Source organism: Streptomyces sennicomposti (assembly GCF_019890635.1).
Taxonomy (GTDB): Bacteria; Actinomycetota; Actinomycetes; order Streptomycetales; family Streptomycetaceae; genus Streptomyces; species Streptomyces sennicomposti.
Map to the genome: position 1 here is coordinate 55,680 of NZ_JAIOAB010000012.1, position 56,868 is coordinate 112,547.

The following is a 56,868-nucleotide window of genomic DNA, read 5'->3' on the forward strand; positions in this document are numbered from 1 at the left end:
CAACAAGACGGTGGACGTCCCGCTCACCGTCTCCCTGAACGAGGTCCAGGCGCCCGCGAGCGCCCATCAGACCGCGCTGAGCGCGCGGTTGGACGGCGTCGACGGCGGAAAGCCGTTCAGCGTGCTGCGCGCGGACGTGGCGAAGACCGACGCGACGGTCACGGACGAGAAGGCGGAGGGGGCCGTCGACCTCGCCCGCGCCCGCCTCCACGTGCCCGGCCTCCCGCTGCTGTCCCTCATCGAGGTCGACCAGGTCACGGCGAAGGCCACCTGCGCGACCGGGCATGCGCCGGCGGCCACGAGTGACGTCCTGGGCGCCGTGACCGTGCTCGGCCGGAAGGTTACGCTGACGGCGGGCGGCACGACCGAGGTCAAGGCCCCGGGGGTGGGCGAGGTCCGCCTGGACCTCTCCCGCCGTACGACGACCTCGCGTACGGCGGCGGCCACCGCGCTCGAACTGAAGGTGTCCGTCAACCCGTTGAAGCTGAACGTGGCCGACGTCGAGGGCACGGTGACCCTCGCCAAGGCGACCTGCGAGACACCGGCGGGGGCCGCGGAGGAGCCCGCCCCGGCGGCCGCCTCGACCCCGCCGCCGGCGACGCCCGCCGCGGACGTGAAGCCGCAGGGCGCCCCCGCGGGGAGCGACCTCGCGGAGACGGGCGGCAGCTCGCTGACGCCGTATCTCGCGGGAGGCTCGGTGGTGCTGCTGGCCGCGGGCGGAGGAGCGGTGGCGCTGACGCGCCGTCGGCGGGGGTGAGGCGGGGGCGCCCGGGTTTTTCTTTTCCCACCCACCCACCCGACTCGCTGGCGATGGCGCTGCGCGCCGGCTGTGGGGGGTGGAGTCCTGGGGTGTTTCGTGGGGTGAGGGGGGTGTCCTGGTGCCCGTCCTGGGGGCTTCGCCCCGGACAAGCTTTTCCCGTCCGTCCGTTTGCCCGACTCGGTGAGAACGGCGCTGTGCGCCGGCCGGGGGCGGAGCGTCCGGGTGTCTTGTCCGGTGAGGCACGCTGAAGGCGTTGCTCAGGGGCACCGGCCCCCGGACCCCGCCCGGCCTCTGCCACCCGCCCGCCCGACTCGGTGGCGAGAAAAGGGGTGCCCTTCCCGGCATGGGAGCGCGAGCTCGGGCGCAGGAGAGGGCGAGTCCGCACTGTGGAGAGGCGGAGTCTCCGCCGGGGCGCCGGAGGGGAAGCCTCGGCGGAGCCTGTCCCCGGGGAGGCACCCGGCGCTGTTCGGGGGTGCAGGGGGCGGAGCCCCCGCCGGGGGTCGGGGCGGAGCCCCGGAGGGCTTCTTTTCACTCACCGAGTCGGGTGGGCGGGTGGGAAAGGCTTGTCAGGGGGTCGGGGCGGAGCCCGGGGGGGGCGTGTTCGGTGGTTCTGCTGGACAAGGTGCCCCTGGGCTCCGCCCCCTCAGCCGGCGCGCAGCGCCATCCCTGCCGAGTCGGGTGGGTGGGCGGGCGGAGAAGGGGTGAGCGAAGGGGCCGCCCCTACTCCGTACCCGAGGACAGTGCACCGTCCAGCGCCGTGAGGAACCCCCGTACCGTCCCCTCGTCCCGCACCGCGAGCCGTAGCCAGTTCTCGTCCAGGCCCGGGAACGTGTCCCCGCGCCGCACCGCGTACCCCAGCTCGCGCAGCCGGCGCCGTACCCCGGCCGCGCCGGGCACCCGCACCAGCACGAACGGCCCCTCGGCCGGCTCCACCACCCGCACCCCGCGTGCGGCGAACGAGGCGAGGCCCGCCACCAGACGGGCCCGGTCCGCCGCGATACGCCGCGCCGCCCGCTCCGCCTCCGCCAGCGCCGCGGGCTCCACACACGCCTCGGCCGCCGCCAGCGCCGGCGTGGACACCGGCCACAACGGCTGCGCCCGCTCCAGCTCGGCGACGACCTCCGGCGCGGCGAGCACGTAGCCGATCCGCAGCCCCGCCAGCCCCCAGGTCTTGGTGAGGCTGCGCAGCACCACCAGCCCGGGCACGTCGGTCCGTCCCGCCAGCGCCTCCCGCTCGCCGGGCACCGCGTCCATGAACGCCTCGTCCACCACCAGCGTCCGCCCCGGCCGGGCCAGCCGGGCGACGGTGTCGGCGGGGTGCAGCACGGAGGTCGGGTTGGTCGGGTTGCCGACCACCACGAGGTCCGCGTCCTCGGGGACGGCCGCCGGATCGAGCCGGAAGCCGTCCGCCGCCCGCAGCAGCACCCGGTCCACGGTGTGCCCGGCGTCCCGCAGCGCGGCCTCCGGCTCGGTGAACTGCGGATGCACGACGACCGGACGCCGTACCTTCAGCGCCCGCGCCAGCAGCACGAACGCCTCCGCCGCCCCCGCCGTCAGCAGCACCCGCCCGGCCGGCAGCCCGTGCCGTGCGGCCACCGCCGCCCGGGCCGCCCGCCCGTCCGGGTAGGCGGCCAGACCGGTGAGTGAGCCGGCGATCCGCTCCCGCAGCCACGCCGGCGGGGTGTGCGCGCGGACGTTCACGGCGAGATCGGTCAACTCCGCGCCGTCGTCCCGTACTTCCGCGTCGCCGTGGTGCCGCAGGTCGTGCCCGCCGGGCGCGCCGCCGCCGTCTCGCGCTGCCGCGTCCCCGTGGCGCGGGGCGGCCTCGCCGCGCGCCGTCCCGTGCTCAGTGCGCATGCGAGTGGCTGTGGCCGCCGTGGTGGTGTCCGTGGTGGTGGCCGTCGTCGTCCGGGTGGAAGTGCGGCTGCTGCGGCAGCCCCACCTTGTCCTCGAAGCCGGGCAGCGCGATCCGGTACACGCACGAGTCGCAGTTCATCCGCAGATCGCCCTCGACCGCCTCCTGGTACCGCTCCATCACCAGGTCCAGCAGCTCCGGCTCCGGACCGATCACGTCCGCCGAGCGCACCTCGGCCTCGGGGTGCGCGGCGGCCCAGTCCGCCGTCTGCCGCCGTACCCGGTCGGGCAGGATGCCGGTGAACAGGAAGTACGGCAGGACCACGATCCGCCGCGCCCCGAGCCGCGCGCACCGGTCCAGCCCGCCGGGCACGTCCGGCGCGGCCAGCGACACGAACGCCGTCTCCACGCCCGCGTAGCCGCGCCCCTCCCACAGCAGCCGCGCCGCCTTGAACACCTCGGCGTTGGCGTCCGGGTCGGTCGAGCCGCGCCCGACCAGCAGCACGGTCACCTCCGAGCGGTCCCCGCCCGTGCCCTCCAACGCCTCGTCGAGCCGCCGTTCCAGCACCCGCAGCAGCGCCGGGTGCGGGCCGAGCGGACGGCCGTAGGTGTACGAGATCCCCGGGTGCCGTTCCTTCTCGCGGGCGAGCGCCGCCGGGATGTCGCCCTTGGCGTGCCCGGCGGACACCAGCATCAGCGGCACGGCGGCGAACCGGCGCACCCCGCGCTCCACCAGTTCGGCGACGGCGTCGCCGAGCGGCGGCGGGGACAGTTCGATGAAGCCGCCCGCGACGGGCAGTTCGGGGCGGCGTTCGCCCAGCTCCCGGACGAAGTCGCGGAACGCCTCGGCTCCGGCGTCGTCCCGGGTGCCATGGCCGGCGATGAGCAGGGCGGGCGGCGTCGGGGTGGTCACAGGGTCTCCTCGGGCGAAGGGTGCGGATCGGTCTGCGGGAAGGGGGAGTCGGGGGCGGTCACCGGGCGTCCTGGCGTGCGCCGCCGTCCTGCCAGCGGTAGCCGCGCGGGGTGACCATGCGGCCCGCGATCTCGCGGGTGGCGGTGTTGCCGACCGTGACGACGGTCATCATGTCGACCGTCGCCGGGTCCAGCTTCGCCAGCGTGGTCAGCCGGGCGGACTCGTCGGGCCGTGAGGCGTTGCGCACGACGCCGACCGGCGTCGTCGGCTTCCGGTGCCCGGCGAGGATCTCCAGCGCCTTGGGCAGCTGCCAGTGGCGGCCGCGCGAGCGCGGGTTGTAGAAGGTGACGACGAGATCTGACTCGGCCGCCGCCCGCACCCGCCGCTCGATGACCTCCCACGGCGTGTGCAGGTCGGACAGGCTGATCGACACATGGTCGTGGCCGAGCGGCGCGCCGAGGACCGCCCCGGCCGCGAGGGCCGCCGTCACCCCCGGCACGCCGACCACGTCGATGTCGTCGGACGCCTCGGCGAGCGCGGGGGAGGCCATGGCGTACACCCCGGCGTCGCCGCTGCCGATCAGCGCCACCGCGTGGCCCTTGCGCGCCTCGGCCACCGCCGTGCGGGCCCGCTCCTCCTCGGCGCCGAGCCCGGACTCCAGCACCCGGGTGCCCGGCCGCAGCAGGTCGCGGATCTGGTCGACGTACTGGTCGAGGCCCACCAGGACGGCGGCGCGCCGCAGTTCGGCCGTCGCGCGCGGGGTCAGCAGGTCGCGCGCGCCGGGTCCGAGCCCGACCACGGCGAGCCGGCCGCGTACGGGCCGCCGTACGACCGCGCAGGTGGCCATCGCGGGCCGCCCGTCCGCCCGCCGCGACTTCCGCTTGGGCACGAGGAGTTCACCGCCGCAGGCGAGCGCGGCGGCCTCCGCGACGGACGGCGTGCCGACGGCGGCGAGCGGCGCGCCGGACGGGTTGGGCACCGCCACCGCCGCCAGCTCCTCGGCGGAGTACGTCACCAGGGGCACGCCCAGCCGCCCGGCCGCCCCGACGATGCCCGGCTCTTCGGACTTGGCGGCCACGGTGGCCAGTTCGGCGACCGAGCGCGCCGACAGCCCGGCCTCGCGCAGCGCCCCCTCGACCAGCTCCAGCACCTCGTCCACCGGCGCGCCCCGGGAGGCGCCCACGCCGACGACGAGGGACGGCGGACGCAACAGCACCTCACCGTCGGCCGGTTGTGCGGCGCGGTCGGTGACCCGGACGACGTACGCCCCCCGGTCGGCGACCGGCAGCGCGGGCAGCGGCCACGACACCTCGGCGTCCAGGCGTACCGGCTCGCCGTCCAGCAACGCCCGCGACACCGCGGCCACATCGCCCTCCACGGGCAGGCCGAGCGTGTCGAGACCGGCCACGCCCACGGAGTCCGTCGCCGTCGTCACCACCGGCTCGGCGCCCAGCAACCCGCCGACCTCGACGGCCAGTTCGTTGGCGCCGCCGCCGTGCCCGCCGACCAGCGACACCGCGAACCGGCCGCCCTCGTCCACGCACACCACGCCCGGGTCGGCGCTCTTGCCGCCCAGCAGCGGCGCGATCAGCCGCACCACCGCACCCGTCGCGAGGAAACACACCAACTGCCCGCACTCGGCGAACGCGGCCCGTACGGCGTCGCCGACGGGCCCGTCGTACACCCGCGTACGGTCCGGCCACGCGGCCGCCAGCCGGTCCCGCGCAGCCGCGCCCGCCGCGGTGGCGGAGATGAGGCCGATCACTGAGCAACTCCTTCTGTGCGGCCGGTCACTGAGCAACTCCTTCTGTGCACGCCGTGGCAGGCGCGGCCCCCTCGGGCCGCGTCCCCCACAGCAGGAAAACGGGATTGGTCGCCGCCAGCCGGGTCACGTCCCCCGGCAGCGGCGCGAGCCGGGAGGACTGCAGCAGCACCCCGTCGCAGTCCAGCCCGGCGGCGGTCAGCGCCCGGCGCGCGTCCGGCACCCGGTCCAGGGCGGCCAGCGCGACGACGACGGTCCGCCGGGCCCGCCGCGCGCACGCCTTGACGATCGCGGGCAGCTCGCGCCCGCCGCCGCCCACGAACACCGCGTCCGGATCGTCGGCCAGCCCCGCCAGCGCCCCGGGCGCCGCGCCGTGCACCACGGTCACGTCCACGCCGTGCGCGACGGCGTTGGCGCGGACCCGCCCGGCCCCGTCGGCCGTCTTCTCGACCGCGACCACGGCCGCGCCGAGCCGCGCGCACTCCACGGCCACCGACCCGGAGCCCGCGCCCACGTCCCACACCAGGTCGCCCAGGCGCGGCCCGAGCCGGGCCAGGGCCAGCGCCCGCACCTCGAACTTGGTGATCATCGAGTCGCGGTGCGCGAACGCGTCCTCGGCCGGTGCCCAGCCCGCGGGGGCGTCTGCCGCGCCGGCCACCGTGCGCACCACGCCCAGCGCCCGCGCCCGGTCCAGACACAGCACCACGCTCACCGCCGGGCCCCAGTCGCGGGCGGCGGCCTCGACGGGCGTGACCGTCTCCACGCGCTCGCGGCCGGGCTCGCCGAGCGCGGACGCCACGACCAGGACCCGGTCGCCCGACGTGCGGGCGAGCGCGGCCCCCAGCTCGGCGGGGCCCGCGCCCGGCCCGGTCAGCACGGCGGTCTTGGGCCGGGCCCGGCACACGTTGACGGCGGTGCGCAGATCCCGGCCGTGCGCGCTCACCACCACCGCGTCGTCCCAGGGCAGCCCGATCCGCGCGAAGGCCGCCGCCACCGAGGAGACGCCCGGCCGCACGTCCAGCAGGTCCGGCCCGAACCGCTCGGCCAGCGCCCGCACGATCCCGAAGAACCCGGGATCGCCGGAGGCCAGCACCACCACCCGCCGCTCCTCGCCGACGTACGCGGCGATGACGTCCAGGGCGGGCGCCAGCGGCCCCAGCACCACCCGTTCGGCGGTGCCGGGCAGCCGTACGGCGTCCAGATGCCGCCGCCCGCCCACCACCAGCTCCGCCCCGGCGAGCAGGCTCTCGTCCGGCGGCGCGCCCGTGCCCGTGCCGACGACCGTGATCATGTGCTCGCACCCCGCGCGCGCAGCGCCTTGCGGGCCTCCGGGTCGGCCTTGCGGTACCCGTGGAAGTGACCCGGGTGGTACAGGTGCGAACGGGTGCCGTGCGCGCCGAGCGCCGGGCCGACCAGGAAGAGCGTGTGCTTCCAGAGCTTGTGCTCCTTGACCGTCTCCTCCAGCGTCCCGATCGTGCACCGCACGACCAGCTCCTCCGGCCAGGTCGCCTGGTACGCCACGACGACCGGCGTGGACGTCGGATAGCCGCCCTCCAGCAGCTCCCGCACCAGCTGCCCGCTGCGGGCCGCCGACAGGAACACCGCCATGGTGGTGCCGTGCCGGGCGAACTCGCGGACCTCCTCGCCGGGCGGCATCGGCGTCTTGCCGCCGCCCAGCCGGGTCAGCACCACCGACTGCGCCACCTCGGGAATGGTCAGCTCGCGCCGGGCGAGCGCGGCGACCGCGGAGAACGACGAGACGCCGGGGACGACCTCCGTCTCGATGCCGAGCGCGTCGCACCGGTCCAGCTGCTCCTGCGTACCGCCCCACAGCGCCGGGTCGCCGGAGTGGATCCGGGCCACCTTCAGGCCTTCGGCGCGGGCCCGCTCGTACACGGCGACGACGTCCTCCAGGGACATGGTCGCCGAGTCCAGGATCTCCGCGTCCTCGCGCGCGTGTTCGAGGACCTCGGCCTGGACCAGGCTGGCCGCCCAGATCACGACGTCGGCCTCGGCGATCGCGCGGGCGGCGCGGAACGTCAGCAGGTCGGCGGCGCCGGGACCGGCGCCGACGAAGGTCACCTTGCCGGGGGTGGCAGCGGCCATGGGGTCAGGTCCTTCCGTACGGAATGTCATGGTGTGCGGGGGTCGGCGAATGGCCGGATGTGCGCGAACGGGGGTTGATCGGATAGCAAGGGCACATGGCGGTCTTCGTCGCGCTCGGCGCGTTCCTGATGACGCTGGCCGGCGGCTGGACGGCACAGCGGGTGACCGATCGTCGCCACCTGGTCCTCGGACTGGCCGGCGGCCTGATGCTGGGCGTGGTCGGCCTGGACCTGCTGCCCGAGGCGCTGCACGCCGCGGGCCGCGAGGTGTTCGGCGTACCGGCCGCCCTGCTGCTGTTCGTGGCCGGTTTCCTCCTGGCCCACCTGGTGGAACGGCTGCTCGCCGCCCGCCAGGCCGCGCACGGCGGCGCCGAGAACCACAACCACCGCGCGCCCGAGGTGGGCCTCACCGCGGCGGCGGCCATGGTCGGTCACAGCGCCATGGACGGCGTGGCGATCGGCGCGGCCTTCCAGGTGGGCGGCGGCATGGGCGCGGCGGTCGCGCTCGCCGTGATCGCCCACGACTTCGCCGACGGCTTCAACACCTTCACCCTCACCCGCCTGTACGGCAACGCGCGCCGCAAGGCCGTCGCGATGCTCGTCGCCGACGCCCTGGCCCCGCTCGTGGGCGCGGCCTCGACCGCCTTCATCAGCATCCCGGAGTGGTTCCTCGGCGGCTATCTCGGCCTCTTCGGCGGCGTACTGCTCTACCTCGCCGCCGCCGAGATCCTCCCCGAGGCCCACCACGAACACCCGGCCCGCTCCACCCTGCTGTGCACGGTCGCCGGGGTGGCGTTCATATGGCTGGTGGTGGGCCTGGCGGCGTGAGGCGGGGCGGTGGTGGTCGGTGCGGCCGGGTGACGTGGGGCGGTGGTGGTGGTCGGTCGCGCCGTCTGGCACGGACCGGCGGCCACCCCGGCCGTCTGGCACGGACCGGCGGCCACCGGCCGGGTGGTCCGGGGCATGCCGGTGGCGGCCGTCCTGGCTGCCCGACGCGTTCGGATGGCGACCTGCCTGGTCGCCCGACGCGTTCGGATGGCGACCGGCCCGGCCGCCCGACGCGTTCCGGCGGCGGTCGGGCGCGTGGCCCGGCCGAGGGCGGGCACCGCTCACAGCTTGCCGCCCCGTCCGCCGGTGCGCCGGGCCGGCGCGATGAGCGTGGAGAGGTACGGCAGGGGAGCGCCGTCCAGCTCGCCGGCCGGCCGGATTGACTCCTCCGGCAGCCCGAGGGCCGAACCCCACACCGCGTCCTCGATCCGCCCGCTATCCCGCAGGGCCTCGGCGACCTCCCGCGCCTGCCGCCCGAACTTGTACGCGACGACCGTGCCCGGCCCGTTCAGCGCGTCCTTGAGCACGGCGGCGCCCGCCGTCACCGGCACCAGCGTCAGCGGCTCGGTCCCCTCGGTGAGCACCGCTCCCGAGCGCGCCGCCAGATCCTGCATGGCGGTGATGCCGGGCACGGTCTCCACCGCGACCCCGGGCACCAGCTCGGCGACGGTCTGCGCGAGATACGTGAACGTCGAATACACGTTCGGGTCACCGATGGTGGCGAACGCCACCGACCCGTGCGCCCGCAGCAGCGCGGCGACCCGTTCCCCGGCCGCGTCCCAGGCCGCCTCGCGACGCGCCCGGTCACTGCGCTCGTTCAGCGCGAACACCACCCGGACGACCTTCTCCGCGGCCACGTAGTGCAGCACGGTCGCCTCCGCGCGCCCGCGCTCCCCGGTGTCCATCACGGGCACCACCACGACCTCGGCCGCGCGCAGCGCGTTCACGCCCTTCACGGTCACCAGCTCCGGATCGCCGGGACCGACCCCTACTCCGACCAGCCTGCTGCTCATGACGTCCGGCACCTCTCGACGAACCGACGGGCGACACCGGGCGCGCCGGCCCAGTGCGTGTGGAGATAACTGGCGTGCACATTGCGCTGCACGAAGCCTTCGACCCGCCGCTCGGGCGCGTGCAGCCCCCAGGCGGGCGCCGCGGCCCCCGACCCCGCGCCGGGCTCGACGACGGTCCGGTGGAACTCGTGGCCGCGCATCCGCCGGCCGGCCGCGGCGAGCACGCTGTCGCCGACGGCCACGGCCTCCCGGTACCCGAGGGTGAGCCGCCCGGTCATCCGCGCGGAGGCGTCCAGCACCCCGCACATCGGCCGACCGTCCAGCTCCCGGCACAGGTACAGCAGCCCCGCGCACTCGGCCGCGACGGGCGCCCCGCTCAGGGCGAGCCCGGCGACGGCCTCGCGCAGCGCCTCGTTGGCGGACAGCTCGGCGGCGTACACCTCCGGGAACCCGCCCCCGACGACCAGCCCCCGCGTCCCCTCGGGCAGTGCCTCGTCCCGCAACGGATCGAACACCACGACCTCGGCCCCGGCCGCGGTGAGCAACTCGGCGTGCTCGGCATAGGAAAAGGTGAAGGCGGCGCCACCGGCAACGGCAACGGTGACTTTGGAACTCCGGCCGGTTTCCTCCAGCCCGTCCGGCGTTTGAGGACGAGGCCGTTCAGGCCGATTCGGGGGTCCGGGGGCGGAGCCCCCGGGGTTGGGAACGGGAAGGGGCGGCGGGGGCGAGAACCCTCCGGCGTCCCGAGCCGCACCTTCACCGGCCTCCCCAGCCGTAACCGCCGCAACGGCCTCCCAAGCCGCACACGACAACACCCCCGCACCCCGCGCCAGCGCGACCAACGCCTCCAGATCGCACCCCGCGGCCACCTGCGCCCCCATCGCCGCCACCGCCTCCACCGCGGCCGACCGACGCTCGGCGACCGGCACCAGCCCCAGATGCCGAGCCGGAGTGTCCACCTGCGGCGCCCGCCGCAACACCCCCAGCACCGGCACCCCCACGGCCTCCAGCGCCTCCCGCAACAACGCCTCGTGCCGGTCCGAGGCGACCTTGTTGAGGATCACGCCCCCGACCCGCACCTCCGGGTCCCACGTCACGAACCCGTGCACCAACGCCGCCACCGACCGCGACTGCGAAGAGGCGTCCACCACCAGCACCACCGGCGCCCGCAGCAGCTTCGCCACCTGCGCCGTGGACGCCAGCTCCCCCTGCCCGGCGGCCCCGTCGTACAGCCCCATCACACCCTCGACCACCGCGATGTCGCACCCGCGCGCCCCGTGCAGGAACAGCGGCCCGATCAGCTCGGGTCCGCACAGGTACGCGTCCAGGTTGCGCCCCACCCGCCCGGTGGCGAGCGCGTGGTAGCCGGGGTCGATGTAGTCCGGCCCCACCTTGTGCGGGGACACGGCGAACCCGCGCCCGGCGAGCGCGGCCATCAGCCCCGTCGCGACGGTGGTCTTGCCGCTGCCGGAGGACGGCGCGGCGATCACCAGCCGCGGCACGGACGCGACGCCGGCCCCGGACGGCACGGCGGCCGAACCGGACGACGCGACGGAGGCCGAACCGGACGGCACGGCAGCGGTCGAACCGGACGGCACAGCGGAGGCCGAACCGGACGACGCGACGGCGGCCGAGGAACCGGCGGCAGCGGGAGAGTTCAGCACGACGTCACCACTCGATGCCCCGCTGGCCCTTCTGCCCCACGTCCATGGGGTGCTTCACCTTGGACATGTCGGTGACGAGATCGGCGAACTCCACCAGCTGTTCCGGCGCGTTGCGCCCGGTGATGACGACGTGCTGGGTCCCGGGCCGCGCCCGCAGCACCTCGACCACCTCGTCGGTGTCCACCCACCCCCAGTGCATCGGGTACGCGAACTCGTCCAGCACGTACAGCCGGTACGTCTCGGCGGCCAGATCCCGCTTGACCTGCTCCCAGCCCTCGCGGGCCTTGGCCTCGTTGTCCATCTGGGCGTCCCGCTGCACCCACGACCAGCCCTCGCCCATCTTGTGCCAGTCCACCAAGCCGCCCTGCCCGGACGCCCCCAGCACCCTGAGCGCGTTCTCCTCGCCGACCTTCCACTTCGCCGACTTGACGAACTGGAACACCCCGATCGGCCAGCCCTGGTTCCAGGCGCGCAGCGCCAGCCCGAAGGCGGCGGTGGACTTGCCCTTGCCGATCCCGGTGTGCACGACCACGAGCGGCCGGTTGCGCCGCTGACGCGTCGTCAGCCCGTCCTCCGGTACGACGCTCGGCTGCCCCTGCGGCATTACGCGGCCCTCCTCGAAGTCCCCTGCACATCCCTGACCAGACCGGCGATCGAGTCGGCCCGCAGCTCGTCCAACGTCACCGCCGTACCGCCCAGTTCACCGGCGAGCTGCCCGGCGAGCCCGAGCCGCACCGGCCCCGACTCGCAGTCCACGACCACCGACGCGACCCCCTCGGCCGCGAACAGCCGCGCCGCCCGCCCCGCGAGCGCCACCGGCTCGGGGCCGCCTGTCGCCCGCCCGTCGGTCACCACGACCACCAGCGCCCGCCGCGCGGGGTCCCGCAGCCGCTCCACCCGCAGCACCTCGTGCGCCCGCAGCAGCCCGGCCGCCAGCGGCGTACGGCCGCCCGTCGGCAGCGACTCAAGGCGGACCGCCGCCGCGTCCACGGACGAGGTCGGCGGCAGCGCGACCTGCGCGTCCCGGCCGCGGAACGTCACCAGCCCCACCTTGTCCCGCCGCTGGTAGGCGTCCAGCAGCAGCGACAGCACGGCGCCCTTCACGGCGCTCATCCGCTGCCGCGCCGCCATCGAACCGGAGGCGTCCACCACGAACAGCACGAGGTTGCCCTCGCGCCCCTCCCGCGTCGCCTGCCGCAGATCGTCCCGGCGCACGACCAGCCCCGGACCGCTGCGCCCCCGCGCCCGCTGGTGCGGGGCGGCGGCCTGCACGGTCGCCGCCAGGTGCAGCTTGGTCAGCGCGCCGCGCGGACGCCGCGCGCCGGTCGTCCGGCCGTGCTCGGTCCGCGCCCGCGAACGCCGCCCGGCGGCCCCTTCGCCGATGCCCGGAACGCTGAGCACCTTGGTGCGGAACGGCTCCGCCGCCCGCGCCGGCGCCTGCTCGCCGCCGCCCGCCCCGGACGGCCGCTGCTCCCCGTCCTCACCGGCCTCCGGCCGCGCCGCGGCGTCATCGCCCCGCGGACCGCCGTCGTCCGGCTCGGGCCGCCCGCCGCCACCGCCGGGCCCGTCCGGACCGGGGTCGGGCTCGTCGTCCCCGTCCCCGCCGTCCCCGTCGTCCCCGGCGAACTGCTCCAGCGTCTCGTCGAGCTTGTCCTCGTCCAGACCGGGCGCGTCGAAGGGGTTGCGCCGCCGCCGGTGCGGGAGCGCCAGCAGCGCGGCCTGCCGCACGTCCTCGGCGAGCACGTCGGTCCGCCCGGCCCACGCGGCCAGCGCCGTCGCCGTACGCGCCATCACGATGTCGGCGCGCATGCCGTCCACCTCGAAGGCCGCGCACGTCGCCGCGATCTGCCGCAGCGCCCCGTCACCGAGCCGCACCTGCGGCAGCAACTCCCGTGCGGCGACGATGCGTTGCCGCACCGCGGCCTCCTCGTCGGCCCAGCGCGCGGCGAACCCGGCCGGATCGTCGTCGTAGGCGAGCCGCCGGCGCACGACCTCCACCCGCTGGTCGGGCTCGCGCGAGGCGGCGACCTCGACGGTCAGCCCGAAGCGGTCCAGCAACTGCGGCCGCAGCTCGCCCTCTTCGGGGTTCATGGTCCCGACGAGCAGGAACCGCGCGGCATGCCGCACGGACACGCCCTCGCGCTCGACGTACGAGGCGCCCATGGCCGCCGCGTCGAGCAGCAGGTCGACCAAGTGGTCGTGCAGGAGGTTGACTTCGTCGACGTAGAGGATGCCCCGGTGGGCGTCGGCGAGCAGGCCGGGCTCGAACGCCTTGACGCCCTCGGCGAGCGCCCGCTCGATGTCGAGCGCGCCGACCAGCCGGTCCTCGGAGGCGCCGACCGGCAGCTCGACCATCCGCGCCGGCCGCGACTCGAACGCCCCCGGCTCGTGCGGCCCGTCCGGGCACGCGGGGTCGGGCGCGTCCGGGTCGCAGGAGAAACGGCACCCGGAGACGACGTCCACCGCCGGCAGCAGCGCCGAGAGCGCCCGCACGGCCGTGGACTTCGCGGTGCCCTTCTCGCCGCGCACCAGCACACCGCCGACCGCCGGGGAGACGGCGTTCAGCAGCAGCGCCAGCCGCAGATCGTCCTGACCGACGACGGCCGTGAACGGAAACGGGGTACTCACTTCTGGTCGTCCTCCAAGTCGCCCTCGAGCTCCAGATAGGTGGCGCGCAGCCGCTCCAGCGTGTCCGCGTCCGGCTCCGCCCACAGCCCCCGGTCCGCCGCCTCCAGGAGCCGTTCCGTGATGCCGCGCAGCGCCCACGGGTTGGACTTCTTCATGAAGTCCCGGTTCTCCGCGTCGAAGACGTACTCGGCGCTGAGCTTCTCGTACATCCAGTCGTCCACCACGCCCGCCGTGGCGTCGTAGCCGAAGAGGTAGTCGACCGTGGCCGCCATCTCGAAGGCGCCCTTGTAGCCGTGCCGGCGCATGGCCGCCATCCAGCGCGGGTTGACCACGCGGGCGCGGAACACCCGGTGCGTCTCCTCGCCCAGCGTGCGGGTCTTGACCTGGTCGGGTGTCGCCGAGTCGCCGACGTACGCCTCCGGGGACTCCCCGGTGAGGTGTCGGACCATCGCCACCATGCCGCCGTGGTACTGGAAGTAGTCGTCGGCATCAGCGATGTCATGTTCTCTCGTGTCGACGTTCTTCGCCGCCACCGCGATCCGCCGGAACGCCGTCTCCATGTCGCCGCGCGCCGCCCGCCCGTCGAGCCCGCGCCCGTAGGCGTAACCGCCCCACACCGCGTACACCTCGGCGAGGTCCGCGTCCGAGCGCCAGTTGCGGGCGTCGATCAGCGGCAGCAGGCCCGCGCCGTACGCGCCCGGCTTGGAGCCGAAGATCCGGGCCGTGGCACGCCGCCGGTCGCCGTGCTCGGCGGTGTCCTCGTCGGCGTGCGCGCGTACGTAGTTGGACTCGGCGGGCTCCTCCAGCTCGGCCACCGCCCGCACCGCGTCGTCGATCAGCCCGACGACGTGCGGGAACGCGTCCCGGAAGAAGCCGGAGATGCGGACCGTGACGTCGATGCGCGGCCGGCCCAGCTCCTCCAGCGGCACCACCTCGAACCCGGTCACCCGGCGCGAGGCGTCGTCCCACACCGGGCGGCACCCCAGCAGCGCGAGGATCTCGGCGATGTCGTCGCCCTGGGTGCGCATCGCGGAGGTGCCCCACACGGTGAGGCCGACGGACTTCGGGTACGCGCCGGTGTCGGTCAGGTACCGCTGCACCAGCGAGTCCGCCAGCGACTGGCCGACCTCCCAACTCAGCCTGGACGGAATCGCCTTGGGGTCGACGGAGTAGAAGTTGCGGCCGGTCGGCAGGACGTTGACCAGGCCGCGGGTCGGCGAGCCGGACGGACCGGCCGGGACGTAACCGCCGTCCAGCGCCCGCAGGATGTGCCCGATCTCGTCCGTGGTGCGGGCGAGCCGCGGTACGACCTCGGTGCAGGCGAACTCCAGCACCGCGACCGCCTCGGGCAGTTCGGCGCCCAGCACCTCCCGCACCAGGGCGGCGCCGTCGGCCGCCGCCCAGCCGCGCTCCTCCATGCCCTCCGCGATCCGCCGGCACAGCTGCTCCAGCAGGTCGATCGCGTCGGCGGCCGACCGCGCCGGCCCCTCCACCAGGTCCGTCAGCTCCACCGGGACCTTCACCGGGGCGCCCGGCTCGGCCAGCAACTCCTTCTCCACCAGCCCGAAATGGGCGGCGAGCGAGGCCCGCAGACCGGGCAGCGCGTTGGCCTGGCCGCCCCACACCTGGGAGGCGCGCAGCACCGCGAGAACCAGGTTCACCCGGGGCTCGCCGACCGGCCCGCCGCCGAGGATGTGCAGGCCGTCGCGGATCTGCACGTCCTTGATCTCGCACAGATAGCCGTCGATGTGCATGACGAACTCGTCGAACGCCTCGTCGTCCGGCTGCTCGTTCACGTGCAGGTCGTGATGCAGCTCGGCGGCCTTGACCAGCGTCCAGATCTGGGCGCGGACGGCCGGGGCCTTGGCCGGGTCCAGGTCGGAGACGAGGGCGTACTCGTCCAGGAGCTGTTCCAGCTTGGCCAGGTCGCCGTAGGTGTCGGCGCGGGCCATCGGCGGGACGAGGTGGTCGACCACGGTGGCGTGGCCGCGCCGCTTGGCCTGGGTGCCCTCGCCCGGGTCGTTGACGATGAACGGGTAGATCAGCGGGAGTTCGCCGAGGACCGCGTCCGGGGCGCACCCCGCGCTCAGACCGAGGCCCTTGCCCGGCAGCCACTCCATCGTGCCGTGCTTGCCCATGTGCACGATCGCGTCCGCGCCGAAACTGTTGTCCAGCCAGCGGTAGGCCGCCAAGTAGTGGTGGGAGGGCGGCATGTCGGGGTCGTGGTAGATCGCGATGGGGTTCTCGCCGAAGCCGCGCGGCGGCTGGATCATCACGACGACGTTCCCGAACCGCAGGGAGGCGAGCACGATGTCCTCGCCGTCGACGTACAGGGAGCCCGGCGGCTCGCCCCACGCCTCGGTCATCGCCTCGCGCAGCTCCGGGTCGAGCCGCGCGAACCACGCCTGATAGTCGGCGAGGGGCACGCGCGCGGGCGCGGCGGCGAGCTGCTCCTCGGTCAGCCACTCCACGTCGTGGCCGCCGGCCTCGATCAGCCGGTGGATCAACTCGTCGCCGTGGTCCGGGTATTCGGTCAGCGCGTACCCGGCGTCGCGCAACGCGTCCAGGACGCGTACCGCGGAGGCGGGGGTGTCGAGGCCGACCGCGTTGCCGACGCGGGAGTGCTTGGTCGGGTAGGCGGTGAAGACGAGGGCGACCTTCTTCTCGGCGTTCGGCTTGTGCCCGAGGCGGGCGTGCCGTACGGCGATCCCGGCGACGCGGGCGGCCCGCTCGGGGTCGGCGACGTACACCGGCACGTCGTCCGGGCCCTGTTCCTTGAAGGAGAACGGGACGGTGATCAGCCGCCCGTCGAACTCGGGGATCGCGACCTGCATCGCCGCGTCCATCGGCGACAGGGCGGCGTCCGACCCGTCCCAGGCGGCCCGCGAGGACGTGAGGCAAAGCCCTTGCAGAACGGGGATGTTCAGGTCGGCGAGCGCGCCGATGTCCCAGGCCTCCTCGTCGCCGCCGGCCGACGCCTGCGAGGCGTGCGTGCCGCCGGCCGCGAGCACGGTGGCGACGAGTGCGTCCGTCCCGGCCAGCAGCTCGTACAGGGCCGGGTCGGCGCCGCGCAGCGAACCGCAGTACACCGGCAGGGCGTTGGCGCCGTGCGTCTCGATCGCCTCGCACAGGGTGTCCACGAAGGCGGTGTTGCCGCTGAGTTCGTGGGCGCGGTAGAAGAGCACGCCGACGGTGGGCCGGCCCGGCGTGAGGGCGCGGTCGCCGTGGACGCCGAACTCCGGCATCTTCCGGGGCTCCTCGAAGCCCTCGCCGGTCAGCAGCACCGTGTCGGACAGGAACCGGGCCAGCTCGGTGAGGTTGGCGGGGCCGCCCTCGACGAGGTAGCGCAGCGCCTCGGCCACCACACCGGCCGGGACGGACGACTCGGCCATCAGCTCCGCGTCCGGCACGGTCTCGCCGCCCAGCAGCACGGTCGGCACCCCGGACGCCTTCAGGGCCGCCAGCCCGTCCTCCCAGGCCCGCTTGCCGCCGAGCAGCCGTACGACGGCGATGTCCGCGCCGTCCAGCAGCGCGGGCAGCTCGGCGGCCACGTCCACGCGGGTCGGGTTGCCGATCCGGTAGGCCGCGCCGGAGGCCCGGGCCGCCAGGAGATCGGTGTCGGCGGTCGACAACAACAACACTGTGCTCATGCGGGCGCTCCCGGTGGGATGAAGGGCAGTCCTTGCGGCGCGCCGGACTCGATGAGCCGCCACAGCGCGTCCGTGTCCGCGTGCTGTTCGATGAGGTCGCCGAGCCGGTCGAGCTGCTCCTCGCGCAGCGCGGCGAACGAGGTGTCGGGCGCGGGGGTGAAGCGGCGGCCCGCGGCGGCGGCCACCTCGCGCAGGAAGGCGCGCCGGAAGCCGTCCGACTCCAGCGAGCCGTGCCAGTGGGTGCCCCACACGGCGCCGACCCGGCAGCCGTCCAGGAAGGGTTCGCCGCCTTCGACGGTGGCCACCCCGTGGTGGATCTCGTACCCCTCGACCGGCTCGCCGAGGGCGTGCCCGGACGGCCGGGTGAGGGTCTTCTCGCGGGCGAACCGCACCCGCACGGGCAGCAGTCCGAGGCCCGCGACCGCGCCGGCGCGCGACTCGACGTCGTCCTCGATGCGCTCGCCGAGGATCTGGAAGCCGCCGCAGACGCCGAGCACCGGCCGCCCCTCGGCGGCCCGGCGGACCAGGGCGTCGGCGAGGCCCCGCTCGCGCAGCCAGCGCAGCGCGCGGACCGTGCCGCGGGTGCCGGGGACCACGACCAGGTCCGCGTCGGCCAGTTCCTCCGGGCGGTCCACGAACCGCACCACGACGCCCGGTTCGGCGGCCAGCGCGTCCACGTCGGTGAAGTTGGACATCAGCGGGATCGCGCAGACCGCGACGCGCAGCACGTCCTCGCCGACCGGCGCCGCGACGACGGACTCCCGCACGGCGCCGCGCAGGGAGACCCGGAGGCCGTCCTCCTCGTCGATGCCGAGCCCGTGCCGGAACGGCAGCACGCCGTAGGTGTGCCGGCCGGTCAGCCCGTGCAGCATGTCGAGGCCGGGTTCGAGCAGCGAGACGTCGCCGCGGAACTTGTTGACGAGGAACCCGGCGACCAGTTCCTGGTCCTCGGGGGACAGCAGGGCGAGGGTGCCGAAGAAGGAGGCGAAGACGCCGCCGCGGTCGATGTCGCCGACGACGAGCACCGGCAGCCGCGCGCCGCGCGCGATGCCCATGTTGACGATGTCGGTCCGGCGCAGGTTGATCTCCGCCGGGCTGCCCGCCCCCTCACAGATCACCGCGTCATACGTGCCCCGCAGCTCGGCCAGGCAGTCCAGCACGGTGCCCAGGAGCTTCTGCTGCCGCCCGCCGTGGTAGCCGCGGGCGCTCAGCTCGCCGACCGGCTTGCCGAGCAGCACCACCTGGCTGCTCTGCTCGCCGCCCGGCTTGAGCAGCACCGGGTTCATCAGCGCGGTCGGCTCGATCCGGCACGCCTGCGCCTGCATGGCCTGCGCGCGGCCGATCTCGGCGCCCTCGCGGGTGACGAAGGAGTTCAGGGACATGTTCTGCGCCTTGAACGGCGCGACCTTGACGCCCTGGCGGACCAGCCACCGGCAGATCCCGGCGGTGACGACGCTCTTCCCGGCGTCGGAGGTGGTGCCGGCGACGAGCAGACCGCCGCTCATGAGGTACGTCCCTTCGTCGCGGGGGTGCGGGGGAGACGGCCGCCGTTCGGCGCTGCGGCCGCGGGGCGGCTGCCGTTCGGCGGGGCGGCCGGGAGACGGCCGCCGTTCGACGCGGCGGCCGGGAGGGGGCTGCCGTTCGACGGGACGGCCGGGAGGCGGCTGTCCTTCCGCCGAGTGCGCGCGGGGCGCGGGCTGTCGGGCGGCGTCGCGAGGCCGCGGCCGTTCTTCAGCGAGGTGAGGAGACGGCCGCCCAGGAGGCGTGCGCCGGCGCAGACGCCGAGCGCGAGCCAGCTCACGCGCCGGGAGAGGCGTACGGCCCGGTCGATGTCCCCCACCTGGACGGCGCGCCCGTCGCCGTTGAGCACCGGGCGGTGCTCCACGCGCCCCCCGTACGACAGGGTGCCGCCCAGCCGCACGCCGAGCGCGCCCGCGAACGAGGCCTCGACCGGACCGGCGTTGGGGCTCGGGTGCCTGTCGGCGTCTTCGCGCCAGGCCCGCAGGGCGCCGCGCGGATCGCCGCCGGCCACGGTGGCCAGGACGGCGGTCAGCCGCGCGCCCGGCCAGCCGGCCACGTCGTCCAGCCGGGCGGAGGCCCAGCCGTAGCGGCGGTGGCGGGGCGACTTGTGGCCGACCATCGCGTCGAGCGTGTTGACCGCCCGGAACCCGAGGAGCCCCGGCACGCCCGCGACGGCGCCCCAGACGAGCGCGCCGACCACCGCGTCGGAGGTGTTCTCGGCGACCGACTCGACCACGGCGCGGGCGATCCCGTCGGCGTCCAGCGCCTGCGGATCGCGCCCGCACAGGTGCGGCAGCCGGGCCCGGGCGGCCTCGACGTCGCCGGACTCCAGGGCTCGCCCGATGGCGCGGGCCTCGCGGGCGAGCGACGTGCCGCCCACGACGGACCAGGTGGCGATGCCGGTCAGCGCGGCGGAGGCGGTGGGGGAGGTGCGGACGGCGCGGGCGGCGACGACGCCGAGCGCGGCGGCGCCGCCCGCGCACACGGCGGTGTGCAGGGCGCCCCACCCGCGGTGGTCCCGCCACAGCACGCGTTCCACGGCGCCCGCGGCACGGCCGAACGCGGCGACCGGGTGCCCGCGGCGCGGATCGCCGAGGAGGAGGTCGCCGAGGAGGCCGGCGGCGGCGCCGTACGCGAAGACGCGATCGGCACCCATCGGGTCAGCCCGCCGCGGGGGCGGTCAGGGGTTCGTCGCTGGTGACTCTCGGTCGGCAGCCGCGCATGGCGATATGTCCTCACTCAGGGTGTCCACGCCCTGGTTCGACGAGACCGGCGGTGAGAGTTCCTGGCTCCCAGGGGTTCTTCCCCCGGTCACAGTGGCGGGACCGCGCCGGATTCACACCGGGCTTCCTCTCCTGCCGCCGTACATGGCCCCGGCAGTCCACCACGCCCCGCGAACACCCGTCAACTTGCCGTTGACCTGCATCGCACGACTGAGATGAGGCCCACACCGGCCCCGCGCCGGCGCGCGCGGCCCACGCCCTCCCCGCGCTCCTCCCCACGCCGCGCACGCGCCCGCTTACGCCCCGGCGCGCAGCCGTGGCTCCCGCCCCGCGCCGCGCCCCGGACACGGCTCCGCCCCGCGCCGGCCGCTCGGTGGCGGGCCTCGCGCGGGGCGGGGGAGGGGGACGGAAGGCGGTCAGGACGCGGGCCGGGACCGGTTCGGAGCCGGACCTTGCCCGCGACCGGAGTCCGGGCTCAGTCCTTGCCCATGGCCAGGGCCGAGGCTCAGCCCCTGCCCTCGACCGGAGTCCGGGCTCAGCCCTTGCCCATGATCAGGTAGATGCCGTAGCCGACCGCCGCGGCGCACGCCGCGAAGCAGACGTACGCGCCGGTGACGGCGAGCGCCCCGCCGCCGTCGCCGGCGGCCACGGCCCGCTCGCGGCGGGAGAGGCCGGCGATGCCGAGGGTGAACAGGGCCACGAGGCCCACGGTGACCACGAGGCTGACGCCGAAGACGGAGCCGAGAGCTGCCCAGTCGATCTTCATGGTGATGCTTCCTTGGGAGGCCGGGGTGCGGGGCTCAGACGGCTGCGGACGGCGGCACCGCCGCGCTCGCGGGGGTCGCCGAGGACGCCGGGTCGGTGCGCGGCGCGGACGCCGGGGCGGGGATGGTCGCCGCGAGGTCCTCGGCGAGCAGGGCGGCGGCCGGGGCCGCGCCGATCGGGGCGGCGAGCGCTGGGGCGGGGGAGCCGACGGCCTGCGCCGGGACGTTCAGGGCGTGCGCCGGGGGCTGGGTGGCCTGCGCCGGGAACTCCAGGACCGGGGCCGGGGCCGACGGCGGCGGGGCCACGGCGGCGATCGCCTGGGTCACCACGCCGGCCGGCTCCTCGGAAGCGGCGGGGGCCGCGGTGACGTTGGTGTGGTCGACGACCTGACGGCGGGAGATCTTCCAGATCGCCGCGGAGGAGGCGACGAGGAACACGGCGACCAGCGCGGTGCCCCAGTCGCCGAGGCCCGTCACGGCCTCCGCGCCCGCGCCCACCAGCGCCGCGGCGGGCAGCGTCAGCACCCAGGCGATGGCCATCCGGCCCGCGGTGGACCAGCGGACCACGCCGCCCTTGCGGCCGAGCCCGGCGCCCATCACCGAACCGGAGACGACGTGCGTGGTGGAGAGCGAGAAGCCCAGGTGGGAGGAGGCCAGGATCGCGGCCGCCGAGCTGGTCTGCGCGGCGAAGCCCTGCTGCGGCTGGAGGTCGGTCAGACCCGTGCCCATGGTGCGGATGATGCGCCAGCCGCCGATGTACGTGCCGAGCGCGATGGCCAGGCCCGCGGAGAGGATCACCCAGGTGGGAGGGTTGGAGCCGGGGGCGATGGCGCCGCCGGCGATCAGCGCGAGGGTGATGATGCCCATCGTCTTCTGCGCGTCGTTGGTGCCGTGGGCGAGCGAGACCAGACCCGCGGAGGCGATCTGCCCGGCCCGGTGGCCCTTTTCGGCCGCCTTGCCGTCGGACTTCGCGCCGATCGTGTACGACAGCCGGGTCGCGGCCAGCGCGGCGACGCCCGCGACGACCGGGGCGGCGACGGCCGGGATCATGACCTTGGTGACCAGCACCCCGCCGTGCACCGCGCCGAAGCCGGCGGAGGCGACGGTGGCGCCGATCAGGCCGCCCATGAGGGCGTGCGAGGAACTGGACGGGAGCCCGACCAGCCAGGTCAGCAGATTCCAGAGGATCGCGCCGACCAGGGCGGCGAAGATGACCTCGGGACGGATGCCGGCCTCGTCGACGAGGCCCTTGGAGATCGTGTTCGCGACCTCTACGGAGAGGAAGGCGCCCACCAGGTTCAGCGCGGCCGACATGGCCACCGCGACCTTGGGCTTGAGCGCGCCGGTGGAGATGGTGGTGGCCATCGCGTTGGCGGTGTCGTGGAAACCGTTCGTGAAATCGAACGCGAGTGCGGTTATCACCACGATCGCGAGGATCAGCGAGAAGCTTTCCATTTACCCAGGCAATCGTTCGAGCGTCATTGGCTCGTTGAACGTAGGTAACCAGGGTGAACGGAAGATGAACTGAGCCGGTATGGGCGGTGTCCGATTCTGTTGCCCACTTCACACCGCTGGCAGGATCACCGCATGGCTGAAGAACAGGACGAACGAGACGGTCACCGTCCGGAGCCGAGCGGTCGCCGCGTGCCCCGGCCCGAGGAGGTCCGCGCCTGGCGGGACCTGGTGGCGACGGCCCGCCGTACCGTCGCCGACGGACTGGTCGTCGGCACCTCCGGCAACGTGTCGGTCCGGGTCGCGGACACCGTGCTGGTCACCCCGTCCGGCGTGCCCTACGACCGGCTCACCCCCGGCGACGTGACCGGCGTCGGCCTCGACGGCCGCCAGGTGCTCGGCTCGCTCGTCCCGACCAGCGAGCTGCCCCTGCACCTTGCCGTCTACCGCGCCACCGACGCGGGCGCCGTCGTCCACACCCACGCCGTGCACGCCACGGCCGTCTCCACCCTCGTCCCCGAGCTGCCGCTCGTCCACTACATGGCCGGCGCCCTCGGCGGACCGGTGCGGGTCGCCCCGTACGCGACGTACGGCACCGAGGAACTGGCCGCGCACATGCTCCGGGCCCTCGACGGCCGCTCCGGCTGCCTCCTGCAGAACCACGGCACCCTCACCCACGGCGCCACCCTCGACCAGGCGTACGACCGCACCGCCCAGCTGGAGTGGATGTGCCGCCTGTGGCTGACCGCCTCCGCCGTCCCCGGCCTGACCCCCTCCCTGCTCACCCCCGAGCAACTGGAAGAGGCCACCCGCCGCCTGCGCGCCTACGGCCAGCCGCCCGCGAGCCGCGCCCCGGGCCCCCGGCCGGAAAACGAACCTCGTCCGCCCGCCCAGGGATGAACCCCGCTCATCCTGGAACCCGCAGGGGCATGTCACCCCGACCCTTCCTTCCGCTGGCCGGTGAGCCGGTACCCCGTGACACTGGTCCTGTGCGCACAGTGAAAGCGACGGCAGCGGCCGTCACCGCGGCCCTGGCGGCCGGCGCGGCGAGCGTCGCCGCGGGCCGGCTGGCCAGCGACGCCGCGCTCAAGGCGCCCCCGGGCCGCCCCCTGCCCACCGATCACCGCCTCACCGTGCACGGCACGGCCGACGGCCAGATCACCCTCACCCGCGACCTGGCCTCCCTGCGCCGCGGCGCCTACGGCCTGGCCGGCAACGGCTCCCACGCGATCGTCGGCCCCGTCCTGGACGGCGCCCCGCACCTGCCGGACACCGTCGTACGCCGCCTCGACCGCGTCACCCACGGCGACCTGCGCCCCCGCGACAAGGTCTGGCTCACCCCCAACCTGTACGTGGGCGACCCGCACACCGCCCTCGGCCTGCGGTACCGGGACGTGGAGATCCCCGGCGAACTCGGCGACCTGCCGGCCTGGTTCGTGCCCGCCGTCCGCGAGACGTGGGTGATCACCGTGCACGGGCTCGGCACCACCCGGGAACTGCCCCTGAACATCATGGAGTTCCTGCACCGCAGACACTTCCCGGTGCTGGACCCGGCCTACCGCGGCGACCTCGGCGCGCCCCGCTCCCCGGACGGCCTGAGCCATCTCGGCCAGACCGAGTGGCGCGATCTGGACGCGGCGATCCGCTACGCCGTGCGCCACGGCGCCGAGCGGGTCGTCCTGCACGGCTGGTCCACCGGCGCCACCATGGCGCTGCGCGCCGCCCTCCACTCGGAGCTGCGCGACCGCGTCTCCGGACTGATCCTCGACTCGCCGGTCCTCGACTGGGAGACCACTCTGCGCGCGCTGGCCAAGGCGCGGCACACCCCGAACGCCCTGCTGCCGCTCGCGGTGCGCGCCGCCCAGGGCCGCACCGGACTGCACGCGGACCGCGTCACCGTGGCCGCCGACGCCGCGCTGCTCACGGTGCCCACCCTGATCTTCCACGGCCCGGCCGACGAGGTCGCCCCCTGGCGCTTCTCCCGCCGCCTCGCCGAACAGCGCCCCAACCTCATCGCCCTGCACACGGTCCCCGACGCCCCCCACGGCGCCATGTGGAACGCCGACCCCGAGGGGTACGAGGAGGCGCTGCGCCGCTTCCTGACCCCGCTGATGTGACCGCCGGGGCGAGCGATGCCCGGCGGTCCGCCCCCGGTCGCTCCGGCGATTCCGCTCCCGGTCCCGGCGCGGGGCCGCCGCACCCGCGCCGACCGTTCCGCGCCCCGCCGATCCCCCCTGCCGGGCTGGCCGATTCCCGCCGTTCGGCACGCCTCGCGGACCCCTGCGTTGGCCATCCCCGTCGCCCGCCGTGACATTCCGTTTGGGTTTTCGGACCGTCAACCGGAAGACTGCACCTGTGACGTCCCGTATCCCGCGCGACTCCAGGCTTCGACTCGTCCGCCCACGACCCCTGGCCGCCGCCCCCCGAGCCGTGAACCAGCGGCACTCGCGCCGCCCCGCGCCCCGCCCGCCGGAGGGCACACCGGCCCCCGCGGAGCTGGCCAGAATGGCGCGCTCCGGCCTGGCCGGCGCGGCCCGCGTCGCCCGCTGGGCCGACGCCGCCCTCGGCCCCGGCCGGACCGGGGCCACCGCCGACGGCAAGGCCACCCTCTCCACGAGCACCGCCGAACGCGCCGCCGCCGAGCTGGGCCTCACCGTCGCCGAGGTCCGCGCCGACTGGGACACCGCCCGGCTGGCCGGCCTCATCGAGGTGCACGGCGACAGCGCCCGCCCCGGCTGGCGACTGCGCGCCTGGGACCGCGACGACAGCGCGGTGCTGCGCGGCTGGGTCGCCCTGTTCGACGCCTGGTCGCTGGCCTGCCCCGAGCCCGCGGAGCACGAGGCCGCCGCCGTCGCCGAGGTCGTCTCGGCCATGCCGCAGGTCCTCTCCTTCCTCCAGCTCTCGGCCGGGCCCGTCCCCGTCGAACAGCTCCTCGACCTGCTCCAGCAGCGCGTCACCGAACTGCGCACCGCCCGCTGCGAGGTCCCCTACGACCCGCAGCTCGAACCGGCGGCTCCGCCCGCCCCGGGAGCCGCCGAGCCCGCCGAGACCGACGACGCCCCGCTCGCGCCCCTGCTCGACTGGGCCCTCGGCGCGCTCGCCTCCGTCGGCGCGCTCACCTACGGCGACGGCCAGGCCACCCTCACCCCGCTCGGCAGCTGGGCGGTCTGGGTGAAGCTGGAGCAGATCTGCGTCGCCGCGCAGAGCCCGGCCGGGAACATCGAGCAGGCCGCCGAGGACATGCTGCGCGGCTGCGCGCAACTGCGCCCCAACGCGGCCCGCGCCGAGTACCGCGCCTGGCTCGCCGCCCGCCCCGTCGGCAGCGCCGTCACCGAACTCCTCGCCGCCGCCCGCGGTGAGGACGCCCTGCTGCGCGGCCTCGCCTTCGAGGCGCTGCGCGTGGTCGGCGCCCCCGCCGAGCCGGACGTACGGGCCGTGCTGGACGAGCCGGCGCTGCGGCCGTACGCCCTGCTGTGGCTGGCCGAGCACGACGGCGTGGACCCGGAGGACGCGCACGAGGTCCTCACCCGCGAGGAGGCGACCTGGCTGTGGGTGGACACCGCGGCCGCCGTCGCCGACCACGGCGAGGCCCCGATGCTGGTACGCCACCTGGAGGCCGCGGTGCAGCCCACCGTCCCCGCCCTGCTGGACGAGGTACGGGCCGTGGGGCACCCGCGCACCGTGCAGGTGCTGGTCGCGCTCGCCGCCGCGCACCCCGACCCGGCCCTGGCCAAGGCCGTGCGCCGGGCGGCCTTCCAGGTCCACACCGGCGGCAGCTGAGCGGCCCGGAGCGGGCGCGGGCCCGCGGCGGCGGGCTCAGCCCTCCGTGCGCGGCGCGTACGTGCCGAAGCTCCAGACGTTGCCCTCGAGGTCCCGGGCCAGGTAGTCCCGGGACCCGTACTCCTGGTCGGTCGGGGGCATGAGGATCTCCACGCCGTGGTCCACCGCGCGCTGGTAGTGGCCGTCCACGTCGTCCACGACGACGTACACCCCCGCCGGGCCCGCGCCGCGCATCGCCTCGTCGAACCGTCCGCCGTGGCCCTTGGAGCCGAGCATCACCGCGCCGTTGCCCTGCACCAGCTCGGCGTGCTGGACCAGGCCGTCCTCGCCCTCGTACACCGACAGCTCCGTGAAGCCGAGGGCCTCCGTCAGCTGTCCGACGGCGGCCTTCGCGTCCGCGTACAGCAGTGTCGGGTAGATGCTCGGGCGCCCGCCCGCGACCGTGTCCGCCATGCCGATCACTCCCTCGTGACCCGGTTTCGGCCGGTTTCTCCGACCCGCCGCCCAGTGTGGCACCGCCCACTGACAACGCCCCGCGCCCACGCGGACACCCCCCGCCGCCCCGGGGCCTGACCACACCCGGCACGCACCCCCGCCCACCGGACGCCCCGCCCGACCCCGCCCGCCCAGCACGCACCCCGCAGTCCGGGACGCCCGCTGCCCCTATTCGGCACCGGCCGCGCAGTCCGGGACAGACGCCTGACCGCCCCTGCCCGGCATCGTGTCCCGCAGCCCGGACGCCCCGCCGCGCCCGCCCGGCGCCTGGCCGCGCAGGCGGGAGACCCCGCAGCCGTTCGCGCCTGCCCGGCGCCTGGCCGCGCAGGCCCGACATCCCTCCGCGCCCTGCCCACCCGCACCCGGCCCGGGATGCCCTGCTGCCCTGCCCGGCACCGGCCGCGCAGCCCGGCTGCCCCGCCGCGCCCGCCCGGCGCCCGGCCGCGCAGGCGGGAGACCCTGCGGCCGTTCGTGTCTGCCCGGCGCCTGGCCGCGCAGGCCCGACATCCCGCCGCGCCCGCCCGCACCCTGCCCACTCGCGCCCGGCCCGGTACTCCCGAAGCCCATCACGCACGCCCGGCAGCCCGCCCCGCCCCCGGCAGGCGGCGGCACCTGCCCGCCCGGCTGCCCCGCCACCTCTGCCCGCCCGGCACCGAACTCGCACGCCCCGCAGCCGGCCCCGCGCTCGTAGCGCCCGGCCTCAGCGCGCCCCCCGCGCCGCCTGGGTGCGCCCGCCGGTGACCGGTCACCGGCGGCGCGCGCGGCGGAGTCGTCCGCCCCGGGCCCGCGCGAACGCCGGGGAAAACCGCTTGCGGCCCCCCGTTAGACTGTTCCGCATGGCCATTCTCCTCGCGCATTAGACCAGCGGGAACGTCCTCAGCCGTCCATCCCGCCCCACCCGCCCTGGAGTCTGTCCGTGATCTCCGCCACCGGCATCGAGCTGCGCGCCGGCGCCCGCATCCTCATCGAGAACGCCACCTTCCGCGTCGCCAAGGGCGACCGCATCGGCCTGGTCGGCCGCAACGGCGCAGGCAAGACCACCCTCACCAAGTGCCTGGCCGGCGAGGGCATCCCCGCCGCCGGCACCATCACCCGCTCCGGCGAGGTGGGCTACCTCCCGCAGGACCCGCGCACCGGCGACCTCGACGTGCTCGCCCGCGACCGCATCCTCTCCGCCCGCGGCCTGGACCTCCTGATCCGCAAGATGCGCGAGAACGAGCAGCGCATCGCCAACGGCCAGGGCGCCACCCGCGAGAAGGCCCTCAGGCAGTACGAGCGCCAGGAGACGGAGTTCCTCACCAAGGGCGGGTACGCCGCCGAGGCCGAGGCCGCCACCATCGCCGCCGCGCTCAACCTGCCCGACCGTGTCCTCGGCCAGCCCCTGCACACGCTCTCCGGCGGTCAGCGCCGCCGTATCGAGCTGGCCCGGATCCTGTTCTCCGACGCGGACACCCTGCTGCTGGACGAGCCCACCAACCACCTCGACGCGGACTCGATCGTCTGGCTGCGCGACTACCTGAAGACCTACCGCGGCGGCTTCATCGTCATCTCCCACGACGTCGACCTGGTCGAGACGGTCGTCAACAAGGTGTTCTACCTGGACGCCAACCGCTCCCAGATCGACGTCTACAACATGGGCTGGAAGCTCTACCAGCAGCAGCGCGAGGCCGACGAGAAGCGCCGCAAGCGCGAGCGCGCCAACGCCGAGAAGAAGGCCGCCGCGCTGCACTCCCAGGCCGACAAGATGCGCGCCAAGGCCACCAAGACCGTAGCCGCGCAGAACATGGCCCGCCGCGCCGACAAGCTGCTCGCGGGGCTGGAGGCCGTGCGCCAGTCCGACAAGGTCGCCAAGCTGCGCTTCCCGGAGCCCGCGCCGTGCGGCAGGACGCCGCTGATGGCCGAGGGCCTGTCGAAGTCGTACGGCTCCCTGGAGATCTTCACCGACGTCGACCTGGCCATCGACAAGGGCTCGCGGGTCGTCATCCTCGGCCTCAACGGCGCCGGCAAGACCACGCTGCTGCGCCTGCTGGGCGGCGTGGAGAAGCCCGACACCGGTCAGGTCGTCCCCGGTCACGGCCTCAAGCTCGGCTACTACGCGCAGGAGCACGAGACCCTCGACCCGGACCGCACGGTGCTGGAGAACATGCGGTCGGCCGCGCCCGACATGGACCTGGTCGAGGTCCGCAAGGTGCTGGGCTCCTTCCTCTTCTCCGGCGACGACGTCGACAAGCCGGCCGGGGTCCTCTCCGGCGGCGAGAAGACCCGTCTCGCGCTCGCCACCCTGGTGGTCTCCTCCGCCAACGTGCTGCTGCTGGACGAGCCGACCAACAACCTCGACCCGGCCAGCCGCGAGGAGATCCTCGGGGCGCTGCGCACCTACAAGGGCGCGGTCGTCCTCGTCACCCACGACGAGGGCGCCGTCGAGGCGCTCCAGCCCGAGCGGATCATCCTGCTGCCCGACGGCGTCGAGGACCTGTGGGGCGCCGACTACGCGGACCTGGTCGCCCTCGCCTGACGCCCGCGCCCGACCGCCCGGAACGAGCCCTGGTCAACGCCGCATGGATCATTCGGCCCATCGGTGATCCATCATCTGCGTGAGATCTCCTCGTATCGGGGTGTGTCGTACACGGATTTTCCGGCCGAGCCCTTATCTGCCAAGGGCTCGGCCGTCGTGCGTCTCTGACCTGGTGTTTCTCGGAAGAACCCGTTCGGCGGTACGAACGGCGCCGGATGGAATGCCCTATTCCGCTTGTGGGGACGGACTCCTGTCGTCACAACCGTGTCTCACGGACCTTGCCGAATGGGTGGCCATGAGGCCCCGGAGGGGTGATCATGAGGAGACCAGAGCGCACTTCCCATGAGGAGGCACGGGTGGCCGAGACTCTGAAGAAGGGCAGCCGGGTGACCGGCGCCGCGCGCGACAAGCTCGCGGCAGACCTGAAGAAGAAGTACGACGCCGGTGCGAGCATTCGGGCGTTGGCCGAGGAGACCGGCCGCTCGTATGGCTTCGTGCACCGGATGCTCAGCGAGTCGGGCGTCACGCTCCGTGGGCGTGGCGGGGCGACGCGGGGCAAGAAGGCCGCTTCGGCCTGATCCCGGGCGGCCCATTGGCTTCGATGGTGACCACCCGGTCGGTCCGCAGGCCCGCCGGGTGGTTACTGTGCAGTCACTTACGATGTCCGCGCAGGGCATCGCGGCTGACCGCACGCATCGGAGGCGCACCATGGCTTCGCCCGAGCACGACCTCGCACCGCTCGACCCGGTTCTCGACAAGGACGGCGTACGGCTCACCGTCGACGACGCGCTCGCCACGGTGACGCTGACCAACCCGGCCAAGCGCAACGCGCAGAGCCCCGCTCTGTGGCGCGCGCTCACCGAGGCCGGCCGGCTGCTGCCGGGCACCGTCCGCGTCGTGCTGCTGCGCGCGGAGGGCAAGTCGTTCTCCGCCGGACTCGACCGGCAGGCGTTCACGCCGGAGGGCTTCGACGGCGAACCGTCCTTCCTCGACCTCGCACGCGGCGGCGACGAGGAACTGGACGCGACCATCGCCGAGTACCAGGAGGCGTTCACCTGGTGGCGGCGCAGCGACATCGTCACCGTCGCCGCGGTCCAGGGGCACGCCATCGGGGCGGGCTTCCAGCTGGCGCTCGCCTGTGACCTGCGCGTCGTCGCGGACGACGTGCAGTTCGCGATGCGCGAGACCAGCCTCGGACTGGTGCCCGACCTCACCGGCACGCATCCGCTGGTGGGGCTGGTCGGCTATGCCCGGGCGCTGGAGATCTGCGTCACCGGCCGGTTCGTCACCGCCGAGGAGTCGGTGAGCTGCGGTCTGGCCAACATCGCCGTGCCCCGCGACCAGCTCGACGCCGCCGCGACCGACTTGGCCTCGGCGATCCTCGCCGCGCCCCGCGACGCGGTCATCGAGACCAAGGCGCTGCTCCAGGGCGTCCACGGCCGCTCCTACGAGGAGCAGCGCACCGCCGAACGCCAGGCCCAGGGACGCCGCCTGCGCGACCTCGCGGGCCTCGGCGAATAGCCCGCACCTCTGCGTCCGGACCCGGCCGCGGCCGGCCGCCGGAGGCGTCCGCCCGCGACGGCCGGCCGCCGGCGCGGTGCTCCGGTCCCGGAAGGCCGGCGGCCGGCGCGGTCAGAAGCCGTGCCGGGCGCCGCCGTCCACCGGCAGCATCACGCCCGTGACGAAGGACGCCGCCGGCGAGAGCAGGAACGCCGCGGCGCGCCCGAACTCCTGCGGGGTGCCGTAGCGGCGCAGCGGGATGCGCGACTCGCTCGCCGCCCGCGTCGCCTCCGGGTCCGCGGACAGCGCGTCCAGTTCCCGCACCCGGTCGGTGTCGATCCGGCCGGGCAGCAACCCGACGACCCGCACGCCGCGCGGCCCCAGCTCGTCCGCGAGGGACTTGGCGAACCCGGCGAGGCCCGGCCGCAGCCCGTTGGAGATGGTCAGCCCGGGGATCGGCTCGTGCACCGAACCGGACAGCACGAAGGCGATGACGCCGCCGGCCTCCAGCTCCGCCGCCGCGGCGCGGGCCAGCCGCACCGCGCCCAGGAACACCGTCTCGAACGCCGACTGCCACTGCTCGTCGGTGGTGTCCGCGACGAACCCGGGCGGCGGCCCGCCGACGCTGACCAGCACCCCGTGGAAGGCGCCGAAGCGCTCCCGCGCGGTGGCGATCAGCCGCTCGGCCGCCGAGGCGTCCGCGTTGTCCACGGCCACCCCGAGGGCGTTCGGGCCGAGTTCGGCCGCCGCGTCGGCGACCCGCTTCTCGTCCCGCCCGGTGATGACCACCTTCGCCCCGTCGGCGACCAGCTCGCGCGCGGTGGCGTTGCCCAGCCCGCGCGTCGCCCCGGTGACGACGTACACCCGGTCCTTCAGTCCAAGATCCATGGCCCCTATCCTGCCCGCTCGTCCCCGTACAGGGCGAGGGCGGTGTTCACCAGGCCGATGTGGCTGAACGCCTGCGGGAAGTTGCCGAGCTGCCGCCCGGCCCCCGACCCGTCGTCCACCAGATACTCCTCCGCCAGCAGCCCCACGTCGTTCGCCAGCCCCACCAGCCGCTCGAACAGCTCCTCGGCCTCCTTCGTGCGCCCCGTCATGTGCAGCGCGTCGGCGAGCCAGAACGAGCACACCAGGAACGTGCCCTCGCCGCCGGGCAGCCCGTCCACGGCCGCCGTGTCGGTGCTGTAGCGGCGCACCAGGCCGCCCTCGCCGAGTTCCGCGCGGACCGCGTCGATGGTGCCCGTCACCCGCGGGTCGTCCGGCGGCAGGAAGCCCACGCGCGGGATGAGCAGCAGGGCCGCGTCCAGCTCACGCGAGCCGTAGGACTGGGTGAAGGTGCCCCGGCGCGGGTCGTAGCCCTTCTCGCACACCTCCCGGTGCACCTCGTCGCGCAGCGCCCGCCAGCCGGCGAGGTCCCCGCGCAGCTGCGGCTCCTCCTCCAGCGTGCGCACCGCCCGGTCGGCGGCCACCCACACCATCACCTTGGAGTGCACGAAGTGCCGCCGTCCGCCGCGCACCTCCCACAGCCCCTCGTCGGGCTCCCGCCAGGCCTCGCGCAGGAAGTCCAGCAGCGCGCGCTGCATCGACCAGATGTGCGGCTTGGGCGACAGGCCCGAGCGGCGGGCCAGCGACAGCGTGTCCATGACCTCGCCGTACACGTCCAGCTGGCGCTGGAGCACCGCGTCGTTGCCGATGCGCACCGGCGCGGAGCCGGCGAAGCCGGGCAGCCACGGCAGCTCGAACTCGGGCAGCCGCCGCTCGCCCGCCAGCCCGTACATGATCTGCAGGTCCGCCGGGTTGCCGGCGACCGCGCGCAGCAGCCAGTTCCGCCACGCCTCGGCCTCCTCCTGGTAGCCCGCCGACAGCAGCGCGCCCAGGGTGAGCGTGGAGTCGCGCAGCCAGCAGTAGCGGTAGTCCCAGTTGCGCACGCCGCCCAGCTCCTCGGGCAGCGAGGTGGTCGGGGCCGCGACGATGCCGCCGGTGGGGGCGTAGGTGAGCGCCTTGAGGGTGATCAGGGAGCGGACGACCAGGTCCCGGTGCGGGCCGGTGTAGCGGCAGCGCGCCGCCCACGCCCGCCAGTCGGCGACGCTGTGCTCCAGCGCCTCGTACGGGTCGATCAGCGGCGGGCGCGGTTCGTGCGAGGGGTGCCAGGTCAGCACGAACGCGACCTTCTCGCCCCCGGCGATCTCGAACTCGGCGTGCGTCCCGAAGTCCTCGCCCCAGGTGCGCACCGGCGGCTCGCTGCGCAGCCACGCCGAGTCCGGTCCGGCGACGGCCACCCGGTGACCGTCGCAGCGGCGCACCCAGGGGACGACGGAACCGTGGTCGAAGCGCAGCCGTAACGTGCTGCGCAGCGTCACCCGGCCGCTCAGCCCCTCGACGATCCGGACCAGGTCGGGGGCCCGGTCGCGCTGCGGCATCAGATCGGTGACGCGGACGGAGCCCTGGGGCGTGTCCCACTCGGTGTCCAGTACCAGGGTGTCGTGGCGGTAGGCGCGGCGGGTGCACGGGCCGTCGACGCCGACGGGGGCGATGCGCCAGTGCCCGTTGTCCTCGTCGCCGAGCAGTCCGGCGAAACAGGCCGCCGAGTCGAAGCGGGGCAGGCAGAGCCAGTCGACGGAGCCGTCCCTGCCGACCAGCGCGGCGGTCTGTTGGTCGCCTATGAGGGCGTAGTCCTCGATCCGGGGCCACATGGATGACCGGCTTCCCGGCGGACCGCGCCGCAATCAGCCCGGCCGGCGGTCGCGCGCCGCACGGCCACGCGCCTACACGGCCGCGGTCTCGCTCTCGGCCGCCGTCACCGGGGCGTCCGTCCCGTCCTTCTGCCGCTGGTCCCGCACCTCGCGGCGGGCCAGCACCAGCCAGCCGACGGGGACGCACGCGGCGAACAGCCACCACTGGATCGCGTACGGCAGGTTGATGTCGCCGACGCCGATCCAGCTGGTGTCCTCCTTGGGCGAGGGGAGCAGCCGGGGGCTGCCGCCCTCGGGGGCGGGGGAGACGAGTTCGACGTAACCGCCGAGGACGGACTTGGCGGCGGTGTCGCCGGAGTCCCGCAGGAGCGCGCCGACCTGGGCGCTGTTGATCAGCATGATCTGGCGGTCCGGCAGCCCCGCGACGTTCTTGATGCCGCTGGCCGCCGTCGTCTCGTCCTGCATCAGCCGGCCGGTGACCGTGATCTCGCCCCGGGCGGGGGCGGGGATCTTCGGGAAGGCGGTCTGCGAGGCGGGGGAGGGGATCCAGCCGCGGTTGACGAGGAGGGTCCTGCCGTCCGCCAGCACGAACGGGGTCAGCACGTGGTAGCCGACCTGGTCGTCGCTGTTGGTGCGGCGGCGCACGACCAGCTCGTGGGCCGTGTCGAAGTGGCCCTTGGCGGTCACCCGGCGGTAGATGTCGTCGTGCGCGACCGCCCCGCCCACGGAGGTGAGCGACTCGACCGGCACGGGCTTCGCCGCCAGCGAGGCGGTGATCACCGCGTTCAGCTTCTGCCGGTGGTCGTGCCGGTGCAGCTGCCAGAAACCCAGCCAGATCATCGTCGGGATGAGCAGCAGAGCCACGAGGGTCAGGATCACCCACTGGCGGGTCAACAGGAAGCGGTACACCCCACGACGGTACCGCGCCCGCCGTGGGGTGTTTTCGGCAGGGGTGTCCTCGGGCCCGCCCGAGCCGGATCCGGTCGGCGCGGATCCGGCCGGCCCGGTCGCCGCCGGCTCAGACACTGTCGACGATCCCCACCCTCCCCTCCGCGCGGGCGCAGTGCCCGCCGCAGTACCAGTGGCCCTCGACCTCGACGCCCTGTCCGATGATCTGGACCCGGCAGTGCTCGCAGATCGGCGCCATGCGGTGGATCGCGCAGGCGAAGCAGTCGAAGACGTGCACCGCTCCCTGGGCATGGACCTCGAAGGTCATACCGTAGTCATTTCCGCATACTTCACATCTCGCCATGCGCCACAGGGTGAGCGGTGGCCGTCGTCCGGGCGCGCTGGCCGCGGGCGAGTCGCCCGCCAATCACCCGTACGCGCGCGAGCCCCCACCCGCGCGCGGCGTCACCCGCCACAGGCTCCGTGCGGGCGGTCCCGGCCGTGGCGACGGTCCTGTGCGCGGGGGCGGCCCCGCGCGGGTCCGTGGGGGCGGTCCGCGCGGGCGTCAGTCGCCGTCCGCCGGTTCCACGTCCGCCAGGAGCTGGCCGAAGGCCGCCTCGTCCACGACGGGCGTGCCGTACTGGCGGGCCTTGGCCGTCTTCGTCGTGCCCGAGTCCGGGTCGTTCGTCACCAGCAGGCTGGTCAGCCGGGACAGGCTGGTGGCGACGTGCAGCCCCGCCTCGGTCGCGCGGTCCTCCAGCAGTTCCCGCTCGGTGGAGGTGTCGCCGGAGAAGGCGACCCGCATGCCCTGCTTGAGACGTTTGCCCGGTTCGTAACGGCCCGGGTTGGGATAGGGGCACGCCGGCCTCTTGCGGGACGGCCGCCAACTGCTCGCCCGGTAGCCGCCGTAGCCGCCCGACTGCTGCCGGGGCACCGGCCGGTCGGACCACTCGGTCAGCGGCCGGCACTCCAGCAGCGGCAGCCGCACCCCGCCGGCCGCCGCGGCCCACAGGCTCGGCCGGAACGCCTCCGCCAGCACCCGCGCGTCGTCCAGCGCGTGGTGCGCCCGCCGCTGCACCACCCCGAAGTGCGCCGCCAGCGACTCCAGCTTGTGGTTGGGCAGCGGCAGTCCCAGCTCCTTGGAGAGCGCGATGGTGCACAGGCGTTGCCGCACCGGCGCCTCCCGCCGCGCCCGCGCGTACTCCCGGGCGATCATCTGCCAGTCGAACACCGCGTTGTGCGCGACGAGCACGCGGTCCGCCAGCCGGGCCGCGAACTCCTCGGCGATGTCCGTGAAGAGCGGCGCGCCCTCCAGCGCCTCGCTCGTCAGCCCGTGGATCCACACCGGCCCCGGATCGCGCTCCGGGTTGACCAGGGTGTACCAGTGGTCCTCGACCTCGCCGCGCGCGTCCAGCCGGTAGACCGCCGCCGAGATGATGCGGTCGTCGCGGGCCAGGCCGGTGGTCTCCACGTCAACGACCGCGTATCCCTGCGGATACGCGGCCGGCCACGGAGTGGGAAGGGCCCCTGCGAGCGTGCGGTCTTCGAGCATGGTCCATGAGGATACGGGCCGCGACTGACACCCCCGTCCCGCAGGGGCCCGGCGCGCCCCCCGCACGCCCCCGGCGCGCCCGCTCACGACCACCCCCGCGCCCCGGGCGCGCACTCCCCGCGCAAATCGCCGAAATCGGGCCAGAGTTCACAACGCGGGACGGGCGCGCGGCACGACCGCCCCGCCCGCGCTCCCTCGCCCCCCGCGCACCGCGGCCGTGCGATCCTCCGTGCTGTGACCGAACCAACGCATGACGAGCCGCACGGCGGCGCGCTCGGTTCCCGCCTCAACTGGCTGCGGGCCGCGGTCCTCGGCGCCAACGACGGCATCGTCTCCACCGCGGGACTCGTCGTCGGCGTCGCCGGGGCGACCGACTCCCGCTCGGCGCTGCTGACCGCCGGACTGGCCGGACTGCTGGCCGGGTCGATGTCGATGGCGGCGGGGGAGTACGTGTCGGTGTCCACCCAGCGGGACTCCGAGCTGGCCGCACTGGCCGAGGAGCGGCGGGAGTTGCGCGACCAGCCCGAGGCCGAACTGCGGGAACTGGCCGAACTCCTCGAACGGCGCGGGCTCTCCCCCGAGGTGGCCCGCGACGCGGCCCGCCAGCTCACCGAGCGCGACGCGCTCCGCGCGCACGCCAGCGTCGAGCTGGGCATCGACCCCGACCGGCTGACCAACCCCTGGCACGCGGCCGGGGCGAGCTTCCTGGCGTTCACGGTCGGCGCGCTGCTGCCGCTGCTGGCGATCGTGCTGCCGCCGGCCGGCCTGCGGCTGGTGATCACGGTGCTGTCCGTGCTGGCCGCCCTCGTCCTGACCGGCTTCAGCAGCGCCCGCCTCGGCGCGGCGCCGCCCGGCCGGGCCGTGCTGCGCAACGTGGCCGGCGGCGCGCTGGCCATGGCCGTCACCTACGCGGCGGGCACCCTGCTGGGCGCGACGGGGGTCTGACGCGCCCGTCCGCGCAGGCCGCGGGCCCTTGTGCGCGGGGCGCTCGAAGGCGGCGTACGGTGAAGTGCGCCCGGGCTCGCTCCCGGGCCGGGGAGCGCCCCCGCGCACCCCCGTACGCCCCCAGTGAAGTGAGAAGGACCCCGTCATGCGCGCCACCACCATCCACGCCCCGTACGACATGCGGGTGGAGGACGTGCCCGAGCCGCTGGTGCAGCTGCCCACCGACGCCGTGGTGCGGGTGCTGCGCGCCTGCATCTGCGGCAGCGACCTGTGGGCGTACCGCGGGGAGGCGGCCCGGCAGCCCGGTCAGCGCATCGGGCACGAGTTCCTCGGCGTGGTCGAGGAGACCGGCGCCGACGTGACGGGCGTGCGGCCCGGCGATCTGGTGGTCGCCCCCTTCGTGTGGTCCGACGGCGTCTGCGACTACTGCCGCGAGGGCCTGACCACCTCCTGCGAGCACGGCGGCTTCTGGGGCTCGGTGGGCTACGACGGCGGCCAGGGCGAGGCGGTGCGGGTGCCGTTCGCCGACGGCACCCTGGTGCGGCTGCCCGAGGACGCCGCCTCCGACCCGTGGCTGCTGTCCGCCCTGCTGACCCTGTCCGACGTCCTCGGCACCGGCCACCACGCCGCCCTCGGCGCGGGCGCCCGGCCCGGGGCCACGGTCGCGGTCGTCGGCGACGGCGCCGTCGGGCTGTGCGCGGTGCTGGCCGCCCGGCGGCTGGGCGCGGAGCGGATCATCGCCCTCGGCCGGCACGAGGCCCGTACCGACATCGCCCGCCGCTTCGGCGCCACCGACGTCGTCGCCGAGCGCGGGGACGCGGCCGTCGAGGCGGTCCGCGAACTCACCCGCGGCCAGGGCGCGCACGCCGTGGTCGAGGCGGTCGGCACCGAGCAGTCCATGCGGACCGCCCTGCACATCGCCCGCGACGGCGGCGCGATCGGCTTCGTCGGCGTGCCCCACGGCAGCGGCACGGGAGTCGACCTCGGCGTCATGTTCAACCGGAACGTCGCCCTGCGCGGCGGCGTCGCCCCGGTCCGCACGTACATCCCGGAGCTGCTGCCCGACATCCTGGACGGCACGATCGACCCGTCGCCGGTCTTCGACATGACGGTCGGTCTGGAGGGCGTGCCCGACGGCTACAAGGCCATGGACGAGCGCGTCGCCCTGAAGGTGCTCGTCACCACGGACTGACCTCCACGGCACCACGGACCGGCCCCCGCCGCCCGCCCCTCGTCCCCGGGCCCGCCGTCGCCTCCGCCTCACACCCAGCGGGCGGCGTCCGTCCCCCAGGGGCCGGGCGGGCGCGTCCAGTCGGCGGGGCCGCCGGCGAAGGCGACGGGCGAGCGGGCGTACCGCAGCCGCCCGATCCGGCTGTCCGTCTCCGCCAGCCACGGCCCGGGACCGTCGTACGGCGCAGCCGCGACCGTCCCGTCGCCCTCGGGCGCCGCCCCGGCCGCGTCTGACGCCGTTTCGGCCGCCTCCGCCGCATCCGCCCCGGCGGCCGCCGCCTTTGTCAGCCACGCCGCCGTCCGCGCCAGCGTGAGCCGTACGATCCGGCTGCCGCCCTCGGCGGACTGCTCGGTCAGCGCCCGCAGCACCGCCGCCGCCAGCAGATAGCCCGTGCCGTGGTCCAGCGCCTGCGCGGGCAGCGCGCCCGGCCGCCCCCGCGATCCCTCGGCGGCGGCGATGCCGGTGGCGGCCTGGACGAGGCTGTCGAAGCCCCGCCGCCCGCCCCACGGTCCGGACCCGCCCCACGCCGACAGCTGCGCGACGACCAGTCCGGGCCGCCGCTCGGCCAGCGCCTCGGGGGAGAGACCGAACCGGTCCAGGGCGCCCGGCCGGTACCCGGTGACGACGACGTCCGCAGCGGCCAGCAGCTCCTCGAACGCCACCCGCTCCGCCGCGAGGTCCAGTGTCGCCGAGCGCTTGCCGAGGCCCGTGTCCGCGTGCTGGTCGGCCAGTTCGGGCAGGTGCGGGGCGTCCAGGCGCAGCACGTCCGCGCCGAGCAGGGCGAGCGTGCGGGTGGCGACCGGACCGGCCAGCACCCGGGTCAGGTCCAGGACGCGCAGCCCGGCGGCGGGCAGCAGGGCGGCGGCGTCCGGGAGGGGCGGCAGCACGCGCGCGTGCGTCTCGTCCAGCCGCTCCCGCTCGACCAGCGGCCGGGCGGCCACCGCCGCCGCCTGCGGATGGGCGGCCCACTGCTCAGGGGTCCGCAGCGCCACGGCGAGGCCGCCGGCCGCGTACACGCTCTCCTCGATGTCCAGCGCGGACCGTTTGGCGAGCGCGGCCCCGACGGTCTCCACCAAGGCGTGCGCCCCGAGGACGCCGAGTGCGCGCAGCAGCCGCTCCCGGTGGTGCGGGTAGTTGGCGTGGGTGCGCACCCAGCCGTCCGCCGCCGGCCAGAACCGCGACAGCGGCGCGAAGCTCACGGGCGCCCGCCCGTCGACCAGGAGATGCCGTTCGCTCGCGAACGCCGTGGCCACCGCCCCGTCGTCCACGCGCACCGTCGGCGTCTCGCCGAGCCCGGCCCGCCGTGCGCCCAGCTCGGCGGCGGCCAGCGCGCACGCGCCCACGCACGCGCGTGCGAGCCGCCGTACGGGAAGGCGCGCCCGCAGCGCGCCTTCCCGCTCCACGACGACGACCCGCGGGAGAAGGGCGGGGTCGCCGCCCAGCGCGGTCCATGCGGAGCCGATCGCTGTCCCTGCGGAGTTGATCGCGGTCCCCGCGGAGTTGATCTGAGTCATGACTCCATTATGCAGTATTGACTCAATCAACCTGTAGTCATGACCGCCACGCCCGCCATGACCGTCATGACTGCCTTGACCACCACGGCTCCGCAACCCTCGTCGGGCTCAGTCCTTACCTGGTCACCGCCGCCAGCGCGTCCGCGGTGCCCCAGCCGTAGAAGCCGTTGTGGTTCTTGGTCCCCTTGCACACCGCGTCGACCTTGCCGTCCCCGTCGATGTCGTACGGGTCGGTGCACGGCGTGGCGGTCGCCTCCGCGTACAGCAGCGCCTTGACCAGCGCGGCCGGGGCGTGCGGATGGGTTGACTTGATCAATGCCGCAACACCGGCCACATGCGGGCTCGCCATGGAGGTGCCCGCCATGTAGCCCCACTTGCCGCCCGGCAGCGGGCCGAGGATCAGACCGCTGGTCGCCGGGGGCGCCGGGGTCTGGTAGGCCGTCGAGTCGCCGCCGGGCGCGGCTATGTCGATGACGCCGAGGCCGTAGTTGGAGAAGGAGGACTTGACGCCCTTGGCGCCGGTCGCCGCGACCGTGACGACACCCGGGAGCTGGGTGGGTATGTCGAAGCACTTGTGCGGGTCCACCGTGCGGTCCCCGGGGGTGGAGTCGTTCGGGGAGGACGGGTCGGTGATGGAGCGGGAGTTCAGGTCGTAGTTCTCGTTGCCGGCCGCCGCGACGTTGACCGTGCCCTTGCTCTCGGCGTACAGCGAGGCCCGCCGTACGGCGTCCACCAGCGCCTTCTGGTCCGGGTCGTCGGCGCAGTTGAAGTACCACGGGTCGGTGTAGTAGCTGTTGTTGGTGACGTCGACGTGGTGCTCGGCCGCCCACACGAAGCCGCACACCACGGCCTCCGTGTAGAAGAACCCGTCCGGATTGCCCACCTTGACGCCGGCCACCTTCACGCCCGGCGCCACACCCGTGATGCCGACGCCGTTCTTCGCGCCCGCGATCTCGCCGGCCACGTGCGTGCCGTGCGGACTCTCGGCGGCGCTCGGCCGCCAGGCGCCGTCCGTGGTGTCCGGCTTGCCCGAGACGCAGTTGACGGAGGCCGCGCGGTCGAAGTTCGGCGCGATGTCGGGGTGGGTGTCGTCGACGCCGGTGTCGAGGACGGCGACGGTGACCCTGGAACTGCCGAGGGTCTTCTCGTGCGCCTTGTCCGCCTTGATGGCGGGCAGGTCCCACTGCAACGGCTCCAGCGGGTCCTGGCCGGCCGCGGCCTCGGTCTTCGCCCGGCTCAACTGGGCGGCGGTGAGCGGCTGCGGGGCGCCGGTGTCGGTGGTGGACTGCGCGGGCAGCGGCGCGGTCCGCGTCGCGCCCGCCGAGTCCACGCCGCGCACCTTGCGGATCTTCTGGGCGAAGTCGGGACGGGCGGAGTGGGCGACGATCACCCCGATCCGGTCGTACGTCACCACGACCGTGCCGCCGGCCGCGGCTATCGCCCGCCGCACGTCGGCGAGCGTGTGACGGTCGGTCTTGGTGTTGACGACGTACGTGAGGGTGGACGCGTCCGCGGTCTGCGCGGCGGACGTCGCCCGCGGGGCGGCCGAGGCCGCCGCCGGAAGGAAGCCGAGCGAGGCGGTCAGCGACAGCACGACCGGTACGGCCAGGGCGAGTCGACGTCTCGAACGCAGATGAGCCATGGGGTCTCCACATCATCCGGAAGCAGGACCCGCCCGACGCGACGATGCTGTTCAGGCAGGTACATGACGAGTTGCGCAGGCCGAAGCTATCCCGCCGTCCCGCCCGTCAGCAATGACTTGGCAATGACTCCTCAAGGCCGCTTGCGAAACAACTCATAGGACTTGAACCGCACCTCGCGTGGCGCCGTGGACCTTGGGCAGGGAGCCCGAGCACCATCGAGCCCCCTGTCGCATCCCCATCCGCAACACGAGGAGACAGACGTGGCCACCGAGACACCGCCACCCTCGAAGACCCAGGTCGCACTGCCCTCCGCCGAGGAGTTCACCGCGGTGCGCGAGAGCGCGGAGTTCGGCGAACTGCGCCGCTCCCACCGGTCGTTCGCCTTCCCGCTGACCGTCGCCTTCATCGCCTGGTACCTGCTCTACGTCCTGCTCTCCAACTACGCGGGCGACTTCATGGGCACCAAGCTGGTCGGCAACCTCAACGTCGCCCTCGCCCTCGGCCTGGCCCAGTTCCTCACCACGTTCCTCATCGCCTGGTGGTACGCGCGGCACGCCGCCGCCAAGCTCGACCCCCGGGCCGAAGCCATCAAGTCCCGGATGGAGGGCGGAGCATGAGCCCCGCGACGCACCCCGCAGCGCACACCCTGCTGGCCGCCGGCGGCGCCGCGAGCGACCACCGCACGCTGATCATCACCCTGTTCTCGGTCTTCGTCGCCGCGACCCTCGTCATCACCGTGTGGGCCGGCCGGCAGACCAAGGACGCCGCCGACTTCTACGCCGGCGGACGCCAGTTCACCGGATTCCAGAACGGACTCGCCGTCTCCGGCGACTACATGTCCGCCGCGTCCTTCCTCGGCATCGCCGGCGCCATCGCCCTCTTCGGCTACGACGGCTTCCTCTACTCCATCGGCTTCCTCGTCGCCTGGCTGGTCGCCCTGCTCCTGGTCGCCGAACCGCTGCGCAACTCCGGCCGCTACACCATGGGCGACGTCCTCGCCTACCGCATGCGCCAGCGCCCGGTGCGCACCGCCGCCGGCGCCTCCACCATCGTCGTGTCGATCTTCTACCTGCTCGCCCAGATGGCCGGCGCCGGCGTCCTGGTCTCCCTGCTGCTCGGCATCACCAGCGACGCCGGCAAGATCGGCATCGTCGCCCTGGTCGGCGTCCTGATGATCGTCTACGTCACCATCGGCGGCATGAAGGGCACCACCTGGGTGCAGATGGTCAAGGCCGTGCTGCTGATGGCGGGCGCCCTGCTGCTGACCTTCCTGGTGCTGCTGAAGTTCGACTTCAACGTCTCCGACCTGCTCGGCAGCGCCGCCGACAACAGCGGCAAGGGCGCCGCCTTCCTGGAGCCCGGACTGAAGTACGGCGCCACCGGCACCACCAAGCTGGACTTCCTCTCGCTCGGCATCGCCCTGGTGCTCGGCACCGCCGGACTGCCGCACATCCTGATCCGCTTCTACACCGTCCCCACCGCCAAGGCCGCCCGCAAGTCCGTCATCTGGGCCATCGGCCTGATCGGCGCCTTCTACCTGATGACCCTCGCCCTCGGCTTCGGCGCCGCCGCGCTGATCAAGCCGGACGAGATCATCGCCTCCAACAAGGCCGGCAACACCGCGGCCCCGCTGCTCGCCCTGCACCTCGGCGGAGTGGACTCCGACTGGGGCGCCGTCCTGCTCGCCTCCATCTCCGCCGTCGCCTTCGCCACCATCCTCGCCGTCGTCGCCGGCCTCACCCTGGCCTCGTCGTCGTCCTTCGCCCACGACATCTACGCCAACGTCATCAAGAAGGGCGCCGCCACCGAGAAGCAGGAACTCGGCGCGGCCCGCTGGGCCACCGTCGGCATCGGCGCGGTCTCCATCGTCCTCGGCGCCCTCGCCCGCGACCTCAACGTGGCCGGCCTGGTCGCCCTCGCCTTCGCCGTCGCCGCCTCCGCCAACCTGCCCACGATCCTCTACAGCCTGTTCTGGAAGCGGTTCACCACCGCCGGCGCCCTGTGGTCGATCTACGGCGGCCTGGTCACCGCGGTCGGCCTGGTGCTGTTCTCGCCGGTGGTCTCCGGCAAGCCCACCTCGATGTTCCCGGACGTCGACTTCCACTGGTTCCCGCTGGAGAACCCCGGCCTCATCTCCATCCCGGTCGGCTTCCTGCTCGGCGTCGTCGGCACCCTGCTGTCCAAGGAACAGCCGGACAGCGCCAAGTACGCCGAACTGGAGGTGCGCTCCCTGACGGGCACCGGCGCGCACTGAACGGTCCTCGTCAGGGCGCACCGAGCGGTAGCCACAGGCGCCCACCGGGCGGTTCACACCGGCGGCCGTGCCGCGGGGATCGTAGATCCCTACGACACGGCCGCGCCCACTCCGTCGGATCGGGCACTGCGGACTGTCGGCGCCGTCACGTAGGCTCGCAAGTGTCGGAACACAACTGGTCCGCGACACGGGAGGGGGCCCACGTGCTCATCGACACCTACGGCCGGGTGGCCACCGACCTGCGGGTCTCGCTCACCGACCGGTGCAACCTGCGCTGCACCTACTGCATGCCCGAGGAGGGCCTGCAGTGGCTGGCCAAGCCCGACCTCCTCACCGACGACGAGATCGTCCGCCTCATCGGCATCGCGGTCGCCTCCCTCGGCATCGAGGAGGTCCGCTTCACCGGCGGCGAACCGCTGCTGCGGCCCGGACTCGTCGGCATCGTGGAGCGTGTCACGGCCCTGGAGCCCCGCCCCGTCACCTCCCTGACCACCAACGGCATCGGCCTCAAGCGCACCGCCGCGGCGCTCAAGGAGGCCGGCCTGGACCGGGTCAACGTCTCCCTGGACACCCTGCGCCCGGACGTCTTCAAGACCCTCACCCGCCGCGACCGGCACGGCGACGTCCTCGACGGCCTCCGGGCCGCCCAGGACGCCGGACTGACCCCGGTGAAGGTCAACACCGTCCTGATGCCCGGCCTCAACGCCGACGAGGCCCCCGACCTGCTGGCCTGGTCGATGGAGCACGGCTACGAACTGCGGTTCATCGAGCAGATGCCGCTGGACGCCCAGCACGGCTGGAAGCGCGAGGGCATGGTCACCGCGGGCGACATCCTCACCGCTCTGCGCACCCGCTTCGACCTGACCCCCGAGGGCGCCGAGGAGCGCGGCTCCGCCCCCGCCGAACGCTGGCTCGTGAACGGCGGGCCGTACCGTGTCGGCGTCATCGCCTCCGTCACCCGGCCGTTCTGCGCGGCCTGCGACCGCACCCGGCTCACCGCCGACGGCCAGGTCCGCACCTGTCTGTTCGCCACCGAGGAGACCGATCTGCGCGGCGCGCTGCGCTCCGGCGCGCCGGACGAGGAGATCGCCCGGCTGTGGCGGCAGGCGATGTGGGGCAAGAAGGCCGGCGCCGGCCTCGACGACCCGTCGTTCGTCCAGCCCGACCGTCCGATGTCGGCGATCGGCGGCTGACGCACCCCGTCCAGGACCACGCGAGGCTGCGCGGGGCTACGCGAGGCTCGGGATCAGGCGGGGGAGCCGCCGGGCGGCGTCGACCCGTCCCGCGCCGCCTCGGCGGCCGTCCACTGACTCAGCAGGACGACGTCCTTGAGGAAACCGCGCACCCCGAGGAACTGCGACAGATGCTCCCGGTGCTCCTCGCACGCCAGCCACGTCTTGCGCCGCTCGGGCGTGTGCACCTTGGGGTTGTTCCAGGCCAGCACCCACACGGCGGCGGCACGGCAGCCCTTGGCGGAGCAGATCGGGGTCTCGTCAGTCACTGGTGCGTCTCACAACCACGGCATGAACAAGGCGACGCCGAGCAGCCACGGGGGGAGCTGCCCGGCGTCGGTCTGTCGCTCCGACGGGGGATGCGGAGCGCGTACGAAGTATGTCACGGGAGACCCGCCGCCCGGCACCGGAACAGCATGATTGATCTGAGCATTTCTTGAGCTTCACGCACAGTCGCCGCCCAGCGCCCGCACAGCCGGATCCCGGCCCCACGACATGCGTACGGCGGCCGGACCTCACGCCCCGTCGCGGGACTCGCGCGCCGTGCCGGCCGCGGACTCGCCCGCCACGTCCTCCGGAACGGATTCCGCAAAGCCGTCCTCCGCCGTCCGCGGCGCGGTGATCATCGGCTTCATCGGGACCGTCACGAACGTCGACGGCAGACCCGGGGCGTTCTCCCGGCCCGCGTTCGCGATCACCACGGCGATGTACGGCAGGACCGCGCCGAGCACCAGCGCCACGATCGCCACGTACCGTTCGACGTTCCACAGCGCCACCGCGAGGAGCACCGACGCCGTACGGATCGACATCGAGATCACGTACCGGCGCTGCCGGCCGCGCACATCCTCCTGGAGGCCCGTCCGGGCGCCCGTGATCCGGAACACCTGGGCGCTGCCCCCGCCATGCTGCTTCCGCATCGCATTCCACCATTCGTCCGCACCGGACAGCTCCCCGGCCCGAACCCGGTCCACGACCGGGCCGGGACACCGCGCCCGCACAACCTCGCCCTCCACGTTACGCCGCCCCGGCCCCGCCATCGCGGCCGGGGCACCGCCGGCCTGCGCGAACGCGCCGTCCACCACCGTCCGCGCGCCCTGCGCGCCCCGGACCGCCCGGACTGCGTCTCACACGTACGGCCCTGTCCGGCATGCGGCGTAGCGGCGGCGGGCCGACACTGACGGTAATGCTCATGTCGAACCGGACGAGGAGGCGGCCATGGGCTGGTTGTGGGCCATCATCGTGGGATTCATCCTGGGCCTGATCGCCAAGGCGGTCATCCCCGGCAAACAGCACAGTCCGCTCTGGCTGACGACCATCTTCGGCATGCTCGGGGCCATCGCCGGCAACGCGATCGCCCGCGGCCTCGGCGTCGAGGAGACCCGCGGCATCGACTGGAGCCGGCACATCTTCCAGCTGGTGGCCGCCATCGTCATCGTCGCCGTCGGCGACATGCTGTACCTGAAGATGTGGGGCCACCGGAAGCAGCGGCAGCGCATGTAACGCCCGGAGGACGCACGGCGCGCCCGGGCACGGGCGAGGGGGCGGCCCCGGAGATCCGGGAACCGCCCCCTCGCGACGCGTCACGGGCCGCAGCGGCCGGAGCGCGTCGCGCACCCCCGGCCCTCGGCGCCTGAGGGCGCCGAGCGGAGCGCGTACGCCCTCAGGCGCCGGTGACCTCCACCGCGGCCAGGTTCTTCTTGCCCCGGCGCAGCACCAGCCAGCGGCCGTGCAGCAGGTCCTCGCGGGCGGGGACCGCGTCCTCGGCGGTGACCTTGACGTTGTTCACGTAGGCGCCGCCCTCCTTGACCGTGCGCCGCGCGGCCGACTTGCTGGCCACCAGGCCCACCTCGGCGAACAGGTCCACGACCTGCCCGAGTTCGGCGACCTGGACGTGCGGCACCTCGGAGAGGGCCGCGGCCAGCGTGCGCTCGTCCAGCTCCGCCAGCTCGCCCTGCCCGAAGAGGGCCTTGGACGCGGCGATCACGGCGGCCGTCTGGTCGGCGCCGTGCACCAGCGTCGTCAGCTCCTCGGCCAGCGCCCGCTGCGCGGCCCGGGCCTGCGGCCGCTCCTCGGTCTGCCGCTCCAGCTCCTCCAGCTCCTCGCGGGAACGGAAGGACAGGATGCGCAGGTACTTCGAGATGTCCCGGTCGTCCACGTTCAGCCAGAACTGGTAGAACGCGTACGGCGTCGTCATCTCCGCGTCCAGCCAGACGGCGCCGCTCTCGGTCTTGCCGAACTTGGTGCCGTCCGCCTTGGTCATCAGCGGCGTCGCCAGCGCGTGCACGCTCGCGTCCGGCTCCAAGCGGTGGATCAGGTCCAGGCCGGCCGTGAGGTTGCCCCACTGGTCGCTGCCGCCCTGCTGGAGCGTGCAGCCGTGGCGCCGGTAGAGCTGGAGGAAGTCCATGCCCTGGAGGATCTGGTAGCTGAACTCGGTGTAGCTGATGCCCTGGTCGGACTCCAGCCGGCGGGCCACCGAGTCCTTCGTCAGCATCTTGTTGACCCGGAAGTGCTTGCCGATGTCCCGCAGGAACTCGATCGCCGACAGGCCCTCGGTCCAGTCGAGGTTGTTCACCATGACCGCGGCGTTCTCGCCCTCGAAGGACAGGAACGGCTCGATCTGGCGGCGTAGCTTCTCCACCCAGCCGGCCACCGTCTCCGGGTCGTTCAGCGTGCGCTCGGCGGTCGGGCGGGGGTCGCCGATCAGGCCCGTGGCGCCGCCGACCAGCGCCAGCGGCCGGTGCCCGGCCTGCTGGAGCCGGCGCACGGTGAGCACCTGCACCAGGTGCCCCACGTGCAGCGACGGCGCGGTCGGGTCGAAGCCGCAATAGAACGTGACGGGACCGTCCGCGAGCGCCTTGCGCAAAGCGTCCTCGTCGGTGGACAGGGCGAACAGGCCCCGCCACTTCAGCTCGTCGACGATGTCCGTCACGGTTCTCGTGTCTCCTCGGTGATCGTGGGGCGGTCGGGTGACAGCCGCCTACGAGGTTATACGCCCTGACTGACAGAGCTCATGTTGAAATCGGGAACGCGCAGCGCCGGCATCGCGGCCCGGGTGAAGTAGTCGCTCCACTCGCGCGGCAGCGTCTTCTCCGTGCGCCCCGCCTCCGTCGCCCGGCCCAGCAGGTCCACCGGCGACTCGTTGAACCGGAAGTTGTTCACCTCGCCGGTCACCTCGCCGTTCTCCACCAGGTACACCCCGTCGCGGGTCAGACCGGTCAGCAGCAGCGTCGCCGGGTCCACCTCGCGGATGTACCACAGGCAGGTCAGCAGCAGTCCCAGCTCGGTGTCGGCGACCATCTCGTCCAGCGAGCGGTCCGCGCCGCCGTCCAGGATCAGGTTCCCGGCCTCCGGCGCGAGCGGCAGCCCGGTCAGGGCCGCGCTGTGCCGGGTGGTCAGCAGATGCTTCAGCTCACCGCCGGCGATCCACTGCGTCGGGGCGACGGGCAGCCCGTTGTCGAACACCGACCGGTCCCCGCCCGAGGAGTGCGCGACCACGAACGGGGCGCACTCCAGGCCGCTCTCGTGCGGATCGCTGCGCAGGTTCAGCGGCAGCCCGGTCAGCTTCGCGCCGACCCGGGTGCCCCCGCCCGGCCTGGAGAACACGGTGCGTCCCTCGGCCGCGTCCCGGCCCGAGGACGACCACAGCTGGTAGATCAGCAGGTCCGCGACCGCCGTCGGCGGCAGCAGCGTCTCGTAGCGCCCGGCCGGCAGCTCCACGCGCCGCTCGGCCCAGCCCAGCCGGACGGCCAGCTCCGCGTCCAGCGCCGCCGGGTCGACGTCCTTGAAGTCCCGCGTGGACCGCCCGGTCCACGCCGAGCGGGTGCGGTCGGGCGACTTGGCGTTCAGCTCCAGCGTGCCGCTCGGCTGGTCGTGCCGCAGCCGCAGCCCCGTCGACGTACCGAGATACGTGGACACCAGCTCGTGGTGGGCGAAGCCGTACAGCTCACGGCCGCCGGCACGCGCGCGTGCGAACGACTCGCCGAGCGCCGGCGCGAAGTCGGCGAACACCGCCGAGGAGGTCTCGGCGGGCGCGTCGGTGAAGTCGGGCGCGGCGGGTGCCCCGGTGACCAGCGGCTGCGCGTCCTCGGCGGGGCCCGCCCCGCGCGCGGCGGCCTCGGCGGCCCGCACCAGCGGCTCCAGGTCGTCCATGGTCACCGCGGCGCGCGACACCACGCCCGAGGCGGTGCCCTCCTTGCCGTCCACGGTCGCGATCACGGTGAGCGTGCGCCCGCGCGTGACGCCGTTCGTGGTGAGCGCGTTGCCCGCCCAGCGCAGATCGGCGGACGACTGCTCGTCCGCGATGACGACGCAGCCGTCGGCGCGCGACAGTTCGAGGGCGCGTTCGACGACCTCGTGCGGCTTGGTGGTACGCGTGCTCATCGACCGGCCTCCTGGGTGGTGTTCAAGATGTTGACGCCCGTGAAGAGGGCCGACGGGCAGCCGTGGGAGACGGCCGCGACCTGGCCCGGCTGCGCCTTGCCGCAGTTGAAGGCGCCGCCGAGGACGTACGTCTGCGGGCCGCCCACGGCTGCCATGGAGCCCCAGAAGTCGGTCGTCGTCGCCTGGTAGGCGACATCCCGCAGCTGCCCGGCCAGCCGCCCGTTCTCGATCCGGTAGAACCGCTGCCCGGTGAACTGGAAGTTGTAGCGCTGCATGTCGATGGACCACGACCGGTCCCCGACGACGTAGACGCCCCGCTCGACGCCGCCGATGAGGTCCTCGGTGGACATCCCCGCCGGGTCGGGCCGCAGCGACACGTTGGCCATCCGCTGCACGGGCACATGGCCGGGGGAGTCGGCGAAGGCGCACCCGTTGGACCGCTCGAAGCCGGTCAGCCGCGCGATCCTGCGGTCCAGCTGGTAGCCGACCAGCGTGCCGTCCTTCACCAGGTCCCAGGACTGCGCCTCGACGCCCTCGTCGTCGTAGCCGACGGTGGCCAGGCCGTGCTCGGCGGTGCGGTCGCCGGTGACGTTCATCAGCTCGGAGCCGTAGCGCAGCTTGCCCAGCTGGTCGAAGGTGGCGAAGGAGGTGCCCGCGTAGGCCGCCTCGTAGCCGAGCGCCCGGTCCAGCTCGGTGGCGTGCCCGACGGACTCGTGGATCGTCAGCCACAGGTTGGAGGGGTCCACGACCAGGTCGTAGACGCCGGGCTCGACGCTCGGGGCGCGCATCTTCTCGGCGAGCAGTCCGGGGATCTGTTCGAGTTCGCCGTCCCAGTCCCAGCCGGTGCCGGTGAGGTACTCCCAGCCGCGGCCCGCCGGCGGGGCGAGGGTGCGCATGGAGTCGAACTCGCCGCTGGAGTCGTCCACGGACACGGCCGTCAGCTGCGGATGCAGCCGCACCCGCTGCTGGGTGGTCACGGTCCCGGCGGTGTCGGCGTAGAACTTGTTCTCGTGCACGGTCAGCAGCGAGGCGTCCACGTGGTCGACGCCGTCGGCGGCCAGCAGCCGCGCGCTCCAGTCCGCGAGCAGCGCCGCCTTCTCCTCGTCCGGCACGGTGAACGGGTCGATCTCGTACGCCGACACCCACGTCTTCTCGGCGTGCACGGGCTCGTCGGCCAGCTCCACGCGCTCGTCCGACCCGGCGGCCCTGATCACCTGGGCCGACAGCTTGGCCATGGCCACCGCCTGCGAGGCGACCCGGGCGGCGGCGTCCATCGTCAGGTCCACGCCGGAGGCGAACCCCCAGGCGCCGCCGTGCACGACCCGCACCGCGTACCCCAGATCGGTGGTGTCCGACGACCCGGCCGGCCGCGCGTCCCGCAGCCGCCAGGACGCGTCGCGCACCCGCTCCAGCCGGAAGTCCGCGTGTTCGGCCCCCAGCGCACGCGCGCGTGCCAGCGCGGCGTCGGCCAGGGCGCGCAGTGGAAGGGCCGTGAAGGCCTCGTCGATCGTGTGTGGCACGGGGGTCTCCCTGCTCTCGTCGCCTGTCGGACCGATCATGTCGCGCGGGCGGCGGGGGAGACCACACGATTCCGGGCCCGGTCGGCCGTTTTCTGTAGGGACTCGACAGCACGACCCGCACGCCACTGTCGGTGCCCGATTGTCCGCCGCGCCGGGCGGACCGATAGGTTTCCGGTGAAGCCGCCTGTCATCGACGTGATCGGGCGTGCTGAAGAACCGCTTGAGACCGCTATGAAAGGGTGATCCGTTGAGCCGCTCGGTTCTCGTCACCGGAGGCAACCGGGGCATCGGCCTCGCCATCGCCCGCGCGTTCGCCGACGCCGGCGACAAGGTCGCGATCACGTACCGGTCGGGGGAGCCGCCGGAGGGCTTCCTCGCCGTCAAGTGCGACATCACCGACCCCGAGCAGGTGGAGCAGGCCTACAAGGAGATCGAGGACCGGCACGGCACGGTCGAGGTCCTCGTCGCCAACGCGGGCGTCACCAAGGACCAGCTCCTGATGCGGATGTCCGAGGAGGACTTCGCGACGGTCGTCGACACCAACCTCACCGGCACCTTCCGGGTGGTCAAGCGCGCCAACCGCGGCATGCTGCGGGCCAAGAAGGGCCGCGTCGTCCTGATCTCCTCGGTGGTCGGTCTGCTCGGCTCGGCGGGGCAGGCGAACTACGCCGCCTCCAAGGCCGGCCTGGTCGGCTTCGCGCGTTCCCTCGCCCGTGAGCTGGGCTCGCGCAACATCACCTTCAACGTCGTCGCCCCCGGTTTCGTCGACACCGACATGACCCGGGCGCTCAGCGACGACCAGCGCGAGGCCATCGTGTCGCAGGTGCCGCTCGGCCGGTACGCGCGACCGGAGGAGGTCGCCGCCGCGGTGCGGTTCCTCGCCTCGGACGACGCCTCGTACATCACTGGAGCCGTCATCCCCGTTGACGGCGGACTGGGAATGGGTCACTGATCACCATGAGCGGAATTCTCGAGGGCAAGCGCGTCCTGATCACCGGTGTGCTGACGGAGGCCTCCATCGCCTTCCACGCCGCGAAGCTGGCCCAGGAGCAGGGCGCCGAGGTCATCCTCACCGCCTTCCCGCGGCCCACGCTGACCGAGCGCATCGCCAAGAAGCTGCCCAAGCCGGCCAAGGTCATCGAGCTGGACGTCACCAACGACGAGCACCTCGGCCGCCTGGCCGACATCGTCGGCGAGGAGCTGGGCGGCCTCGACGGCGTCGTCCACTCCATCGGCTTCGCGCCGCAGGACGCCCTCGGCGGCAACTTCCTGAACACGCCGTTCGAGTCGGTCGCCACCGCCATGCACGTCTCGGCGTTCTCCCTGAAGTCGCTCACCACGGCCTGCCTGCCGCTGATGCAGAACGGCGGCTCGGTCGTCGGCCTCACCTTCGACGCGCAGTTCGCCTGGCCGCAGTACGACTGGATGGGCCCGGCCAAGGCCGCCCTGGAGGCCACCAGCCGCTACCTGGCGCGCGACCTCGGCAAGCAGAACATCCGCTGCAACCTGATCTCGGCGGGCCCGCTCGGCTCCATGGCCGCCAAGTCCATCCCGGGCTTCAGCGACCTGGCCTCGGTGTGGGACTCCCGCTCCCCGCTGGAGTGGGACCTCAAGGACCCCGAGCCGGCCGGCCGCGGCATCGTCGCCCTGCTGAGCGACTGGTTCCCGAAGACCACGGGCGAGATCGTCCACGTGGACGGCGGCCTGCACGCCATCGGAGCGTGACCGCCGCCGCGGGGCCGAACTGACGCGGAAGGGCCCGCCCCCTCGGGGGTGCGGGCCCTTCCGCGTTCCCGGGGCGCGGGTCAGTTCCGGGCGGGCGGGGGCGCGGGGAGGCGGCCGCGGCGGCACAGGAACGGGTAGCTCGCCGCCTCCGCGGCGGCGGCCTCCGCGTTGCCCGCGCGGATCGCGTCGACCAGCCGCGTGTGGTCCATGTGCGTGTCCGGCGTCAGCTCCGCGCCGACGTCCGCGCGCAGCCAGTCCCGCATCACCTCGCCGAGGTCCGCGTACATCGCGGTCATCGCGTCGTTGTGCGAGGCGGCCACCACGGCCAGGTGAAAGGTGGCGTCCGCCGTCACGAAGGCCTCCGCGTCACCGGACTCCCACGCCTCCTCACGCCGCAGGAGCAGTGCGTCGAGCTGCTTGAGGTCCCTCTCGCCGCGCCGCTCGGCGGCCAGCTTCGCCGCCCCCGACTCCAGCGTGGCGCGCAGTTCGGCGATGTGCCGGGGGTCCGTCCCGGCGAACCGGCGGTGCATCACGCCCGCCAGCTCGCTGGTCGCCACGACGTAGGTGCCCGAGCCCTGGCGGATGTCCAGCAGGCCGTTGTGGGCGAGCGCGCGGACCGCCTCGCGGACGGTGTTGCGGGCGACGCCGAGCTGCTCCACCAGCTCGGGCTCCGTCGGGATACGGGAACCGACCGGCCACTCGCCCGAGGTGATCTGGTTCCGCAACGCGGCGATGACCTGCTCGGACAGCGCCGACCGGCGCGGATGGCTCAGGGGCATGGCACACCTTCGCACGTGCGGCCCGGAATGCTGCGCGCGGGCCATAGACAGTCAATCATCCTATGATTCTATGATGGGTCTCATGGTAAGTGAGGAAACGACCCGGACGACGACGCCACCGACCGAGCAGCAGCCCCCGGCCGCGACCGCCGCCCCCCGGGAGGCCGGGGCGCACCGAGAGCCCCGGACGGCGGCCACGCGCGCGTGGGCGACGCGGCTGGTCGTCGTCGGCATCGTGCTGTCCGCCCTGAACCTCAGGCCCGCCATCACCAGCCTCGGCGCGCTCCTCGAAGAGGTGCGCGACGGCCTCGGGATGAGCGGCAGCGTGGCCGGCCTGCTCACCTCCGTGCCCCCGCTCTGCTTCGCCGTCTTCGGCGTCATGGCCCCCCGGCTGGCCCGCCGCTTCGGGCCCGCCGCGGTGGTGTGCGCGGGCATGGCCGCCATCGCCGCGGGCCTGGTGATCCGCCCCTACGCCGGCAACACCGCCGCCTTCCTGGCCGCCAGCGCGCTCGCCCTCATGGGCATCGCCGTCAGCAACGTCCTGATGCCGGTCATCGTCAAGCGCTGGTTCCCCGACCGGGTCGGCTCCATGACCGGCCTCTACTCGATGGCCCTCGCCCTCGGCACCTCCACCGCCGCCGCCGTCACCGTCCCGATGACCGACGCGCTCGGCGGCTGGAAGCCCGGACTCGCCGTATGGGCGCTCCTCGCGGCCGTGGCCGTCCTCCCCTGGCTGCCGCTCCTGCGGGACCGGGACAGGGACCGGGGCGCCGCCCCCGCCGTGCGGCCCGCGGCCTCCCAGGAGCCCGGACAGGCGGCGCACGACACCTCGCGTGAGGAATCCGTACGGGCGAAGGCCGCTCAGGAGGAGCAGGCCCCCGCGCTGCGCATCACCCGCAGCCGCACCGCCTGGGCGCTGGCCGTCTTCTTCGGCCTCCAGGCCACCGCCGCCTACATCACGATGGGCTGGATGGCGCAGATCTTCCGGGACGCGGGCGTCGCCGCCGGCACCGCCGGGCTGCTGCTCGCCGTCACCATGGTGATGGGCGTGCCGCTGGCCTTCGTCATCCCGCGGCTGGCCACCCGGCTGCCCCACCAGGGCCCGATCGTGCTCGCCCTCGGCGTCTGCGGCCTGGCCGGCTACGCGGGCCTGTACCTCGCGCCGGCCGGCGGCGCCTGGGCCTGGGCGGTGCTCCTCGGCATCTCCAACTGCGCCTTCCCGCTGGCCCTCACCATGGTCGGCATGCGCGCCAGGACCGGTCCGGGCGTGGCGCAGCTGTCGGCGTTCGCGCAGAGCACCGGCTACCTGATCTCCATCCCCGGTCCGCTGCTGGTCGGCGTGCTCTACCAGAGCAGCGGCGGCTGGGGCCTGCCGATCGCCCTGATGACCGCCCTGATGATCCCGCAGATGCTGGTCGGCTGGGTGGCCGGCCGCAACCGCACCGTGGAGGAGGAGGCGGCGCGCTGAGCGGCGGCCCCCGCGCACCCGCCCCGGACGGGAGGTGCCACACTGGTGGCCATGCAGCCTGTGCTCGATCCGAACCCGCCGAACGGCCAGAAGAAGATGCTGATCGTCTTCGGCGCGTTCCTCGCCATCTTCGTGGTCATCGCCATCGTCGCGACCCTCGCCTCTCCCTGATCCACGCCCGCGGCGGGGCGCCTCCCACCGCGGCGGTGGCGGGGGCCGACTCCGCCGATGGTGGGGCCGGCCCCCCTGTCCCCTAGGGGGCGAGGGTCAGGGTCAAGTGGGTGGATCACCGGATGGGCGGGGGCCCGCCGGTTCCGTAACTTCGAGGTGTGACCGCGAGCAGCGGTCCGTGGACGACCGATCCGACTCGAGACCCGCGGAGGCGACATGCCGGCCCGTACGCACACCCGGACCCGCCCGGCGAACACGGGCGGCGTCGACACCAGGCTGCCCTGGTGGGCCCTGGCGCTGCCGGCCCTCGCCTTCGCGGCACTGCTCGCCCTCCTATGGAACCCGTCGAACGCACATGCGGCAGCCGCCGACCCCGCGACCACGCAGCTGTGGCAGCACATACGGGAACTGCTGACGCGATGAGGTGCCCGACCCGGCCCGGGAACGGCCCGCCGCCCGCCGCGCCGGCCGAGAAGGCGCATGTCAACTCCCTGCGCCCCGTGGCCTGTTTCGTGCGAAGCTGGGTTCCATGAGCGTCGCAGAACCCCGCAGGATTGTCCTCTTCCGGCATGCGAAGGCCGACTGGCCGCAGGTGACCGACCACGAACGACCGCTCGCCGAGCGGGGTCGCCAGGACGCCCCGGTGGCCGGCCGCAAGCTGGCCGACTCCGGAGTCTCCTTCGACCTTGCCCTGTGCTCGACCGCGACCCGGACCCGGGAGACCTGGAAGCTCGCCGTCCACGAGCTGCCGCACCGGCCGAAGACCGTCTACGAGGAGCGGATCTACGAGGCCTCCCCGGGCGAGCTGATCGCCGTGCTCAACGAGACCCCGGACGACGTCCAGAACGTCATCCTGATCGGCCACAACCCGGGCATGCAGGGCCTGACCGAGGTGCTCGCCGGCTCCGCCGAGGGCGACGCCCGCGAGCGGATGAGCGGCCGGGGCTTCCCGGCCGCCGCCTTCGCCGTCCTGACCTTCGACGGCTCCTGGAAGACCCTGGAACCGGGCACGGCCACGCTGAGCGACTACTGGGCCCCCTCGAAGTAACCCCGCCCGCATCAGCCCCACCGCTCGCGCACGGGGCCCGGCACACCGTCCCCGGCAGTCGGGCCTCACGGCCGCGACGGATCCGCGCGGGCCGCGGTGGGCCGTGCGAGCGCGCTCAGGCCGCAGGACACCCCGGACGAGAGGCGGTACGGCTCTCGGTCCGGGGCGTGTCCGGGCCGCTCAGCGCTCCTCGTGCGCGTCCGCCGACTCGACCTCTTCGCGGGTGACGCCGAGCAGATACAGGACCGTGTCGAGGAAGGGCACGTTCACCGCGGCGTGCGCGGCCTCCCGCACCACCGGCTTGGCGTTGAAGGCGACGCCGAGACCCGCGGCGTTCAGCATGTCCAGGTCGTTCGCGCCGTCGCCGATCGCCACGGTCTGCGCCAGCGGAACGCCCGCCTCGGCGGCGAACCGCCGCAGCAGCCGCGCCTTGCCCGCCCGGTCGACGATCTCCCCGGTGACCCGGCCCGTCAGCTTCCCGTCGACTATCTCCAGCGTGTTGGCCTGCGCGAAGTCCAGCCCGAGCCGCTCCTGCAGATCGTCCGTGACCTGGGTGAAACCGCCCGAGACGACACCGACCTGGTAGCCGAGCCGCTTCAGCGTCCGGATCAGGGTCCGGGCGCCCGGCGTCAGCCGCACCTCGCTGCGCACCTTGTCCACCACCGAGGCGTCCAGCCCCGCCAGCAGCGCCACACGCGCGTGCAGCGACTGCTCGAAGTCCAGCTCCCCGCGCATCGCGGCCGCCGTCACCTCGGCGACCTTGTCCTCGCAGCCGGCGTGCGCGGCGAACAGTTCGATGACCTCGTCCTGGATGAGCGTCGAGTCCACGTCCATGACGACCAGCCGCTGCGCGCGCCGGTGCAGACCCGCGGCGACCACCGCGACATCCACGCCCAGCGCCGCGGCCTCCTTCGCCAGGGCGGTGCGCAGCGGCTCCGTCTCCACTCCGGACACCGCGAACTCCACCGCGGTCACCGGGTACTTGGCCAGCCGGAAGATACGGTCGATGTTGCCGCCGGCCTTGGTGATCCGCGCGGCGATCTGAGCGGTGGCCTCCGCCGTGAGCGGGTGGCCGAGTACGGTGACCAGGGAGCGGCCGAGACCGCGCGGCCGGTTGTCGCCACGGCCGGAGAGGATCTCCGCCTGCATCTTCATCGACTCGGCCCAGCTGTGCACGGTGGCCCGCAGATCGCCCTCCAGCCCGGCGGGCGGCTGGGTGACGAGCGCGCACAGCACCATCCGGCCACGGGTGACGACCTGCTCGATGTCGACCACGTCCACGGAGTAGGCGGCGAGGGTGTCGAAGAGACCGGCCGTGATGCCGGGCCTGTCCTTCCCGAAGATCTTGACGAGAAGGGTGAGGTCATCGGAACTCTGCGAAGCGCTCATGGTGCCTCC

The 56,868-nt window shown here is 74.2% G+C and carries 48 protein-coding genes, 1 pseudogene and 1 riboswitch (1 of these 50 cut by a window edge); of the genes and pseudogenes, 20 read left to right on the plus strand and 29 right to left on the minus strand.

What is annotated here, in order from left to right; translation table 11 throughout:
- Positions 1 to 757, plus strand: the 3' portion of a protein-coding gene (locus tag K7787_RS09935) for an SCO1860 family LAETG-anchored protein (protein ID WP_223001158.1). The gene continues 179 nt to the left of window position 1, outside the view; 757 of the gene's 936 nt are visible here — the last part of the coding sequence; its start codon lies off the left edge, out of view; its stop codon occupies positions 755 to 757.
- Between the two features lie 723 nt (positions 758 to 1,480).
- Here the strand turns inward: K7787_RS09935 and cobC are convergent.
- From cobC to cobM, 5 genes are read right to left on the minus strand one after another with little or no spacing between them, the layout of a single operon-like run.
- The gene (cobC, locus tag K7787_RS09940) at positions 1,481 to 2,617 is read right to left on the minus strand and encodes an Rv2231c family histidinol phosphate aminotransferase CobC (protein WP_223001159.1); all 1,137 of its coding nucleotides are present in this window, start codon (positions 2,615 to 2,617) and stop codon (positions 1,481 to 1,483) included.
- A complete protein-coding gene (locus K7787_RS09945; RefSeq protein ID WP_223001160.1) occupies positions 2,607 to 3,527 on the minus strand; it encodes a sirohydrochlorin chelatase in 921 nt (306 codons plus the stop codon). The genes cobC and K7787_RS09945 overlap by 11 nt, the downstream gene beginning before the upstream one ends.
- Positions 3,528 to 3,585: 58 nt before the next feature.
- Entirely contained in the window at positions 3,586 to 5,292 is a 1,707-nt protein-coding gene (gene cobJ / locus K7787_RS09950) for a precorrin-3B C(17)-methyltransferase (RefSeq protein WP_223001161.1), read from the minus strand.
- A gap of 25 nt (positions 5,293 to 5,317) precedes the next feature.
- Entirely contained in the window at positions 5,318 to 6,580 is a 1,263-nt protein-coding gene (gene cbiE, locus K7787_RS09955; RefSeq protein ID WP_223001162.1) for a precorrin-6y C5,15-methyltransferase (decarboxylating) subunit CbiE, read from the minus strand.
- Positions 6,577 to 7,395, minus strand: a complete 819-nt coding sequence (cobM, locus tag K7787_RS09960) for a precorrin-4 C(11)-methyltransferase (RefSeq protein ID WP_164393025.1) — start codon at positions 7,393 to 7,395, stop codon at positions 6,577 to 6,579. The genes cbiE and cobM overlap by 4 nt, the downstream gene beginning before the upstream one ends.
- Before the next feature lie 95 nt (positions 7,396 to 7,490).
- Here cobM and K7787_RS09965 point away from each other — a divergent pair, with 95 nt between their 5' ends.
- Positions 7,491 to 8,222 carry a ZIP family metal transporter gene (locus K7787_RS09965; protein WP_164393027.1) on the plus strand — a complete coding sequence of 244 codons (732 nt, stop codon included), beginning with the start codon at positions 7,491 to 7,493 and terminating at the stop codon, positions 8,220 to 8,222.
- A 281-nt stretch (positions 8,223 to 8,503) separates the two neighbouring features.
- Here K7787_RS09965 and cobI read toward each other — a convergent pair whose 3' ends face one another.
- The 9 genes and pseudogenes from cobI to K7787_RS10010 all read right to left on the minus strand — a co-directional run bounded on the left by cobI (position 8,504) and on the right by K7787_RS10010 (position 22,140).
- A complete protein-coding gene (gene cobI / locus K7787_RS09970) occupies positions 8,504 to 9,235 on the minus strand; it encodes a precorrin-2 C(20)-methyltransferase (protein WP_019982894.1) in 732 nt (243 codons plus the stop codon).
- Complete coding sequence (locus K7787_RS09975) at positions 9,232 to 10,764, minus strand: cobyrinic acid a,c-diamide synthase CobB (RefSeq protein WP_223001188.1); 1,533 nt, start codon at positions 10,762 to 10,764, stop codon at positions 9,232 to 9,234. Before K7787_RS09975 ends, cobI begins: the two co-directional genes overlap by 4 nt.
- Positions 10,765 to 10,903: 139 nt before the next feature.
- Positions 10,904 to 11,503 carry a cob(I)yrinic acid a,c-diamide adenosyltransferase gene (cobO, locus tag K7787_RS09980; protein WP_223001163.1) on the minus strand — a complete coding sequence of 200 codons (600 nt, stop codon included), beginning with the start codon at positions 11,501 to 11,503 and terminating at the stop codon, positions 10,904 to 10,906.
- A complete protein-coding gene (locus tag K7787_RS09985) occupies positions 11,503 to 13,527 on the minus strand; it encodes a putative cobaltochelatase (RefSeq protein ID WP_223001164.1) in 2,025 nt (674 codons plus the stop codon). Before K7787_RS09985 ends, cobO begins: the two co-directional genes overlap by 1 nt.
- On the minus strand, positions 13,524 to 17,177 hold the full coding sequence (gene cobN, locus K7787_RS09990) for a cobaltochelatase subunit CobN (protein WP_223001165.1): 3,654 nt from the start codon (positions 17,175 to 17,177) through the stop codon (positions 13,524 to 13,526). Before cobN ends, K7787_RS09985 begins: the two co-directional genes overlap by 4 nt.
- Complete coding sequence (locus tag K7787_RS09995; protein ID WP_009187931.1) at positions 17,174 to 18,682, minus strand: cobyric acid synthase; 1,509 nt, start codon at positions 18,680 to 18,682, stop codon at positions 17,174 to 17,176. Before K7787_RS09995 ends, cobN begins: the two co-directional genes overlap by 4 nt.
- 242 nt (positions 18,683 to 18,924) lie before the next feature.
- Positions 18,925 to 19,854 (minus strand): annotated as a pseudogene (locus K7787_RS10000) (cobalamin biosynthesis protein); the annotation flags it as partial.
- A 104-nt stretch (positions 19,855 to 19,958) separates the two neighbouring features.
- Positions 19,959 to 20,099: riboswitch (cobalamin riboswitch) on the minus strand.
- A gap of 357 nt (positions 20,100 to 20,456) precedes the next feature.
- Positions 20,457 to 20,687, minus strand: a complete 231-nt coding sequence (locus tag K7787_RS10005) for a hypothetical protein (protein ID WP_009187929.1) — start codon at positions 20,685 to 20,687, stop codon at positions 20,457 to 20,459.
- Between the two features lie 34 nt (positions 20,688 to 20,721).
- A complete protein-coding gene (locus K7787_RS10010; RefSeq protein WP_223001167.1) occupies positions 20,722 to 22,140 on the minus strand; it encodes an inorganic phosphate transporter in 1,419 nt (472 codons plus the stop codon).
- Between the two features lie 132 nt (positions 22,141 to 22,272).
- Here K7787_RS10010 and K7787_RS10015 point away from each other — a divergent pair, with 132 nt between their 5' ends.
- From K7787_RS10015 to K7787_RS10025, 3 genes are all read left to right on the plus strand, one after another.
- Positions 22,273 to 23,037, plus strand: a complete 765-nt coding sequence (locus K7787_RS10015; RefSeq protein WP_223001168.1) for a class II aldolase/adducin family protein — start codon at positions 22,273 to 22,275, stop codon at positions 23,035 to 23,037.
- An 89-nt stretch (positions 23,038 to 23,126) separates the two neighbouring features.
- A complete protein-coding gene (locus tag K7787_RS10020; RefSeq protein WP_164392201.1) occupies positions 23,127 to 24,254 on the plus strand; it encodes an alpha/beta hydrolase in 1,128 nt (375 codons plus the stop codon).
- 388 nt (positions 24,255 to 24,642) lie between these two features.
- The gene (locus tag K7787_RS10025) at positions 24,643 to 25,917 is read left to right on the plus strand and encodes a hypothetical protein (protein ID WP_019982904.1); all 1,275 of its coding nucleotides are present in this window, start codon (positions 24,643 to 24,645) and stop codon (positions 25,915 to 25,917) included.
- Between the two features lie 36 nt (positions 25,918 to 25,953).
- Here the strand turns inward: K7787_RS10025 and K7787_RS10030 are convergent, their stop codons facing one another.
- Positions 25,954 to 26,370: a VOC family protein gene (locus K7787_RS10030; RefSeq protein ID WP_043261662.1), complete on the minus strand. Its 417-nt coding sequence runs from the start codon at positions 26,368 to 26,370 to the stop codon at positions 25,954 to 25,956.
- 958 nt (positions 26,371 to 27,328) lie between these two features.
- Here K7787_RS10030 and K7787_RS10035 point away from each other — a divergent pair.
- From K7787_RS10035 to K7787_RS10045, 3 genes are all read left to right on the plus strand, one after another.
- Positions 27,329 to 28,927 carry an ABC-F family ATP-binding cassette domain-containing protein gene (locus tag K7787_RS10035; protein WP_223001169.1) on the plus strand — a complete coding sequence of 533 codons (1,599 nt, stop codon included), beginning with the start codon at positions 27,329 to 27,331 and terminating at the stop codon, positions 28,925 to 28,927.
- A 356-nt stretch (positions 28,928 to 29,283) separates the two neighbouring features.
- A complete protein-coding gene (locus K7787_RS10040; protein ID WP_018567695.1) occupies positions 29,284 to 29,505 on the plus strand; it encodes a helix-turn-helix domain-containing protein in 222 nt (73 codons plus the stop codon).
- A gap of 130 nt (positions 29,506 to 29,635) precedes the next feature.
- On the plus strand, positions 29,636 to 30,448 hold the full coding sequence (locus K7787_RS10045; RefSeq protein ID WP_009187923.1) for an enoyl-CoA hydratase/isomerase family protein: 813 nt from the start codon (positions 29,636 to 29,638) through the stop codon (positions 30,446 to 30,448).
- A 111-nt stretch (positions 30,449 to 30,559) separates the two neighbouring features.
- On the opposite strand, the gene K7787_RS10050 is transcribed toward K7787_RS10045, so the two are convergent.
- The 5 genes from K7787_RS10050 to K7787_RS10070 all read right to left on the minus strand — a co-directional run bounded on the left by K7787_RS10050 (position 30,560) and on the right by K7787_RS10070 (position 35,560).
- Positions 30,560 to 31,315 (minus strand): SDR family oxidoreductase, encoded by a 756-nt coding sequence (locus K7787_RS10050; protein WP_223001170.1) that lies wholly within the window; start codon positions 31,313 to 31,315, stop codon positions 30,560 to 30,562.
- Between the two features lie 5 nt (positions 31,316 to 31,320).
- Positions 31,321 to 33,120: a glycoside hydrolase family 15 protein gene (locus K7787_RS10055; protein WP_223001171.1), complete on the minus strand. Its 1,800-nt coding sequence runs from the start codon at positions 33,118 to 33,120 to the stop codon at positions 31,321 to 31,323.
- A gap of 72 nt (positions 33,121 to 33,192) precedes the next feature.
- A complete protein-coding gene (locus K7787_RS10060; protein WP_223001172.1) occupies positions 33,193 to 34,029 on the minus strand; it encodes an SURF1 family cytochrome oxidase biogenesis protein in 837 nt (278 codons plus the stop codon).
- A 109-nt stretch (positions 34,030 to 34,138) separates the two neighbouring features.
- Positions 34,139 to 34,372 (minus strand): metallothionein, encoded by a 234-nt coding sequence (locus K7787_RS10065; RefSeq protein ID WP_009187919.1) that lies wholly within the window; start codon positions 34,370 to 34,372, stop codon positions 34,139 to 34,141.
- 201 nt (positions 34,373 to 34,573) lie between these two features.
- Positions 34,574 to 35,560 carry a DEDDh family exonuclease gene (locus tag K7787_RS10070; protein ID WP_009187918.1) on the minus strand — a complete coding sequence of 329 codons (987 nt, stop codon included), beginning with the start codon at positions 35,558 to 35,560 and terminating at the stop codon, positions 34,574 to 34,576.
- 234 nt (positions 35,561 to 35,794) lie between these two features.
- Between K7787_RS10070 and K7787_RS10075 the strand changes: the two genes are divergently transcribed.
- Positions 35,795 to 36,505 (plus strand): VIT1/CCC1 transporter family protein, encoded by a 711-nt coding sequence (locus tag K7787_RS10075; RefSeq protein WP_223001173.1) that lies wholly within the window; start codon positions 35,795 to 35,797, stop codon positions 36,503 to 36,505.
- 145 nt (positions 36,506 to 36,650) lie between these two features.
- On the plus strand, positions 36,651 to 37,697 hold the full coding sequence (locus tag K7787_RS10080) for a zinc-dependent alcohol dehydrogenase family protein (protein ID WP_223001174.1): 1,047 nt from the start codon (positions 36,651 to 36,653) through the stop codon (positions 37,695 to 37,697).
- Between the two features lie 68 nt (positions 37,698 to 37,765).
- On the opposite strand, the gene K7787_RS10085 is transcribed toward K7787_RS10080, so the two are convergent.
- Both K7787_RS10085 and K7787_RS10090 read right to left on the minus strand, forming a co-directional pair.
- Positions 37,766 to 39,250: a CoA transferase gene (locus K7787_RS10085; protein ID WP_223001175.1), complete on the minus strand. Its 1,485-nt coding sequence runs from the start codon at positions 39,248 to 39,250 to the stop codon at positions 37,766 to 37,768.
- A 115-nt stretch (positions 39,251 to 39,365) separates the two neighbouring features.
- Complete coding sequence (locus tag K7787_RS10090) at positions 39,366 to 40,892, minus strand: S8 family peptidase (RefSeq protein WP_009187914.1); 1,527 nt, start codon at positions 40,890 to 40,892, stop codon at positions 39,366 to 39,368.
- 261 nt (positions 40,893 to 41,153) lie between these two features.
- Here K7787_RS10090 and K7787_RS10095 point away from each other — a divergent pair, with 261 nt between their 5' ends.
- From K7787_RS10095 to moaA, 3 genes are all read left to right on the plus strand, one after another.
- Positions 41,154 to 41,510: a DUF485 domain-containing protein gene (locus K7787_RS10095; protein WP_009187913.1), complete on the plus strand. Its 357-nt coding sequence runs from the start codon at positions 41,154 to 41,156 to the stop codon at positions 41,508 to 41,510.
- The gene (locus tag K7787_RS10100) at positions 41,507 to 43,147 is read left to right on the plus strand and encodes a monocarboxylic acid transporter (RefSeq protein ID WP_009187912.1); all 1,641 of its coding nucleotides are present in this window, start codon (positions 41,507 to 41,509) and stop codon (positions 43,145 to 43,147) included. Before K7787_RS10095 ends, K7787_RS10100 begins: the two co-directional genes overlap by 4 nt.
- Positions 43,148 to 43,350: 203 nt before the next feature.
- The gene (gene moaA, locus K7787_RS10105) at positions 43,351 to 44,340 is read left to right on the plus strand and encodes a GTP 3',8-cyclase MoaA (protein WP_019982915.1); all 990 of its coding nucleotides are present in this window, start codon (positions 43,351 to 43,353) and stop codon (positions 44,338 to 44,340) included.
- A gap of 53 nt (positions 44,341 to 44,393) precedes the next feature.
- On the opposite strand, the gene K7787_RS10110 is transcribed toward moaA, so the two are convergent.
- Both K7787_RS10110 and K7787_RS10115 read right to left on the minus strand, forming a co-directional pair.
- Entirely contained in the window at positions 44,394 to 44,648 is a 255-nt protein-coding gene (locus K7787_RS10110) for a hypothetical protein (RefSeq protein WP_223001176.1), read from the minus strand.
- A gap of 246 nt (positions 44,649 to 44,894) precedes the next feature.
- Entirely contained in the window at positions 44,895 to 45,296 is a 402-nt protein-coding gene (locus K7787_RS10115) for a DUF3099 domain-containing protein (RefSeq protein ID WP_019982916.1), read from the minus strand.
- Positions 45,297 to 45,594: 298 nt separating this feature from the next.
- On the opposite strand from K7787_RS10115, the gene K7787_RS10120 reads away from it, so the two are divergent.
- Entirely contained in the window at positions 45,595 to 45,879 is a 285-nt protein-coding gene (locus K7787_RS10120) for a GlsB/YeaQ/YmgE family stress response membrane protein (protein ID WP_009187908.1), read from the plus strand.
- A 160-nt stretch (positions 45,880 to 46,039) separates the two neighbouring features.
- On the opposite strand, the gene tyrS is transcribed toward K7787_RS10120, so the two are convergent.
- From tyrS to K7787_RS10135, 3 genes are read right to left on the minus strand one after another with little or no spacing between them, the layout of a single operon-like run.
- Complete coding sequence (tyrS, locus tag K7787_RS10125) at positions 46,040 to 47,308, minus strand: tyrosine--tRNA ligase (RefSeq protein WP_223001177.1); 1,269 nt, start codon at positions 47,306 to 47,308, stop codon at positions 46,040 to 46,042.
- 56 nt (positions 47,309 to 47,364) lie between these two features.
- A complete protein-coding gene (locus tag K7787_RS10130; RefSeq protein WP_223001178.1) occupies positions 47,365 to 48,759 on the minus strand; it encodes a TldD/PmbA family protein in 1,395 nt (464 codons plus the stop codon).
- Positions 48,756 to 50,279: a TldD/PmbA family protein gene (locus K7787_RS10135; protein ID WP_027758238.1), complete on the minus strand. Its 1,524-nt coding sequence runs from the start codon at positions 50,277 to 50,279 to the stop codon at positions 48,756 to 48,758. The genes K7787_RS10130 and K7787_RS10135 overlap by 4 nt, the downstream gene beginning before the upstream one ends.
- A 247-nt stretch (positions 50,280 to 50,526) precedes the next feature.
- On the opposite strand from K7787_RS10135, the gene fabG reads away from it, so the two are divergent.
- Together fabG and fabI are read left to right on the plus strand one after the other, a co-directional pair.
- Entirely contained in the window at positions 50,527 to 51,231 is a 705-nt protein-coding gene (gene fabG, locus K7787_RS10140; RefSeq protein ID WP_009187904.1) for a 3-oxoacyl-[acyl-carrier-protein] reductase, read from the plus strand.
- A 5-nt stretch (positions 51,232 to 51,236) separates the two neighbouring features.
- Positions 51,237 to 52,004 (plus strand): enoyl-ACP reductase FabI, encoded by a 768-nt coding sequence (gene fabI, locus K7787_RS10145; RefSeq protein ID WP_009187903.1) that lies wholly within the window; start codon positions 51,237 to 51,239, stop codon positions 52,002 to 52,004.
- A gap of 80 nt (positions 52,005 to 52,084) precedes the next feature.
- On the opposite strand, the gene K7787_RS10150 is transcribed toward fabI, so the two are convergent.
- On the minus strand, positions 52,085 to 52,783 hold the full coding sequence (locus tag K7787_RS10150) for a FadR/GntR family transcriptional regulator (RefSeq protein ID WP_223001179.1): 699 nt from the start codon (positions 52,781 to 52,783) through the stop codon (positions 52,085 to 52,087).
- A gap of 82 nt (positions 52,784 to 52,865) precedes the next feature.
- Between K7787_RS10150 and K7787_RS10155 the strand changes: the two genes are divergently transcribed.
- The 4 genes from K7787_RS10155 to K7787_RS10165 all read left to right on the plus strand — a co-directional run bounded on the left by K7787_RS10155 (position 52,866) and on the right by K7787_RS10165 (position 55,470).
- Positions 52,866 to 54,251 carry a CynX/NimT family MFS transporter gene (locus K7787_RS10155; protein WP_372456633.1) on the plus strand — a complete coding sequence of 462 codons (1,386 nt, stop codon included), beginning with the start codon at positions 52,866 to 52,868 and terminating at the stop codon, positions 54,249 to 54,251.
- A gap of 51 nt (positions 54,252 to 54,302) precedes the next feature.
- Positions 54,303 to 54,422 carry an SGM_5486 family transporter-associated protein gene (locus tag K7787_RS32090; protein ID WP_086025514.1) on the plus strand — a complete coding sequence of 40 codons (120 nt, stop codon included), beginning with the start codon at positions 54,303 to 54,305 and terminating at the stop codon, positions 54,420 to 54,422.
- 216 nt (positions 54,423 to 54,638) lie between these two features.
- Positions 54,639 to 54,845, plus strand: coding sequence for a hypothetical protein (locus K7787_RS10160; protein WP_164388311.1), 207 nt, complete (start codon positions 54,639 to 54,641; stop codon positions 54,843 to 54,845).
- Positions 54,846 to 54,951: 106 nt separating this feature from the next.
- Positions 54,952 to 55,470, plus strand: a complete 519-nt coding sequence (locus tag K7787_RS10165; protein ID WP_223001181.1) for a SixA phosphatase family protein — start codon at positions 54,952 to 54,954, stop codon at positions 55,468 to 55,470.
- Positions 55,471 to 55,650: 180 nt separating this feature from the next.
- Here K7787_RS10165 and serB read toward each other — a convergent pair whose 3' ends face one another.
- Positions 55,651 to 56,859, minus strand: a complete 1,209-nt coding sequence (gene serB / locus K7787_RS10170) for a phosphoserine phosphatase SerB (protein ID WP_223001182.1) — start codon at positions 56,857 to 56,859, stop codon at positions 55,651 to 55,653.
- Positions 56,860 to 56,868: the final 9 nt, after the last annotated feature.

What these genes read in the sequence shown, in the direction of transcription:
- K7787_RS32090 (WP_086025514.1), top strand. Translation starts at nt 54,303, where the DNA reads ATGCAGCCTGTGCTCGATCCGAACCCGCCGAACGGCCAGAAGAAGATG.
- K7787_RS10085 (WP_223001175.1), bottom strand. Translation starts at nt 39,250, where the DNA reads ATGACTCAGATCAACTCCGCGGGGACCGCGATCAACTCCGCAGGGACA.
- cbiE (WP_223001162.1), bottom strand. Translation starts at nt 6,580, where the DNA reads ATGATCACGGTCGTCGGCACGGGCACGGGCGCGCCGCCGGACGAGAGC.
- K7787_RS10080 (WP_223001174.1), top strand. Translation starts at nt 36,651, where the DNA reads ATGCGCGCCACCACCATCCACGCCCCGTACGACATGCGGGTGGAGGAC.
- cobI (WP_019982894.1), bottom strand. Translation starts at nt 9,235, where the DNA reads ATGAGCAGCAGGCTGGTCGGAGTAGGGGTCGGTCCCGGCGATCCGGAG.
- K7787_RS10130 (WP_223001178.1), bottom strand. Translation starts at nt 48,759, where the DNA reads ATGAGCACGCGTACCACCAAGCCGCACGAGGTCGTCGAACGCGCCCTC.
- cobC (WP_223001159.1), bottom strand. Translation starts at nt 2,617, where the DNA reads ATGCGCACTGAGCACGGGACGGCGCGCGGCGAGGCCGCCCCGCGCCAC.
- fabI (WP_009187903.1), top strand. Translation starts at nt 51,237, where the DNA reads ATGAGCGGAATTCTCGAGGGCAAGCGCGTCCTGATCACCGGTGTGCTG.
- serB (WP_223001182.1), bottom strand. Translation starts at nt 56,859, where the DNA reads ATGAGCGCTTCGCAGAGTTCCGATGACCTCACCCTTCTCGTCAAGATC.
- K7787_RS09965 (WP_164393027.1), top strand. Translation starts at nt 7,491, where the DNA reads ATGGCGGTCTTCGTCGCGCTCGGCGCGTTCCTGATGACGCTGGCCGGC.
- K7787_RS10015 (WP_223001168.1), top strand. Translation starts at nt 22,273, where the DNA reads ATGGCTGAAGAACAGGACGAACGAGACGGTCACCGTCCGGAGCCGAGC.
- K7787_RS09995 (WP_009187931.1), bottom strand. Translation starts at nt 18,682, where the DNA reads ATGAGCGGCGGTCTGCTCGTCGCCGGCACCACCTCCGACGCCGGGAAG.
- K7787_RS10010 (WP_223001167.1), bottom strand. Translation starts at nt 22,140, where the DNA reads ATGGAAAGCTTCTCGCTGATCCTCGCGATCGTGGTGATAACCGCACTC.
- K7787_RS10090 (WP_009187914.1), bottom strand. Translation starts at nt 40,892, where the DNA reads ATGGCTCATCTGCGTTCGAGACGTCGACTCGCCCTGGCCGTACCGGTC.
- K7787_RS10115 (WP_019982916.1), bottom strand. Translation starts at nt 45,296, where the DNA reads ATGCGGAAGCAGCATGGCGGGGGCAGCGCCCAGGTGTTCCGGATCACG.
- K7787_RS10065 (WP_009187919.1), bottom strand. Translation starts at nt 34,372, where the DNA reads ATGGCGAGATGTGAAGTATGCGGAAATGACTACGGTATGACCTTCGAG.
- K7787_RS10055 (WP_223001171.1), bottom strand. Translation starts at nt 33,120, where the DNA reads ATGTGGCCCCGGATCGAGGACTACGCCCTCATAGGCGACCAACAGACC.
- K7787_RS10120 (WP_009187908.1), top strand. Translation starts at nt 45,595, where the DNA reads ATGGGCTGGTTGTGGGCCATCATCGTGGGATTCATCCTGGGCCTGATC.
- K7787_RS10155 (WP_372456633.1), top strand. Translation starts at nt 52,866, where the DNA reads ATGGTAAGTGAGGAAACGACCCGGACGACGACGCCACCGACCGAGCAG.
- cobM (WP_164393025.1), bottom strand. Translation starts at nt 7,395, where the DNA reads ATGGCCGCTGCCACCCCCGGCAAGGTGACCTTCGTCGGCGCCGGTCCC.
- K7787_RS10150 (WP_223001179.1), bottom strand. Translation starts at nt 52,783, where the DNA reads ATGCCCCTGAGCCATCCGCGCCGGTCGGCGCTGTCCGAGCAGGTCATC.
- K7787_RS10030 (WP_043261662.1), bottom strand. Translation starts at nt 26,370, where the DNA reads ATGGCGGACACGGTCGCGGGCGGGCGCCCGAGCATCTACCCGACACTG.
- K7787_RS10005 (WP_009187929.1), bottom strand. Translation starts at nt 20,687, where the DNA reads ATGAAGATCGACTGGGCAGCTCTCGGCTCCGTCTTCGGCGTCAGCCTC.
- K7787_RS10165 (WP_223001181.1), top strand. Translation starts at nt 54,952, where the DNA reads ATGAGCGTCGCAGAACCCCGCAGGATTGTCCTCTTCCGGCATGCGAAG.
- cobO (WP_223001163.1), bottom strand. Translation starts at nt 11,503, where the DNA reads ATGCCGCAGGGGCAGCCGAGCGTCGTACCGGAGGACGGGCTGACGACG.
- K7787_RS10045 (WP_009187923.1), top strand. Translation starts at nt 29,636, where the DNA reads ATGGCTTCGCCCGAGCACGACCTCGCACCGCTCGACCCGGTTCTCGAC.
- K7787_RS10070 (WP_009187918.1), bottom strand. Translation starts at nt 35,560, where the DNA reads ATGCTCGAAGACCGCACGCTCGCAGGGGCCCTTCCCACTCCGTGGCCG.
- cobN (WP_223001165.1), bottom strand. Translation starts at nt 17,177, where the DNA reads ATGAGCACAGTGTTGTTGTTGTCGACCGCCGACACCGATCTCCTGGCG.
- K7787_RS10160 (WP_164388311.1), top strand. Translation starts at nt 54,639, where the DNA reads ATGCCGGCCCGTACGCACACCCGGACCCGCCCGGCGAACACGGGCGGC.
- K7787_RS10100 (WP_009187912.1), top strand. Translation starts at nt 41,507, where the DNA reads ATGAGCCCCGCGACGCACCCCGCAGCGCACACCCTGCTGGCCGCCGGC.
- K7787_RS10050 (WP_223001170.1), bottom strand. Translation starts at nt 31,315, where the DNA reads ATGGATCTTGGACTGAAGGACCGGGTGTACGTCGTCACCGGGGCGACG.
- K7787_RS10025 (WP_019982904.1), top strand. Translation starts at nt 24,643, where the DNA reads ATGGCGCGCTCCGGCCTGGCCGGCGCGGCCCGCGTCGCCCGCTGGGCC.